The sequence below is a fragment of the Limnohabitans sp. 2KL-3 genome (assembly GCF_001269405.1).
Classification (GTDB): Bacteria; Pseudomonadota; Gammaproteobacteria; order Burkholderiales; family Burkholderiaceae_C; genus Limnohabitans_A.
The window spans coordinates 168,536-225,034 of the sequence record NZ_CXON01000004.1 but is presented as its reverse complement, the minus strand read 5'-3'; the positions used below and the strand labels follow the sequence as shown (position 1 = coordinate 225,034).

Sequence of the window (56,499 nt, the reverse complement as noted above, 5' to 3'; positions counted from 1 at the left end):
TGAATATTTTCTTTTCGGCATCGCTCAGCTTGTTCCAGACATGCGGGGCGATCTGGGTGGTCAGGCCGTCGACGATGTGCCCGGTGAGCATGATGGCCTTTTGCACTTCAAAGAACTTCTTGGCTTCGATGGTGGTCAATGGGTTTTCTTGCGCTTCTACAGTGCCGTTTTGCAGGGCCAGGTACACCTCGGCAAAAGCAATCGGTGTGGGGTTGGCGCCGCACGCTTCAGGCGTGGCACGGTAAGCCGGCACATCGGGCACGCGGATCTTGATGCCCTTCATGCCAGCGCAGTTGGTGAAGGCTTTTTGGGCGGTGGTGTGGCGTGCACCGTAGTAGGTGTAGGCCGTCACCTGGATGCCAGTGCGGGTGCGGAATTCGCTCACCATTTCCTGGAACACGGGGCTCTTGGAGTAGGCAATCAGGTGGTCGCCATCGCGGAAGATGAAGGGGTAGTAGGCAATGCCAAAACGGGGGTAGGTGCGAGCTGCAAATGAGGGGCCGCTGATGATCATGTCTACCGTGCCCAGGGTCAGGCCCTGGTTGATGTCGGTTTCCTTGCCCAAGGTGGAGGCCGGGAAGACCTGGATGTCAAACTTGCCGTTGCTGCGTTTTTTGATTTCTTCGGCGGCCCACACCGATTCGGTGTGGAAGGGCTCGGACGTCTCGTAGACGTGGGCCCACTTGAGTTTTTGCTGGGCCTGCACCGCAGTGCTGCCCAACACGGTCATGGCACCCACGGCAAAAGCGCCGACGGTGGCCAGGGTTTTCAGGGTCAATCGTTTGCTCATCAAAGTCTCCTCGTTGGTATTGAAAAAAATGCTGACGCGGGAAAATGCATGCCTTCTAGCGGACCCTCTTTGGGGTGCGCTATCGGGCAGGTGCGCGGCGCCAGCTCGCGCTGTATCTTTTGTAGGCTTGTCTCAGGTGCTTTTGCATGGCTTTGCGGGCGGCGCTGGCGTCGTGAGCCTCAATGGCCAGCAGCACCTGTTGGTGCTCGCCAATGGCCGCTTGCCAGGATTCGGGGTGTTCAAAGTAGTCGCCCAGCCGCTCAAACAGCGGGCCGTTGCGGGCTTGCCAGTAGCGCTGCACGGTGTCAAGCAGCACGCTGTTGCCGCAGGCCTGGGCAATGGCTTCGTGAAAGGCTTCGTCGCCTTCGCGTGGCACTTGGTCGCGAGCGGCTTCCAGCTTCATTTGCTGCAAGCCGGCTTTGATGGCTTTGAGGTCGGCTTTTTGCGCGTGGGTGGCTGCCAGCGCGGCCACTTCGGCTTCCACCAACAAACGGGCGCTCATCACCTCCAGAGGACCCCAGTCGGCAGGGGTGTTGGCATCGGTTTCAGTGGCGGCAGACTTGCTGTGCGGTTCAATGCGCTGCACATAAATGCCGGAGCCCGTGCGCACCTCGATCATGCCCTCGACCTCCAGCGCAATGAGGGCTTCGCGCACCGAAGGGCGGCTCACGCCCAGTTGCAACGCCAAGTCGCGTTCGGCCGGCAAACGCGAGCCCAAGGCGAACTCGCCAGACGCCATCAATTGCCGAACTTGTTCGGCAATCTGGCGGTACAGGCGTTGCGGGGCCACGGTGTGCAAGGGCATGGGGGTGGTCAGGGATAACGTGAATTGGACAAGTGGTCAGACCAGTTGCAGAATCATCACATGTCCAAAAGCCATTGCAACTCCGCACAAACCCGCATGGCGGCTGTCACACAAAAGACGTGCGGCGCAGTGGGCGTGTCGCATGCTGCGAAGCCTTGAAGCCCTTGTTGTTGCTGGTGTCGCGGTTGGTGGTTTTTTCTACTTCACCTGATCCTGCTGCACCTGTTTTTCACCATCCCTGCTGCCCCCTATGACCCCCGTCACCATTGACCGCGTGAGCCTTCGGCAAGTGAACTTGCCACCCAAGGTTTTGCGCACCGACGCCATCCAGTCCTTTGTGACACAAGAGACCCTCTTGCTCACGCTGCACTGCAGCGACGGCATTGCAGCCACGGGCTATGCCTACACCATTGGCACCGGTGGCTCGTCGGTGATGGCCTTGCTCAAGGACCACTTGGTGCCACGCCTGATCGGCCGCAACCCGGTCCTGGTCGAAGCGATCTGGAAGGATTTGTTTTTCCACACCCACGCCACCGCCGTGGGGGCCATGACCAGCCTGGCGCTGGCCTGCGTGGACACGGCTTTGTGGGACTGGCGTGCCCAAAGCCAGGGCCTGCCGCTGTGGCAGTTGCTGGGCGGTGCGCAAGCGCGTGTCCCGCTCTACACCACCGAAGGCGGCTGGCTGCATTTGTCGCCCGAGGCGCTGGTGGATCAGACCTTGGAGGCCCAAGCCCAAGGCTTCAAGGGGGCGAAGATCAAGATCGGCAGACCCCATGTGAGCGAAGACGTGGCCCGCCTGAGTGCTGTGCGCGACGCGGTGGGGCCGGGCTTTGAGCTGATGACCGATGCCAACCAGGGCTTCAACCGCGCCGAGGCCGTGCGACGGGCGCGGGCTTTTGACGGCTTGGGCTTGGCGTGGATGGAGGAGCCTTTGCCCGCCGAAGACGTGTCGGGCCACCGCCAGTTGCGCGAGCACACCCCCATTCCTGTGGCGGTGGGCGAGTCCATGTACCACCCGATGCAGTTCCGCGAGTACCTGGAGCAGGGCGCGTGCTCGATCGTGCAGCCCGATGTGGCCCGCATTGGCGGCATCACGCCCTGGGTCAAAACCGCGCACTTGGCCGAAACCTTTGATGTGGCGGTGTGCCCGCACTTTTTGATGGAACTGCATGTGAGCCTGTGCGCGGCCGTGCCCAACGCCACTTGGGTGGAATACATCCCGCAACTCGACGACATCACCACCTCGCGCATGCAAGTGCAGGACGGCTTTGCCCTGCCACCGGACACCCCAGGCTTGGGCATTGCCTGGGACTGGGCCGCCATTTCACACCGACAAATCACCCATTTGGAGATCCAAACCCCATGAGACTCAAAGGAAAAATCGCACTGGTCACCGCCGCTGGCCAAGGCATTGGCCAAGCGGCCGCATTGGCCATGGCCGCTGAGGGTGCCACGGTCTATGCCACCGATGTGAACCCCGAATTGCTCAAGAGCTACGAGGGCGTGGCCAATGTGCACACCGCCGTGCTCAACGTACTCGACAAAGCGGCCATCGCTGCCCAAGTGGCCAGCCTTGACCGCATTGACATCGTCTTCAACTGCGCAGGCTTTGTGCACAACGGCAGCATTGAATTGGCCACTGACGAGGACTGGGACTTCGCCTTCAATTTGAACGTGCGCTCGCAGTTCTGGATGATCCAGGCGGTCATTCCCAAAATGGTGGCGCAGTTTGCACAAACCGGCCACGGCGGCAGCATCATCAACATGGCCAGTGTGTGCTCCAGCGTGCGCGGCTTGCCCAACCGATTCATTTACGGCACCAGCAAGGCGGCCGTCATTGGCCTGACCAAAAGCGTGGCCGCCGACTATGTGCGCCAAGGGGTGCGCTGCAATTGCATCTGCCCCGGCACCGTGGACACGCCTTCGCTGCAAGACCGCATCAACAGCTATGCCGACCCGGTGCAGGCGCGCCAAGACTTCATCAACCGCCAGCCCATGGGCCGTTTGGCGCAGGCGCACGAGATCGCGCCCATCGTCACCTTCCTTGCTTCCGACGAATCCATCTTCGCCACGGGCAATGCCTACATGGTTGACGGTGGCATGACCATCTGACCCCCCCATTGAATGACTGAAAGCCACACATGAACTTGCTCGACATGAAAGGCCGCCACGCGGTCATCACCGGCGGCGCCACCGGCCTGGGTTTTGCCATTGCGCAGCGCATGCTGGCCTCGGGCGCACGCGTCACCATCTGGGACCGCGATGCCGCAGGCATGGCCCAAGCCGCCGAACAGCTGCGCCAAGGCCAGTTGGGTGCGGTGGTCAACACGGTGCAGGTGGATGTGGCCGACCACGGCTCGGTGGTACAAGCCACCGCACAAACCACGGCGCTGGCAGGCGTCGATGTGCTGGTCAACAGCGCGGGGATCACTGGCCCCAACGTCAAGGTCTGGGACTACCCGGTGGACGCCTGGAAACAGGTGTTTGATGTGAACGTGCACGGTTTGTTTCATTGCTGCCGCGAACTCAGCGCCCACATGAAGACCCGCAACTACGGGCGGATCATCAACATCGCCTCGGTCGCAGGCAAGGATGGCAACCCCAACGCCAGCGCTTACAGTGCGAGCAAGGCAGCGGTGATTGGTTTGACCAAATCGCTGGGCAAAGAGCTGGCCGACACGGGCGTGCGCGTGAACTGTGTCACCCCGGCGGCTGTGAAGACGGCGATCTTTGATCAAATGACGCCCGAGCACATCCAGTTCATGCTCTCTAAAATCCCGATGGCCCGTTTTGGCGAGCCCGAAGAAGTCGCCGCCATGGTGACTTGGTTGAGCACCGAAGAATGTTCCTTTTCCACCGGCGCGGTCTTTGATCTGTCGGGTGGTCGTTCCACTTATTGATTCTGTTCAAGCACTGAAAGGTATTTATGAAACTCGTTCGTTATGGCCAACCCGGCAAAGAAAAACCCGGTCTGATCGACGCCGATGGCCGTTTGCGCGACCTGAGCAGTGTGGTCAAAGACATCACGCCCGATCTGCTGAACGACAAGGCTTTGGCCAAGCTGGCCAAAGTCAAAACCGACAAGCTGCCTTTGGTGCGCGGCAAAAAGCGTTTTGGCACGCCCATCTCGTTCACCAGCAAATTCATCGCCATTGGCTTGAACTACGCCGACCACGCGGCCGAATCGGGCATGCCCATTCCCAAAGAACCCATCGTGTTCACCAAAGCGATCTCTTGCATCCAGGGTGCGAACGATGACGTCATGCTGCCCAAAGGCTCCAAGAAGTCCGACTGGGAAGTCGAGTTGGGCATCGTGATCGGCACCCGTGCCCGTTACGTCACGCAAAAAGAAGCGCTCAACCATGTGGCCGGTTATTGCGTCGTCAACGACGTGAGCGAGCGCGAATACCAGCTGGAGCTGGGCGGCAGCTGGGACAAGGGCAAGGGTTGCGACACTTTCGGCCCCGTCGGTCCTTGGTTGGTGACCCGTGACGAAGTGCCCAACCCACAAGCCTTGGGCATGTGGCTCGATGTGAACGGCGTGCGTTATCAAACCGGCAACACCAAGACCATGATTTTTGGCGTGGCCAAGCTGGTGAGTTACGTGAGCCAGTTCATGACGCTGGAGCCGGGCGACATCATCACCACCGGCACACCTCCGGGCGTGGGCATGGGCGTCAAGGTCGATGGCAAGCCTGCACCGGTTTACTTGAAGCGGGGCGATGTGATGCGTTTGGGCATCGAAGGCCTGGGTGAGCAAACGCAAAACGTGGTGGCTTTTAAGCTCTGAGGCACCACCATCGCGCATGGCTTGGGTGGACAACCCAGCCATGCATGTGCCCCGTCGCCGTGCACCGGGACACCTGACGCCCCTTATTGAGCCGATCTGTCGGTGGGATCGCCACACGAAAGCTCTACACTTGGGGGTTATGTCCGAGTCCACATTCCCCCTCCAAACGGTTGCCATTTCGCTGGACGACCGCAGTTATGACATCCAGATAGGCCAAGGCCTGCTCGGCCGACCCGAAACCTGGGCAGGTCTGCCTAAGGCGACAACGGCCATGATCGTGACCAACGACACGATTGCCCCGCTGTACGAAGCCGCATTGCGAAGCGCCATTGCCCCGCATTACAAAAAAGTCCACACCGTGGTGCTGCCCGATGGCGAGGCGCACAAAGACTGGTCCACCCTGAATTTGATTTTTGATGCCTTGCTGGGCCAAGCTTGTGACCGCAAGACGGTGCTGTTTGCCTTGGGCGGCGGCGTGGTGGGCGACATGACCGGCTTTGCGGCCGCCAGCTACATGCGTGGCGTGCCCTTTGTGCAGGTGCCGACCACGCTCTTGTCGCAGGTCGATTCGTCGGTGGGCGGCAAGACCGCCATCAACCACCCGCTGGGCAAAAACATGATCGGCGCGTTCTACCAACCCGTGCGCGTGGTCTGCGACCTGAACACCCTGAGCACCTTGCCCCCGCGTGAGCTGAGCGCGGGCTTGGCCGAGGTCATCAAATACGGCCCGATTGCCGACATGGCCTTTTTGGACTGGATTGAGGCCAACATCGACGCCTTGATGGCGCAAGACCCGGCTGCGCTGGCCCATGCCGTCAAGCGCAGCTGCGAAATCAAGGCCTGGGTGGTGGGGCAGGACGAGCGCGAAGCCGGCCTGCGGGCCATTCTCAATTTTGGCCACACCTTTGGGCACGCCATTGAAGCCGGTCTGGGTTTTGGCGTGTGGTTACACGGCGAAGCCGTGGGCTGCGGCATGGTCATGGCGGCCGAGTTGTCGCAGCGTTTGGGACACGTTGATGCCGCCTTTGTGGCGCGGCTGCGGGCCTTGATCGCGCGAGCCGGTCTGCCCGTGCGCGGCCCCATCATCGATCCAAGCGACAACGCGGGCCATTACATCGAACACATGCGTCTGGATAAAAAAGCGGTGGGCGGCGACATTCAGTTTGTGGTGATCGACGGCCCAGGCAAAGCCACCGTGTGTGGTGCCCCTGACGCCCTGGTGCGCGAGGTGATCGAGGCCTGTTGCGCCTGATGCCCATGCAAGCCGCGTTAGGGGATGTCTTGGTGGGTGCAAACCCGGGACAGGCCAGCTTGTCGGCTTTGGCCTGCGACCCGGCGCACACCCGGGGCCGACGGTTTGCCGAGCCTGCCGCGCCCACGCGCAATGATTTTCAGCGCGACCGTGACCGCATCGTGCACTCCACCGCGTTTCGGCGGCTGGTTTACAAAACGCAAGTCTTTCTGAACCACGAAGGCGATTTGTTCCGCACGCGGCTCACGCACTCGCTCGAAGTCGCGCAATTGGGCCGCTCAATTGCGCGGGCGCTGGGGCTCAATGAGGACCTGGTCGAGGCGGTGGCGCTGGCGCACGACTTGGGCCACACGCCTTTTGGGCACGCAGGACAAGACGCCCTCAACGAATGCATGGCCGAGCACGGCGGTTTTGAGCACAACCTGCAAAGCCTGCGCGTGGTGGATAAGTTAGAAGAGCGCTACCCCGCGTTCGATGGCCTGAACCTGTGCTTTGAAACCCGTGAGGGCGTGCTCAAGCATTGCTCCCGCACGAATGCCGAGCATCTGGAGTTGACCGAGCCGGGTGGGGTCGGGCGGCGCTTCATCGACCGCACCCAGCCCAGTCTGGAGGCGCAACTCTGCAACCTGGCCGACGCCATTGCCTACAACGCGCACGACATCGACGACGGCGTGCGTTCGGGGTTGATCAGCATCGAGCAACTGCTGCAGGTGGAACTGTTTGCGCACTACCACCAGCAGACGCTGGCCGAGCACCCGGGTTTGGCGGAAAAGCCGCGCCGCGTTCTGTACGAAACCATCCGCCGCATGCTGAGCGACCAGGTGTACGACGTGATCGACACCACCCGCCGAGCCGTATCCGACGCGGGTGTTGCTTCGTTGGAAGAAGCCCGCTTGGCTGGCCCGCTGGTGGCGTTCAGCCCTGGCATGAAGGCCCGCAGCAGTGAGCTCAAAAGGTTTTTGTTCGCGCAGCTCTACCGCCATCCGCAGGTCATGCACACCACCGGACAGGCGCAGCAGGCGGTGCGCGAGTTGTTTGCGGCCTACGTCGCCAAGCCCGCCGAAATGTCCGCCGATTTCGCTGCCAACGCTGACCTGCACCGTTCGGTGGCCGACTACATTGCGGGCATGACCGACCGCTTCGCCCTGCGTGAACACGAACGCCTGACGGGACGCAAGTTGTTGTGAGCTCGGCGGGGTCATTTTTTGCAGTTCGGCATCTTGTAGGTCGGCACCTTCAGGTCCGACAACGGCCCGCCATGTCGGGGCTGAAGCCACCGACCTACAGGGCGCGTGTTGGGCATCTTGTAGGTCGGCACCTTCAGGTCCGACAACGGCCCGCCATGTCGGGGCTGAAGCCGCCGACCTACAGGGCGCGTGTTGGGTATCTTGTAGGTCGGCACCTTCAGGTCCGACAACGGCCCGCCATGTCGGGGCTGAAGCCGCCGACCTACAGGGCGCGTGTTGGGTATCTTGTAGGTCGGCACCTTCAGGTCCGACAAGCGTCTGTCAAAACGGCCGACGTCGGCCACGCCCTCACCGCATCACCCATTCGATGCCATGACCGCAACGCTTGAACACCGCGCCGCCTGGCTCGTCGTCCTCGCTGGCGGCGTGGCGGCCTTGCAGGTGGGCAAGCTGCCGCCGGCCTTGCCAGCGCTGCAGGCTGAGTTGGGCATGACGCTGGTTCAGTCGGGCTTTCTTTTGTCCATCGTGCAGTTGGCGGGCCTGAGTCTGGCGGTGTTCATGGGCTTGCTGGCCGATGGCATGGGGCTCAAGCGCAGCATGGTGAGGGGCCTGTGCCTGCTGGCGCTGGCCAGTGGCTTGGGTGGTTTCGCCACGTCGGTGACCGCTTTGCTGGTGCTGCGGGCCATCGAAGGCCTGGGTTTTTTGCTGGTGGCCTTGCCCGCCCCCGCCTTGATCCGCCGACTGGTGCCGCCCGCGCAGCTGCCTGGCATGCTGGGCGTGTGGGGTGCTTACATGCCCACGGGCACGGCAGTGGCTTTGTTGCTGGGGCCGCTGTTCATTCCGGCTTGGGGCTGGGGGGCGTGGTGGTGGTTGTTTGCTGGCGTGTCACTGCTGATGGCCGCGTGGCTGTGGCGCAGCGTGCCCGCCGACCCGGTGGCCCACGTTGCCGCTGGACCCGGTGCATGGCCGCGCCTGCGCCGCACCTTGAGCGCCCGTGGCCCCTGGCTTGTGGCACTCACTTTTGGCATGTATTCGGGTCAGTGGTTGGCGGTGGTGGGGTTCTTGCCGTCCATTTACGCTGCTGCTGGCGTGGGTGGTGCGTTGTTGGGCGTGCTCACGGCCTTGGCGGCAGCAGTCAACATCGTGGGCAACATGGCCTCGGGCCGCTTGCTGCAGTGCGGTTGGGCACCCCGCAGCACGCTGTGGCTGGGCTTTGGCGCCATGGCGCTGGGCAGCGCGGTGGCTTTCGCACCCTTCACCGAAAGCCTGCCTTGGTTGCGTTTTGCCGGGGTGCTGCTGTTCTCGGGCATGGGCGGCCTGGTGCCGGGCACGCTGTTCAGCCTGGCCGTGCGCTTGGCCCCGGGCGAACAGCAAGTGGCCACCACTGTGGGCTGGGTGCAGCAACTCTCGGCCCTGGGCCAGTTCGTCGGGCCACCCGTGGTGGCGGCTGTGGCAGCGCGCGCAGGCGGCTGGCAGCTCACGCCGCTGGTCACGGTGGGGTGTTGTGGGGTGGGGGCGGTGCTGGCTTGGGCGGCGGGGCGAGAATTGGCGCGGCAAGCCTTCATGCAAAACAAACCTACAAGTTGAGAGCGGCTGCCTTTGTTAAGCTGATCAATTCATTCTTCAAAAATGCATGGCTCTGATATTTTGAAGCCGACTGGCTTGATCGAGTAACGCCGCAGGCCAGCCAACGTGATGCGTTGACAATGTGAGCCAGACTTTTGTGCGAAGCACGAGATGTTGAAATAAGGAGCAGGTTCAATGGTTTGGAGCGACATTTCAAGGGGCACATTGTCGTGCGCATCTTCAGTGCTTGGGCTGAGTTGCGGCTGTCTTTTTGTGCCATCTGTAGGCGTTGCTCCAGTCATTGACTGGGCGGAAATAAGAAATCAAGAAGCAGTGAGCGGGTTGACATCATGACCAAATTTGGCCAAGAGAACAGCACCACCGAATTCAAACGCCAGCTCAGCGATGCGCTGGAAAAAGAAGTGGTGGCTTTTCTCAATTCAGCCAAGGGCGGCGATCTGTACATCGGTGTGGATGACGACGGTGAAGTGCTGGGCGTCAGCGATGTGGACGCCCAGATGCTGGCGATTTCTGACCGCATCCGCAACAACATCTTGCCCTCTTGCCTCGGGCTGTACGACGTGTATGCGCAGGAACACGAGGGCAAAACCGTGATTCATGTGGTGGTGACGCGCGGCACCGAAAAACCCTACTACCTCAAACGCTACGGTCAATCACCTGCAGGTTGTTTCACTCGGGTTGGCAGCGGCGTGCAGCCTATGACCACGGGCATGATTGATCAGCTCTATGCCGGTCGGGTTCGCCACTCTCTGCGCAACATCCCTGCGCCGACCACGCTTAAACTCACGTTCCAACAGTTGAAGATTTACTACCAGGAAAAAGGCTTCGAGATCAACGACACCTTTTTGCACAACCTCGATCTTTACGTACCCGACAGCGAACGCCTGAACTACGCCTCCTATTTGTTGGCCGACACCAACAGCATTTCCATCAAGGTCGCCAAATATGCAGGCACTGACAAATGCGACCTGATTGAAAACCAGGAATACGGCTACTGCTCACTGCTCAAGGCGACGCACCGTGTGCTCGACAAGCTCGAAATCGAAAACCGCACCCTGACGCGCATCACCGGCGCGGCAGAGCGCGAGCAGCGCCGCTTGTTCAACGCCCGAGCCCTGCGCGAAGCGTTGATCAACGCCATCATCCACAACGACTACACCGCTGAGGTGCCGCCGCTGGTGGAGATTTATGCTGACCGCATCAGCATCACCTCTTATGGCGGGCTGCTCAGCGGTTTGAGTCTGGAGGAATGCCTGAGCGGCCGATCCATGCCGCGCAACCGCGAACTGATGCGGATTTTTCGGGACATGGAACTGGTCGAGCACCTGGGCTCGGGCATGCGGCGCATTCTGAACGCCTACGACAGCAGCATTGTTCACATCAGCGAGCACTTTTTTGAACTGCGTTTTCCGATGTCGTCTGAAGCCTTGGCGCTTATCCCCGAAGTGGCAGAGTCGGGGGCAGAGTCAGGGGCAGAGTCAGGGGCAGAGTCGTTATCGAAAAAAATCCTGCATCTTCTTCGCGACGCCGCTTTATCCAAGTCCGAACTCTCAAGCCAATTGGGCCTCAAGTCCGTCACTGGCGCACTGAACCGCGCAGTCAACGCGCTGCTGGAGGCCCATTGGATTGAAAGAACCCTGCCCGATAAACCCCAAAGCCGCCTGCAAAAATACCGGTTGACGCATGCGGGGAGGCTAGGGACGGATGCATCTGGGAAACAAGATGTGGTTGATGGGGGAGATTTTTAATGGCTGACTACATGACTACCATTGGACGCGTCGCTGAGATTTTTGACGGTCCACACGCAACACCATTTAAAACAAGCCACGGACCATTTTTCTTGAGCATTTCGAGTCTTGAAAACGGACGGCTTGACTTATCGAAATCTTCCCATCTGAGCGAAGACGATTTCAAAAAATGGACAAAACGGATCACGCCAAGAAAGGGTGATGTTTTGTTCTCTTACGAAACACGATTGGGTGAAGCAGCTTTGATGCCTGATGAAATAAAGGCATCTTTGGGCCGTCGCATGGGTTTGTTGCGTCCACGTTTAGATAAAGTAATTCCGAAGTACCTTCTTTACGCCTACTTGTCGCCAGCATTTCAGCAGACCATTATTGCCAATACGATCACTGGAGCCACCGTTGATCGAATTTCAGTGAGTGAAATTCCGAGCTTTCCAGTGCGTATACCTGGCTTGGGCGAGCAAAAAAAAGTCGCGGACTTACTGGGTCACATAGATTCAAAAATTGACTGCAACAACCCTATCAACGCCGAGCTGGAGTCGATGGCCAAGGCGCTGTATGACTACTGGTTTGTGCAGTTCGACTTTCCCGACGCCGATGGCAAACCCCATAAATCGTCCGGCGGCAAGATGGTCTACAACGCCACGCTGGGTCGTGAAATTCCGCAGGGGTGGGCTGTTGGTCCACTATCAGACTGGCTGCTGCCTCTGCTGATGAACGGCCAGGTGACGGTGCAATAAGGGAGAAACCATGACCGACCAACCCGCCTCTCTTGTCTCTGCCAATTACGCTGCTCTGCTCGGTGACATCAAGCAACGCGTGCGCCATGGGCAAACGCGGGCGGTGCTGGCTGTCAATGCCGAGCTCATTCGCCTGTATTGGGACATTGGCGCGCTGATCCACGCTCGCCAGCAGCAAGAAGGCTGGGGAGCCGGGGTGATTCCGCGTTTGGCGCGTGATTTGCACAACGAATTGCCGGAGGAAAAGGGCTTTTCCGAGCGCAACATCAAGCGGATGTTGGCGTTTTACCGCGAATATCCGTACTTGGAATTTGTGCCACAAGTTGTGGCACAAATGGAGCCAGAACCCAAAGTGCCACAGGCTGTGGCACTTTTCCCGGTGGACTTGGTTCAGTCCATCCCTTGGGGGCACCACACCGAGTTGATGGCCAAGGTCAAGGACCTGGCTGCCCGCCATTGGTATATGCAGGCCTGCCTGGCCAATGGCTGGAGCCGCAACATTCTGGTCATGCAAATCGAAGTGGCCGCGCATCAGCGCCAAGGACGAGCTACCACCAACTTTGCCAAGCGCCTTCCCTTGCCCGATTCAGATCTGGTGCAGCAAACCCTGAAAGACCCCTATCTGTTTGACTTTCTGACGCTGGCATCGGGCTTCCATGAGCGCGAACTCGAAACCGGCCTCATCGCGCATCTGGAAAAGTTTCTGTTGGAGCTGGGGCAGGGCTTTGCCTTCGTTGGGAGGCAATACCACCTCGATGTTGGCGATCAGGACTTTTATGTCGACTTGCTTTTTTATCACTTGAAGCTGCGTTGCTACGTGGTGATTGACCTCAAGCGCGGTGATTTCAAGCCTGAATATGCGGGAAAGATGAATTTCTATTGCAGCGTGGTGGACGATCGGCTGCGCCATGAAAGCGACAGACCCACCATCGGGCTGATTCTTTGCCAGCAACCCAACCGAGTGCTGGCGGAATATGCGCTGCGCGGCATGGACAAGCCCATAGGTGTTTCCAGTTTCGAGCTCACCCGAGCGCTGCCCGAGAGTCTGGAATCCAGCCTGCCGACCATCGAAGAAATCGAACGCGAATTGGAGGGGAAAGCATGAGCGGGCAATTTTCCAGCCGCGGCAAACCCGGGCGCAAAAAGACCGAAGTTTCTCTCGTCCGTTCCTCTGCAGCGGAGTACCTGACCTTCATCGCCGCCAGTGGGCAAGGCGGTGTGGAGGCCATTTACGCCGATGAGAGCATCTGGCTGACCCAGAAGATGATGGGGCAGCTGTACGACGTAGAAACTCAAACAATCAACTATCACCTCAAAAGGGTGTTTTCAGACAATGAGTTGCAAGAGTCCTCAGTTATTCGAAATTTTCGAATAACTGCTGCGGACGGCAAAAACTACAACACCCAGCACTACCATCTGAGCGCCATCATCGCGGTGGGCTACAAGGTCAATTCCGAACGGGCCGTGCAGTTTCGCAAGTGGGCCACAGGCATCATTGAGCAGTTCACCATCAAAGCCTATGTGATGGATGACGAGCGCATCAAGGCAGGCGGATCCATCCTGACGGCGCAGTATTTTGAAGAGCAGCTTCAGCGCGTGCGTGAGATTCGGCTCTCCGAGCGCAAGTTCTACCAAAAGATCACCGACATCTATGCCACGGCCATTGACTACGATGTGACGGCGCAGGCCACCCAGCGGTTTTTTGCCACCGTGCAAAACAAGCTGCATTGGGCCATCCACGGGCAGACTGCGGCCGAGGTTGTTTTTCACCGTGCTGATGCCAACCAACCCCATATGGGGCTGAGCACCTGGAAGGATGGGCCGACAGGCAAGATCCAGAAATTCGACGTGTCGGTCGCCAAAAATTACCTGACAGAGACGGAAATGGCGCAGCTGTTGCGTTTGGTCAACGCCTATCTGGATGTGGCCGAAGACATGGCGCAGCGCAAGATGCCCATGACCATGCAAGATTGGGAAACGCGTCTGAACCGTTTCATCGATGCCACGGACCGCAGTGTTCTGCAAGACGCAGGCAAGGTGTCGGCCGAAATCGCCAAGGCGCATGCCGAAAGTGAGTTTGAGAAATACCGCATCGTGCAGGACCGTTTGTTTGAAAGTGACTTTGACCGCTTGTTCAAACGTATCGAACGGGGCGGCCTGCCCGAGGATGAGTCTTCCTGATAAGACCCTGTGCCAGCAGGCACAATCTCGCCCATGACCGACATCAACACCCCCGAAATCACCGACACCGTGCGCTGGCTCGAACGCGCCGTGATTGGCCTGAACCTGTGCCCCTTTGCCAAAGCCCCGCACGTTAAAGGCCAGATCCATTACGTGCTGAGCGAGGCCAAAGGCCTGGAGGGCTTGCGTGATGAGCTGATTGAGCAGCTGCAGGCGCTGGCTGCCATGCCGGCCGAAGAGCGCGAGACCGTGCTTTTGATCGTGCCGCAGATGCTGCAAGACTTTTTGGAGTTCAACGACTTTCTGGACGAAGCCGATGCCGTGCTGCAAGAGCTCGACATGGAAGGCGTGTTCCAGGTCGCGAGTTTCCACCCGCAGTTCCAGTTCGCCGACACCGAGCCGGACGACATTGGCAACTTCACCAACCGCTCGCCTTACCCCACGCTGCACCTGCTGCGCGAGGAGAGCATCGACCGGGCGGTGGAGGCTTTCCCCGAGGCCGAGATGATTTACGAAACCAACATCGAGACCCTGGATAAGCTTGGGATCGAGGGCTGGAAAAAGCTGGATGTGGGTCCAAGCCCTTGAATCTGTAGGAGCGACGCCCTCGTCGCGATTGACCCAGCCTGATCGCCGCGAGGGCGCGGCTCCCACACAAAAACCATGAAGAAAAAAACACCTACCGTCGACATCCAAGCCTTGCCGCCTGAGGTGCGTCCCGGCCAATCGGTTGAGTTGCTCAAGCAGCTGCACATCCTGACCCGCGAGGGCAAGCTCAACCAGGATTCGCGCCGCAAGCTCAAGCAGGTTTACCACCTGTTTCAGTTCATCGAAAAACTGCTCAAAGAGTTGCCCGCCAGCGACAGCGGCCCCACGCTGGCCGACCACGGCGCGGGCAAGTCCTATCTGGGCTTCATCATCTACGACCTGTTTTTCAAGGCGCTGGGTCAGGGCACGATCTACGGCATCGAAACCCGCAGCGAACTGGTGGAATCGTCCAAAGCGCTGGCCCAAAAGCTGGGCTTTGAGCGCATGCGCTTTTTGAACGTGAGCGTGGCCGAATCGACGCAAAGTGATCAGCTGCCCGCGCAGATCGACGTGGTCACTGCATTGCACGCCTGCGACACCGCCACCGACGACGCCATCGCCTTTGGCCTGCAAAAGAAAGCCCGCTACATGGTGCTGGTACCCTGCTGCCAAGCCGAGCTGGCCCGGGCGCTCAACCAAAACAAGGCGCTCAATTTGCAGCGCACGCCTTTGGCCGAGCTGTGGCGTCACCCCTTGCACACCCGCGAAGTGGGCAGCCAGCTGACCAATGTGTTGCGCTGCCTGTATCTGGAGTCACAGGGCTACCAGGTCACGGTGACCGAACTGGTGGGCTGGGAACACAGCATGAAAAACGAGCTGATCCTGGCCAAGTACACCGGCCAGAAAAAGCGCACGTCGGGCGAGCGCCTGCTGGCGCTGCTGCAAGAGTTTGGGGTGGAGGGGTTGATGGGCGGGCGTTATCCGCTGGTTGCCGGTCTCAAGCTGTCCCCGCCTTGAGCACATTGATGAAAACGCGTGCGGCATGTGACAGCGAGCGTCCTGCGGGCGTCACGATCGAGATGTCGCGTGTCACTTTGGGGGAGTTCAAGGGCAGGGCGACCAGCTCGGGATCGCGGGCAAATTTGACATAGGCTGCGGGCATGACGGCAACGCCCATGTTGCAGCTGGCCATCCACAAGGCGGTGGACAAAAAAGCCACCTCATTGGCCACTTGCAGCTTCACCCCTTCTTTGGCCGCCGTCATCTCGATCATGTGCCGCACGCCATAACCGTGGCGCATGGTGCTGATGGGGTGGCCCTCCAGGTCGCGCCAATGGAGCGCCTTGCGCTGGGCCAGCGGATGGGTCTTGGGCACGATGGCGCTGAGTTGGTCGCGCATCAAGGTTTCTTTTTCAATCTCGGTGCCTGCGTGGTTCTCTGGTGTGCCGATACCGAAATCCACTTGCTGGGACAGGATGCGCGGCAAAAACTGGTCGGGTGCGCAGTCCTCGATCACCACTTTCACCCCGGGGTGTTGCAGGCGAAAGGTCTGAATGACTTGGGGCAGAAGAATCTCTGCCAGAGTGGGCGTGACGGCCATGCTGATCCGTCCTCTGTGCAGGTCCACCAATTCCAGCTGGTTGTTGCGCAGGGCGTCCACATCGCGCAGGATGCGATCGGCCAACACGATGGCGTCTTGCGCCGCAGGTGTGATGTGCAGGGACCGGGTGGTTCGGTCAAACAGGCGCACGCCCAAGCCTTCTTCCAATTGTTTGATCGAGACGCTGACCGCTGATTGCGTGATGTTCAGGCTGTCCGCTGCAGCGCTGAGCTTGCGCAGGCGGTAGGCGGCAGAGAAAGCCCTCAGTTGCCCCAAGGTGGGTTGGAATCGATTTTTGCCATTCATAAGTAAAAATCATAGCTGGTTCGCAATATTTCAATTTACAAATGAAACAACATTGATTCCAATCATTTTTGGACTGGCCCTGTGTGGACGTTCACATCACTTCAAAAGGAGACAACATGTTTCAAAAGTTTCGTGCAATCACCCGCTTGTTGGCCTTGACGCTGTCGGGGGCCATCCTGCCTCTGGCGGTCATGGCCCAAAACGCCTATCCGCAAAAACCGATCCGGGTGGTGGTGACCTTTCCGCCGGGGGGCAGCGCGGATGCCATGATCCGCATCCTGTCGCCGCGTCTGAACGAGAAGCTGGGCCAGCAGTTGGTGGTGGAAAACCGTCCTGGCGCAGGCGGCAACATCGGATTGGCTGCCGTGGCCAAGGCAGCGCCCGATGGTTACATGTTGGGTGTGGGGGCGGCAGGTGGCTTGACGGCCAACGTCAGCCTTTACCCACAAATGCCATTTGACCCCGCCAAGGAGTTGGCACCCATCACCATGTTGGCGGCCATTCCGTTTGTGATCGTGGGTCACCCCTCCGTGCAAGCCAACACGGTGGCGCAACTGATCGCCTCGGCCAAAAGTCAACTGGGCAAATATGCCATCGGGCACGGCGGCAATGGCACGGCCATGCATCTCTCGACAGCTTTGTTCTCTCAGATGGCGGACATCAAATTGACGGAGGTGCCCTACCGTGGCTCCGGCCCTGCTGCCATGGATGCCTTGTCGGGTCAGGTCCCGCTGGCGTTGACCGATTTGCCCGCAGCATTGCAGCACATCAAGGCAGGCAAGCTCAAGGCATTCGCTGTCACCAGCCCCAACAGGTTGGCATCTTTGCCGGATGTGCCGACTTTGGCCGAGTCGGGTTTGACCGGCTATGACTCTACGGGCTGGTTCGGCCTGGTGGCTCCTGCTGGAACACCAGAGCCTATCCTGAGCCGATTGCATGCGGAATTCACAGCGGCATTGAACGACGAGGGCATTCGCACCCAGATGCGCAACATTGGCATGGAGCCCGTGCCTTCATCCACCGAAGCATTTGACACCTACATGAAAAGTGAAACGCGCAAGTGGGGCGACGTGATTCGCAAAGCCAACATCAAACTTCAGTGAGAAACCGCCCAAATGAACCAGGATTTTGCAAGCGATGTGTTGGTGGTGGGCGCAGGGCCTGTGGGCCTGACTTTGGCGATGGATCTGGCCAGGTCGGGTGTCCGGGTGACCGTGGTCGAGGTGCGGCGCTTTGGTGAACCACCCAATGTGAAGTGCAACCATGTGTCGGCCCGGTCCATGGAGCAATTCAGGCGTTTGGGCGTGTCGTCTGTTTTGCGCCAAGCGGGATTGCCGGAAGACTTTCCCAACGATGTGGTGTTTCGCACGCGCATGACGGGTGTCGAGTTGACCCGCATCCCGATCCCTTGCCGGCGCGACCGGTACACCGAGCTCGAAGGCCCGGACACCGGATGGCCCACGCCGGAGCCACCTCACCGCATCAACCAGATTTACCTGGAGCCTTTGCTTTTGGCGCATGCCGTCAAGCAAGAAGGCTTGAGCTTGCTCAGCAGGACCCGCTTGATCGATTTTGAACAGGACGATCACGGGGTCTTGGTGAGTCTGGAGGATTTGGACACCCAAGAAGTTCGGCAATTGCGCGTTCTTTACCTGGTCGGTTGTGATGGCGGCAGCTCTGGCGTGCGCAAAAAAATGGGGGCTCAACTGCAAGGCACCGAGGTGATTCAGCGTGTGCAGTCAACGCACATTCGTGCCCCCCAATTGGCCGCCTTACTCCCCGGCAAACTGGCTTGGTGTTATTACTCGGTCAACCCGGATCGTTGCGGAACGGTTTTTGCCATCGATGGTCAAGAAACCTGGTTGGTCCACAACCATCTGAATGCGCAAGAACTGGAGTTCGATTCGGTTGATCGTGACAAGTCGATTCGGCATATTTTGGGCGTGGGGCCTGATTTTGAGTACCAGATCATCACCAAGGAAGATTGGGTCGGACGCCGTTTGGTGGCCAACCGTTTTCGCAACGGCAAGGTGTTTTTGGCCGGAGACGCTGCGCACCTTTGGGTGCCTTATGCGGGTTACGGCATGAATGCCGGCATCGCGGACGCCACCAACCTGGCTTGGTTGCTGTCGGCCCGTGTCCAAGGGTGGGCGGACGAATCGATCCTGGATGCGTACGAAGCGGAGCGTCAACCGATCACCGAGCAGGTGTCGCACTTCGTCATGAACCACGCACAAAAAATGATCAAGGCGAGAAGTGCCGTGCCTGCAGAGATTGAAGCGGACAACGAAGCAGGACAGGCCGCGCGGCTTCACATGGGTCAAGAGGCTTACGCGCTCAATGTGCAGCAGTTTTGTTGTGCGGGTCTGAATTTTGGCTATTTTTACGAAAAGTCACCCATCATTGCCTTTGACGAAGAGTCTGCGCCGGCTTACACCATGGGCGACTTCACCGCGTCCACGGTGCCGGGGTGCCGTGCACCCCACTTCTGGTTGAATGATGGACGCTCTTTGTACGATGAACTCGGACCTGCCTACACTTTGATGGTGCTGGACGCCAGTGCGCAGGTGATGCCTTTGCTGGAGGCCGCGCAGCAAGCGCAAGTGCCCTTGAAAGTGCTGGATGTGAGTGAGCAGTCAGAGCGGCCATCCGCCTACACACACAAATTGCTGATTTGCAGGACCGACCAGCATGTGGTGTGGCGAGGCGATGACTGCACCGTTGGCTCGGTTGAATTGATGCAAAAGCTCAGAGGTCTCGGCGAAAAGACCGACGCTTGATGGGCGACACCTGGCACCCAGATGCCTGGTTTTCATCCGAATCGGAGCCGCTCCGTTTCGGATGAAAGACGGTCATTGGCGTGACCGTTGGGTTTCAGGTGATCGCCTTATTGCGGCTCAATCTTCGCGTCGCGAATGGCCTTGGCCCATTTGGCGGTTTCGGCTTTGGAGCGTTGTGCCAATGCCTCGGGTGAGGCTGGGGCGGTTTCGAAGCCCAAGGCGGAGAAGCGCTCCAGGATGGTCTTGTCGGTGGCCGCAGCGTTCACAGCAGCGTTGAGTTTGTTGACGATGTCGGCGGGTGTACCAGCCGGGGCAAAGACCGCGAAGTAGGCGATCAGTTCATAGTCCTTCAGGCCCAGGGCTTCGTTCACGGTGGGCAACTCGGGGATGGCTTTGGAGCGTTGGGTTGAGGTGACGGCCAAGCCCCGGATCTTGCCCGCCTTGACCTGCGGCAGCATGACCGCAAAGTCGGCGGTGAACATGTTCACCTGGCCGCCAATCAGGTCGGTCATGGCGGCCGGGCCGCTCTTGTAAGGCACATTGGTCATTTGGATGCCGGCCATGCTGGAGAGCACTTCGCTCGACACCAGTTGCGAAGTGCTGGCGCTGGCAAAGGTGATTTGTGTGGGCTTGGATTTGGCCAGGTCCACAAACTCTTTGAGGTTTTTGGCGGGCACGTCGTTGTTCACGGCCACGATCAGCGGCACCGAGCCCATGTAGGCCACGGGCGCAAAGGCGGTGTCCTGGTCGTAGGGCAGCTTTTTCATCAGGCTCTTGAGCGCCGCGTTGGTGCTGTTGGTGCCGATCAGAATGGTGTAGCCGTCGGGGGCCGATTTGGCCACTGCGTCGGCACCGAGCATGCCGTTGACACCGGCTTTGTTGTCCACCACCACGGGTTGGCCCAGCACTTCTGACATTTTTTGTGCAAAAGCGCGGCCAATTTGGTCGGTGGCGCTGCCCGCGGCAAAGGGCACAACGGCTTTGATGGGTTTGGTGGGGTAGGACTGAGCCAGTGTCTGTGTGGCGTTCAGGCTAAGCCCGAACAAAAGACTCAGCAGACCTGCGATGCGTGTGGTGTTCATGGTGCTGTTCCAAAGAGAAAGGCTGTGATTTGATCACAGCCTTTCATTCCAACGCCATTGGGATTTGTCCCACAACCCCCGGTCAGAGGGGCTGGGACAGCAAGCGCTCAGTTCAAAGACGCCAGGTGATGAATGAATAGTACCGGGTGCCGTTTTGCAAAGAACGGATACCAATGTCGGTGGTGGTGGTACTTGAGTTTCCTGGGAAGTTGGGGCCCCAGCAAGCAGAGGTGTCCAAGGGGGTGAACGCAATCGTTTTGTCGTTTTTGCCCATGTATTTTTCAACTTGCCAAATGCGTGCTCTTTTGTTGGTGCAAGCATCCAAAGGGGGGGCATAACCGGCAATGAAGGAAACTTCAGGGACCAAAGACGCGCTGTCAAAAGACCACTTGGCTGTGACGGCACTGGAGGGTTTCAAGATGGCGTCCTTGACCTCTGCGGAGTTGGTCAACACTGGCCATGCAACGCCTTTGGCATCGGTTGGCGAGGGCAATGCCCCTGGCAGGCGAAGTTTGTGGATCTCTTCTTGACCGGAGACGTACACCACTTTCACCGTGTACAAAGATTGGCTTTGGATCGAAGAGAAGTCCAACAAACGGGTGTTGTTGTAAAACTGGTTGCTGGCACTTTGGCTGCTCCACCAGGTGTCCAGTGCGGATGTGCTGATGTTGGCGCTCAAAGGGATGCCGCCCAGTCTGAACTCGTTCACGCTGTCGGGTGCGTAAGTCAGTTGTGCAGGCATTTGGCCGGTGCGGTTCAAAATGCCCAGGTAGGGTGAGCTGTACAAGCTTGGATCAACGGGTGCCAGAACCAAGCCTGCTGCGGGCAAACCTGGACCTGTGACGTTGGCTGCCAAAATATTGGTCGACACCCAGTTGCCATTGACCTGTTTGTAATTGTTGATCAGGATGTGGATGCCCGAGAAGAGGGCGCTGGGAGATGTGCCCTGGCTGCTCGCGTTCATGTTTTCGTAGCGACTCAAGCGAGGCTCGATGCGGATTTCCAAATCCCGTTGATTGCCATAAAGCCACCAAGTGCTGCCTGTGGCCGAAGCCACTTTGTTGTCTTGCAAGCGCCCAGATTCACCCAGGTCACGGAAGATGGCCAGTCGGCTGTGCGTGGTTTGTGTCAAGGGCTGATACCAGCGCAATTCAACAGTGGCCGATGTGCCTGAACTGATGGACATGATTTTGGGGTACTCAAAAACAGCGCCCACCGAATTGCTTTCACCGATGTCTGAAAACAGGTGGGTCTGAAAGTTCACGCTGTCATGTTTGTAGGCCAAGGGGGCGAGGCCGGCACAGGCGGCGCTGGCCGCGCGTGCGCTCACCGTGACTTTCATGCATTCGTTCATTCGATTGCGCCAGCTGCCCAATTGGGACAAAGGGAAAACATCATTGCCGCTGGATACGCTGGTCAGTTTGTTGCTGGCGCTCAGTGGACGCAAAGGGCTGGGAGATTCCGAGTCTGAAAGCATGACTTGCTTGGGGTACAGCACCGTCAGACCGTCACTGTTTCGGGTGAAGTTCAGGGAGTCCAGTACCGCATCCAGGCCTTTGCCGGAGGCGTCAAAGGGGGTGTTCAAGATGTCCAGACTGGTGGCATTGCCGCCTGTGGTTTGATAGGCCGAGACAATCCACTCTTTCACCGTATTTTTGGCAGTTTTAAGCGCCGTGGTGTCCACACTGGTGGCGCTGATGTCGGACGGTTTGATGTTTTTGGATTTGGCGTATTCGCTGACCACTGCATCGGTCAAGGGTGTGATGTTGGTGGTGGCCGAGCTCCCTTGCGTGCTGCCATCCCAGATCGAGTACATCTTGCGTCCATCGCTCAATGTGACCGACATGATGGCGGGACTCTTGACTTTGGACATGTCAATGCTGAATTTGCCTGCGGTGTCCGTGACCGTGGTGACGCTGGAGGGTTTGGCATCGAGGAACGTCACGGTGGAGTTGGTCAACGGCGCACCCGTGGCCACAGTGCCGCCAAGAAGAATGCTGGCCACGGGTGTGGTCACAGGCAAGGTCACAGGCAAGGTCACAGGGGGTGTCACAGGTGTGGTCACGGGTGGTGTCACAGGTGTGGTCACGGGTGGTGTCACAGGTGTGGTCACGGGAGTTGTCACAGGTGTTGTGACGGGTGTCGTGACAGGAGTCGTCGCCGGTGTTGTTGAGGGGGTTGTCCCGGGTGTGGTGGCGGGTGTTGATCCGGATGAGGGAGGTGTGACGGGCGTTGTGAATGGGGTGGTCAATGGTGTTGAAACGGGGGCAGGTGACGGCGTTGTCACTGCAGCCGTGTCAGGTGTTGTGGTGGTGTTCGGCGCTGGGGTTGTGGCCGGCGCTGAGTTTGTTGTCTCCAAAGAGGGCTCTGGTGTGGCTCCTCCACCGCCGCCTCCGCAGCCCGCGAGGATGACCGTGGCGGCCGTGATGATGGCTTGAGACAGTGTGTAAGCAGTGCGATGGCTTCGTTTCTTCATGAAAACCCCTTGTGAAATGGTTTGTTGCTTTTTCGAAAAATTGTACTAATTCGTTGTCAAAAAATATTCTATAACGAATTATTAAATTTATCAAATTTTTACAAATGAATCACAAATTTGCACTGTCGGTTGGTTTGTGTTTGGGGTGATGGGTTGAAAACAAGCAAGCTCAAACGGGACGGTTGAGCGCTCCGCCCGCAGACGCTCTGACGGGACAAAAAAGCCTGGAAATGGTCAGGCACCATCCCGCTGATGATCAGCGTTTGTGCTCAATACAACACCGCCACAGGCACCCGCCCGACGGTGGGCAAGCCCGCTTGGGTCCATGCCTTGAAGCCCCCTCGGTACCAAATGACTTGGGTGTAGCCCAGTTGGCGCGCACGCATGGCTGCATTCACCGACAACCAGCTTTCCGAGTGGCTGCAGTAAAAAACCACCGGTTTGTTCAGGTCGGGAGCTACTGCTCGCAGCATCTGGCCAAAGCGCTCGGCATAGGGCTGCTCCAACTTGTCGTCTTCGAATGCCAGACCGCTGTTGATGAAGCTGAGTGCTCCGGGAACTACAGGTCCAAAGCTCGCCGCATCAATCACCACAGGGCGTTCGGCTTGCCGCAGGGCTTGGGTCAATGTGCCGGTATCCCAGCGTTGAATGCCATCCAGCGCTTTGGGGGTCATGCCCGTGAGCGCCTGACCCCAACGCAATTTGGACGGGGTGCTAGCACCCGGTTCATCGCGCTCTGCCTGGAGGTGTTCGGGCGATGGTGTTGGCAACTGGCCCAATATGGCAGCGGCTTGGGTGCTTGCCTCATCGTAGAGGGGCAGCACCTCATGCTCGTTGACGGACACCAAACGGCAAAGTTTGGGGTTGTTTTTGGCGTGGTTGCATTGGTACAGAGCCCCCAGCATGGCCCGACCAGGGTCATCCACACCCCAGCGCACGCCATAACCCGTTTTGCCCCAGCCAATTGCCATGGCTTTGTTTTCTTTGGCACTCAGGTAGTTGTTGAATGTGCGTTGGGCAATCGTTTTGCACAGCAATTGGCCTTTGCAAAGCCCTTCAATCAGTGCTCCGGCGCGGTCATGCATGTCCACCATGGGCTCGCCCAGGGATGTGCCAAAAAAGCCCAGCTGTACTTTCATGCTGGCGGGCAATTGCAGGGGCACGGTCTCGGTTTGGGTCACCACGCCCAGACTCAAGGCGTCTTTGCCGGTATGTTGTTGGCATTGATCGAAAGGCGTTTGACCGGTAGGGCAGAACCAGGGCGTTCTGTCTTTTTCTTGTGTGCGTTGGAGTTCGCGGACCCTTAAAAATCCAGAGGCCTCCTGGATGTCGTACAGGGCTTGGTTGATGACCTGAGCATCAAATTTGTCACCCATTTGCAGTTTGTACCAGGCGTACATCTGGGGCATCAAACTGGGATTGACGCGTTTGGAGTCCCGGTCGTGCGCGCCGTGAATGCCGACCACGGTTCCCCTTGGCAAGCTTCCCGTGCCAAAGACGCGTGCTTGCCCGGCCATGAAAATCAACGAGCATGCTGACATGCAATAACCCGAAGCCACGGTGGTGATCTTGGCGTCTCGCACCATGCGTGCCACTTGCATCCCCGTCCAGAGGTCTCCCCCAGGCCCGTTGACCAAAATCAGCCGCTCAATGCCGCCTTGGGCCAAGGCCTCCTTAAATTGTAAAAAGTCCTGATCAACGGTGGGGCCCGTGGCAAAAAGGTCATGGCCCACCCGTTCCAGTGTCATGGCCTGTGAGTTGGCGGACAGCCAAAGCGACAGGCACACAGTCAATGCTTTGAAAACACGGCTCATCAGGACCTCGCGCAACAGTGGAAAAACTGGCGAGTATTTTTGCATTAAAAATGAGTTATTTGATATTCACTTTAATTGGGGTCAGATCCCAATTAAACTGCGGGTCTCAAACAGGGAGTTCCCATGGCCCGCCAACCCCGCCTGACCGTTGCAGGCTATCCCCACCACGTTATTCAGCGCGGCAATGACCGTCAGGCCATCGTGCGCGACGATGCGGACCGCGAGCGTTTGCTGGCGCTGTGGCAAGAGCATGCGCAAACTTTCAAGGTGGCCATTCATGCCTATGTGATCATGGACAACCACTTCCATTTGCTGCTCACGCCCGAAACCGACGAGGGCCTGCCGCAGATGATGCAGGCGGTGGGGCGGGCCTATGTGCGCTACTTCAATTTGCGACACCAGCGCACCGGCACGCTGTGGGAAGGGCGCTACCGCAGCAACCTGATTGAAAGCGAACGCTATCTTTTGGCCTGCATGGTCTACATCGACTTGAACCCGGTGCGGGCGGGCATGGTGGGGCAAGCCGCCGACTTCAAATGGTCCAGCCACAGGCACTGTATTGGGCAGTTGAGCGACAAGTTGGTGACGCCTCACGCCCTGTTTTGGGGCTTGGGCAACACCCCTTTTGCCCGTGAGGCAGCTTATGCCGAGCTGGTGCAGACGGGCCTGGCGCAGCGGGAAAAGGACCAACTCACGCAAAGCGCCTTGTCGGGCTGGGCGCTGGGATCGGCCCATTTTGTGAGTGGTTTGCAGCAAAACACCCAGCGTCGCTTGGTGCCGGGCAAGGCGGGTCGACCTGCCAAAAAGACCCTAGATTGAATCTGTCCCCAATTAAATCAATGCCAAACCAAAAACCAAATTAATTGGGATCTGACCCCAATTAAAAAGTTTGGCATGGATGCTGCAGTGCACTACACTCTTCGGTCTGCGTGAAAACCCTTAGGAGCGCCCATGACTTCGGCCAGTGCAAAAGAACATTTCCAATCAACCGGTCTGTATGACCCCGCCAATGAGCACGATGCTTGTGGTGTCGGCTTTGTGGCCCACATCAAAGGGCACAAGACCCACGCCATCGTGACCCAGGCCCTCAAGATCCTGGAAAACCTCGACCACCGGGGTGCTGTGGGCGCGGACGCGCTCATGGGCGACGGTGCCGGTATCTTGATCCAGTTGCCCGATGCGCTGTACCGCGACGAGATGGCCAAGCAGGGCGTGAACCTGCCGCCCTTTGGTGAGTATGGCGTGGGCATGGTCTTCTTGCCCAAAGAGCACGCATCGCGCATGGCTTGCGAGCAAGAACTCGAACGCGCCGTCAAGGCCGAAGGCCAAGTGGTGCTGGGCTGGCGCGATGTGCCCGTGAACCGCGACATGCCCATGTCGCCCACCGTGCGCCAAAAAGAGCCGGTCATGCGCCAGATCTTCATCGGCCGCGGTGCCGACGTGATCGTGCAAGACGCCTTGGAGCGCAAGCTGTACGTGATCCGCAAGACCGCCAGCGCCGCCATCCAGAACCTGCGCCTGACCCACAGCAACGAGTACTACATCCCCAGCATGTCCAGCCGCACTGCGGTTTACAAGGGCTTGCTGCTGGCCGACCAAGTGGGCACCTATTACCTGGACCTGCAAGACGAGCGCTGCGTTTCGGCCTTGGGCCTGGTGCACCAGCGTTTCTCCACCAATACCTTCCCCGAGTGGCCCTTGGCTCACCCCTACCGTTATGTGGCGCACAACGGTGAGATCAACACCGTCAAGGGCAACTACAACTGGATGAAGGCCCGTGAAGGCGTGATGTCTTCGCCCGTGCTGGCTGCCGACCTGCAAAAGCTCTACCCCATCAGCTTCGCCGGTCAGTCCGACACCGCCACGTTTGACAACTGCCTGGAACTGCTGACCATGGCGGGTTACCCCATCAGCCAGGCCGTGATGATGATGATCCCCGAGCCATGGGAACAGCACACCACCATGGACGAGCGCCGCAAGGCCTTCTATGAATACCACGCTGCGATGCTGGAGCCATGGGACGGCCCTGCGTCGATCGTGTTCACTGACGGCCGCCAGATCGGCGCCACGCTGGACCGCAACGGCCTGCGCCCCTCGCGCTACATCATCACCGACGACGACATGGTCATCATGGGCTCCGAGACCGGCGTGCTGCCGATTCCTGAGAGCAAGATCGTGCGCAAGTGGCGTCTGCAGCCCGGCAAGATGTTCCTGATTGACTTGGAACAAGGCCGCATGATCAACGACGAAGAGTTGAAAGCCGGTTTGGCCAGTGCAAAGCCTTATAAGCAGTGGATCGAAAACCTGCGCGTCAAGCTGGACGATGTGGCTGCTGCTCCCTTGGCCCCCGCCTCGGATGTGGCCTTGCTCGACCTGCAACAAGCCTTTGGCACCACCCAAGAAGACATCAAGTTCTTGTTGGCTCCCATGGCCTCGGCCGGTGAAGAAGCCATTGGCTCCATGGGCAACGACAGCCCGCTGGCCGTGCTGTCCGACAAAAACAAGCCGCTGTACAACTACTTCAAGCAGTTGTTCGCGCAAGTGACCAACCCACCGATCGACCCGATCCGCGAAGCGATCGTGATGTCACTGGTGTCCTTCATCGGCCCCAAGCCGAACCTGCTGGACATCAACCAAGTCAACCCGCCCATGCGCCTCGAAGTGAGCCAGCCGATCCTGGACTTCGCCGACATGGCCAAGCTGCGCAACATCGAGCAAGCCACCAAGGGCAAGTTCAAGAGCGCGACGCTCGACATCACCTACCCCGCCTTGTGGGGTCGTGAAGGCGTGGAAGCCAAATTGGCCTCGCTGTGCGCTGAAGCGGTGGACGCCATCAAGGGCGGCCACAACATCCTGATCATCAGCGATCGCGGTGTCAACGCCACCCAAGTGGCTGTGCCTGCGCTGCTGGCGTTGTCGGCCATCCACCAGCACCTGGTGACCGAAGGCCTGCGCACCACGGCTGGCCTGGTGGTCGAGACCGGCACCGCCCGCGAAGTGCACCACTTTGCTGTGCTCGCCGGTTACGGCGCCGAAGCCGTGCACCCCTACTTGGCGATGGAAACCCTGGCTGCTCTGCACAAAGAGCTGCCCGGCGACTTGTCGGCTGAGAAAGCCATCTACAACTACGTCAAGGCAATCGGCAAGGGCCTGTCCAAGATCATGTCCAAGATGGGCGTGTCGACCTACATGTCGTACTGCGGCGCGCAGTTGTTCGAAGCCATCGGCATCAACACCGAGACCATCAACAAGTACTTCACCGGCACCTCCAGCCGCGTGGGCGGCATTGGCGTGTTCGAGATCGCTGAAGAAGCCTTCCGCATGCACACCGCCGCCTTTGGCGACGACCCGATTCTGGCCACCATGCTGGATGCCGGCGGCGAATACGCATGGCGCGCTCGTGGTGAAGAGCACATGTGGACGCCCGATGCGATTGCCAAGTTGCAGCACTCCACCCGTGCCAACAACTTCAGCACTTACAAGGAATACGCGCAGATCATCAACGACCAAAGCAAGCGCCACATGACGCTGCGCGGTTTGTTCGAGTTCAAGATTGACCCGTCCAAAGCCATCCCGCTGGAGCAGGTCGAGCCTGCTGCCGAGATCGTCAAGCGTTTTGCCACCGGCGCGATGTCGCTGGGCTCAATCTCTACCGAAGCGCACGCCACATTGGCCGTGGCCATGAACCGCATTGGCGGCAAGAGCAACACGGGCGAGGGCGGAGAAGACGCCAACCGTTACCGCAACGAACTCAAGGGCATCCCGATCAAGTTGGGTGATTCCTTGAAGAGCGTGATCGGCGAAGAGAACGTCGAAGTCGACATGCCTTTGGCTGCCGGTGACAGCCTGCGTTCGCGCATCAAGCAAGTGGCTTCGGGCCGCTTCGGTGTCACCGCCGAATACCTGTCGAGCGCCGACCAGATCCAGATCAAGATGGCCCAGGGTGCCAAGCCCGGTGAAGGCGGTCAGTTGCCCGGTGGCAAAGTGTCCGACTACATCGGCAAGCTGCGCCACTCGGTGCCCGGTGTGGGCCTGATTTCGCCACCACCGCACCACGACATCTACTCCATCGAGGACTTGGCCCAGCTGATCCACGATCTGAAGAACGTGGCCCCGCACAGCGACATCAGCGTGAAACTGGTGTCCGAAATCGGCGTCGGTACCATCGCCGCCGGTGTGGCCAAGTGCAAGGCAGATCACGTCGTGATCGCGGGCCACGACGGCGGCACGGGCGCATCGCCCTGGTCGTCGGTCAAGCATGCCGGTTCTCCATGGGAAATCGGTCTGGCCGAAACCCAGCAAACCCTGGTGCTCAACGGCTTGCGTGGTCGCATCCGTGTGCAGGCCGACGGTCAGATGAAGACCGGCCGTGACGTGGCGATTGGCGCATTGCTCGGCGCAGACGAGTTCGGCTTCGCCACCGCACCGCTGGTGGTCGAGGGCTGCATCATGATGCGCAAGTGCCACCTGAACACCTGCCCCGTGGGCGTGGCCACACAAGACCCCACACTGCGCAAGAAGTTCACCGGCAAGCCCGAGCATGTCGTGAACTATTTCTTCTTCATCGCCGAAGAAGTGCGCCAGATCATGGCCCAGCTGGGCATCGCCAAATTCGACGATCTGGTGGGCCGCGCCGACCTGCTCGACATGAAGAGCGGTGTGGAACACTGGAAAGCCAAAGGTTTGGACTTTGGTCGCCTGCTGGCTGTGCCTCAGGTCGCCTCTACCGTGGCCGTGCGCCATGTGGACACACAAGACCACGGCCTCGAAAAAGCCCTGGACAACGTGCTGATCGCCAAGAGCCGCGCCGCCATCGACAAGGGCGAAAAAGTGCAGTTCATGGAAGTCGCCCGCAACGTGAACCGCTCGGTCGGTGCCATGTTGTCCGGTGCGGTGACCAAAGTGCACCCCGAAGGCTTGCCGGACGACACCTTGCGCATCCAATTGGAAGGCACCGGTGGTCAGTCGTTCGGCGCGTTCCTGGCCAAGGGCATCACGCTGTACCTGATTGGTGAAGCCAACGACTACACCGGCAAAGGTTTGTCGGGTGGCCGCATCGTGGTGCGCCCGAGTCTGGAGTTCCGTGGCGTGGCCGCGCAAAACATCATCGTGGGCAACACCGTCATGTACGGCGCGACCACGGGTGAGGCCTTCTTTGCTGGCGTGGCTGGCGAGCGCTTTGCGGTGCGCCTGTCGGGCGCCACCGCTGTGGTGGAAGGCACTGGCGACCACGGTTGCGAATACATGACCGGCGGCACGGTTGCTGTGCTGGGCAAGACCGGCCGCAACTTCGGCGCGGGCATGAGCGGCGGTATCGCCTATGTGTACGACGAAGACGGCGAGTTCGCCTCGCGCTGCAACACCGCCATGGTCAGCATGGAAAAAGTGCTGACGGTGGCAGAGCAAGAAGCGCAAGTCGACCGCAAGGTCTGGCACCGCGATCAGGCCGACGAAGCACAACTCAAGAAACTGCTGGAAGAGCACCACAAGTGGACCGGCAGCCAACGCGCCCGCGAATTGCTGGACAACTGGGCCACAGCTCGCGCCAAGTTCGTGAAAGTGTTCCCGAACGAATACAAGCGCGCCTTGGGCGAGATCAACGCACGCAAAGCGGCGAACGCGGCCAAGGCCGCCAAGCCTGTTGTCGTCTGAGCCCCACGTCAAAAAGTTAAGGAAACATCATGGGAAAAATCACAGGTTTCATGGAATTTGAGCGTATCGAAGAGGGCTACAAACCCGTCACCGAGCGCTTGAAGAACTACGGCGAGTTCGTGATCGGCTTGACGCCCGAGCAGTCCAAAACGCAAGCCGCACGCTGCATGGATTGCGGCACACCGTTTTGCAACAACGGTTGCCCGGTCAACAACATCATTCCGGACTTCAACGACCTGGTGTACCAGGGCGACTGGAAGAACGCGATCGAGGTGCTGCACAGCACCAACAACTTCCCCGAGTTCACCGGCCGCATTTGCCCCGCGCCTTGCGAAGCTGCCTGCGTGGTCAACTTCAACGACGACGCCGTGGGCATCAAGTCCATCGAGCACGCCATCATCGACCGCGCTTGGGCGGAAGGTTGGGTCACGCCCCGCCCCGCCAAGGTCAAGACCGGCAAAACCGTGGCCATCATTGGCGCAGGCCCCGCTGGCTTGGCCGCAGCGCAGCAGCTGGCCCGCGCTGGCCACGATGTGACCTTGTTCGAGAAGAACGACCGCGTGGGTGGTTTGCTGCGCTACGGTATCCCCGACTTCAAGATGGAAAAGACGCACATTGACCGGCGCGTCCAGCAGCTTGAAGCCGAAGGCGTGAAGATCCGCACCAGCGTGCTGGTGGGGCAGTGGCCCAAGGACTCCAAGGTCACCAACTGGGCCAAGGAAACCATCTCGGCTGAACAGCTCAAGAAAGACTTTGACGCTGTGTTGCTCACAGGCGGCTCCGAGCAGTCGCGTGACCTGCCCGTGCCAGGTCGCGACCTGGACGGCATCCACTTCGCCATGGAATTCCTGCCTCAGCAAAACAAGGTCAACGCGGGCGACAAGCTCAAAGGCCAGCTGCGCGCTGACGGCAAAAACGTCATCGTGATCGGTGGCGGCGACACCGGCAGCGACTGCGTGGGCACCAGCACACGTCATGGTGCTGTGAGCGTCACCCAGTTCGAGGTGATGCCCGAGCCGCCCGAAAAAGAAAACAAAGCGATGGTCTGGCCTTACTGGCCCATGAAGCTGCGCACCAGCTCCAGCCATGACGAGAGCGCCGAAAAAGGCCTGCTCAAGCGCGAATTCGCCATCTCCACCAAAGCGTTCACTGGCGAAAAAGGCAAAGTCACCGGATTGACCACGGTGCACGTCGAATTCAAAGACGGCAAGATGGTTGAAGTGCCCGGCACCGAGAAGGAATACAAGGCCGACATGGTCTTGCTGGCCATGGGCTTCACCAACCCGGTCGCCACTGTGCTCGACGCCTTTGGCATCGACAAGGACGCCCGTGGCAACGCCAAGGCCAGCACCGACTTCACCGGCGGCTATGCTACCAATGTGAACAAGGTGTTTGCCGCTGGCGACATGCGCCGGGGTCAGTCGCTGGTGGTGTGGGCCATCCGTGAAGGCCGTCAGGCCGCTCGCGCAGTCGACGAATTCCTGATGGGGAAAAGCGACTTGCCTCGCTAAGGCTACCGGGTTCTAGGTAAAATCCCTAGAGAACCAAGGTTGACATCCCGTTGACCTTGGGCCGCTAACATCACAAGAGCCGGACCCTGACCGGCTTTTGTTTTTCATGAACACCACCACATCACAGCCCCTTGTTGAACTGCGCGACCTGACGTTCGGGTATGGCGACCGTGTCATTTTGAAGAACCTGAGCTTCAATGTGCCACGAGGACAAGTCACGGCCTTGATGGGGGTTTCGGGAGGTGGAAAGACCACGGTGTTGCGATTGATCGGTGGCCAGATCCGTGCCACTGCAGGTCAACTGCTGTTTGACGGCAAGGACATCACCCCCATGCGTCAAGCCGAGTTGTATGCCGCACGGCGTCGAATGGGCATGTTGTTTCAGTTCGGTGCGCTGTTCACCGACATGAGCGTGTTTGACAACGTGGCATTTCCTTTGCGCGAACACACGCATTTGTCTGAAGACCTGATCCGTGACATTGTGCTGATGAAACTCGATGCGGTCGGTTTGCGCGGTGCACGAGACTTGAAACCCTCCGAAATTTCAGGCGGCATGAGCCGCCGAGTGGCCTTGGCCCGCGCCATCGCGCTGGACCCGGACTTGATCATGTACGACGAGCCCTTTGCGGGCCTCGATCCCATTTCACTGGGCACGGCTGCGCGGCTGATTCGCCGTCTCAACGACAGCCTGGGCATCACCAGCGTGGTCGTGTCGCACGATGTGACCGAGACCTTTGAAATCGCCGACCATGTGGTCATTTTGGCCAACGGTGGGGTGGCTGCACAAGGGACACCCACTGAGTTGCGTGCCAGCAACGACCCCCTGATTTACCAGTTTGTGCACGCTTTGAGTGATGGCCCCGTGCCCTTTCATTACCCTGCACCATCGGCTGCTCGCGACTATGACCGGAGGTCTTCATGATCACGTCTTTGTTGGCCGCCTTGGGCGCGAGCACCCGCCAGATGTTGGCCGATTGGGGTTTTGCCGCTCGTTTGTTTTTCAAATTGCTGAGCCTCTCCGGAGTTGTCCTCAAGCGTTTTGGTTTGGTGCGCGACCAGGTTCATTTTTTGGGCAACTATTCGCTGGCCATCATCACAGTGTCCGGCTTGTTTGTGGGCTTTGTGTTGGGTTTGCAGGGTTACTACACCTTGCAACGCTATGGTTCAGCCGAGGCCTTGGGTTTGTTGGTGGCCTTGAGCTTGGTGCGCGAGTTGGGTCCGGTGGTGGCGGCTTTACTTTATGCGGGCCGGGCTGGGGCCTCACTCACGGCCGAGATTGGTTTGATGCGTGCGGGTGAGCAACTCACCGCTTTGGAGATGATGGCGGTGGACCCGGTCCAGCGCATCTTGGCCCCCCGCTTTTGGGGCGGTGTCATTGCGTTGCCCTTGCTTGCCGCAGTGTTCAGCGCCGTGGGCATTTTGGGGGGCTACGTGGTGGGCGTGCTGCTCATCGGTGTCGATGCAGGGTCGTTCTGGAGCCAGATGCAAGGCGGCGTCGATGTGTTCAAGGACGTGGGCAATGGCATCATCAAAAGCGTGGTGTTTGGTGTGGCGGTGACCTTCATCGCTTTGCTGCAAGGCTATGTGGCCAAGCCGACCCCAGAGGGTGTGGCCAGTGCCACCACGCGCAGTGTGGTGGTTTCTTCTTTGTCGGTGTTGGGGTTGGATTTCATCCTCACCGCGATGATGTTCAGCATTTGAGGAGGACGGCATGCAACGTTCAAAAAATGATGTGTGGGTCGGGTTGTTTGTGATGCTCGGCGCAGTGGCTGTGCTTTTTTTGGCCCTCAAAGCGGCCAATTTGCTGACCTGGAGTTTCAGCAAGGATTACGAAGTCAGTGCCAAGTTTGACAACATTGGTGGACTCAAACCGGGTGCGGCAGTCAAAAGCGCTGGGGTGGTGGTTGGCCGTGTCAAGAAAATTGAATTCGACGGTGAATCTTTTCAGGCCAAGGTGACCTTGGCCCTGCAGACGGGGCTGGCTTTTCCCCAAGACAGTTCCTTGAAAATTTTGACCAGTGGCTTGCTTGGTGAACAATATTTGGACGTGACGCCGGGCGCTGACGAAAAGAACCTGGTTGCAGGCGACAAGATCGGATCAACCCAGTCAGCCGTGATTCTGGAAAACTTGATCAGTCAGTTTTTGTTCAACCAGGCTGAAAAACCCAAGGCCGAAAGTCAAAAGCCATGATGATGTCAATGAAACGATGGGCCATGCCCTTGCTTGTGTTGGTGCTGTTCGGACTTCAAGGCTGTGCAACGGTCCAAAACGCGGATGCCCGAGATCCATGGGAGCCGATGAACCGCAGCGTTTACAAGTTCAACGATGTGGTGGACAACGTGGCCATCAAACCACTGGCTCAGGCGTATGTCACAGTGATTCCCTCGTTCGTTCGTACAGGGGTGCACAATGTCTTGGGCAACTTGAGCGATGTCTGGTCCATGGCCAACAGCGCCATGCAGTTGAAGGGTCAAGCCACCGCCGAAACGTTCATGCGCATCAATGTCAACACCTTCTTGGGTCTGGGTGGTTTGCTGGATGTGGCCAGCGAAATGGGCCTTGAAAAAAGAAAAGAAGATTTTGGCCAAACCTTGGGTTACTGGGGTGTCAAGCCGGGTCCTTACCTGATGCTGCCTTTGTTGGGTCCTTCCACTTTGCGTGACGGCCTGGCAACCCCACTGGACATGCAAGCCAACCCTTCCCAGGCGTTCACCGCTGAGACCACCCGCAACGCATTGACTGCGGCCCGTGTGTTGGATGTGCGTGCTGGCTTGCTGCAGACGGTGGATGTCATCAAGGCGGCATCATTGGACCCCTACACCTTTGTGCGTGATGCTTATTTGCAAAAGCGCAACAATGACATCCATGATGGCAATCCACCTTCTGATTTCGATTACGGTGAATCTGACCCACCGTCCAAATAAACCCCGTTACAGTTGCTCACACGGCCCTGGCTGACTGGCCCTATAGTTATTCAATGCAAAAATATTTCACTTCTTTGTCCATGAACCGTCGCCAAGGCTTAACCGTACTGGGTGCTGCCTGTTTGAGCTTGGGTGTTGGTGCTGCCTGGGCCTCTGAAGAGGCCCCCGAAGCCTTTGTCAAGCGCATCACCAACGACACCTTGGAAACGATCAAGGCAGACAAGGCGCTGCGCAACGGTGATATTGCCAAAATCATGCAATTGGTGGATGACAAACTCATGCCACATGTGAATTTTCGGCGGATGACGTCTTTGGCCACAGGCCCCGCTTGGCGAAAAGCCACGCCAGAGCAACAGGGCCGTTTGCAGACCGAGTTCAAGACCTTGTTGGTCCGCACCTACGCTGGTGCACTCAGTCAGGTCAGCGACCAGGTTGTGGTCGTCAAACCTCTGCGAGCAGGTCAAGAGGATAAAAATTTGGTGGTCAACACCGAGGTGCGAGGCAAAGGTGACCCGATTCAGCTCGATTACCGCCTTGAAAAAACACCTGGACAAGGTGCAGGTTGGATGATTTTTGACTTGAACGTGCTGGGGGTCTGGTTGATTGAAAACTACAGAACCCAGTTCACCAAAGAGATCAACGCGGGCGGCATCGATGCCTTGATCGCCAGTTTGGTGGCCCGGAACAAAACCAACGCCAAAGCCTCCTGAGCGCAAAACCATGAGCGTCTTGACCATGCCTGAAACCTTGCTTCACGAGCATGCACCAGCTTGTTTGGCATTGTGGGTGGCACAATGCAAGCCCATGGGGCCATCTGTGGTCAGTGTCGATGCCTCTGCACTCACGGCTTTTGATTCGTCCGCTTTGGCTGCGCTTTTGGGTTTGCGTCGTGAGGTACTGGCCCAAGGTGGAACATTGCAAATTTCGGGCATGACCTCTCGTTTAAGGGAGTTGGCCCGTCTTTATGGCGTGATCGACTTGCTGGAGCCCGTTTGAACGACTGATGAGGGGTTTTTCACCCCCGTTCACCCTGTAGCGCCATGGGGCAGCCGCTCAGCACTTAAAATAAACCCCTCACATGCCAGCGCTCTCTTTCCAAACCGTCTCCAAGATTTACCCGGCCAAACAGGCGGGCGCAGCCGCGTTCAAAGCCCTCGACCAAGTCAGCTTTGACGTGGAGGAGGGCGAATTCTTCGGCCTGCTGGGCCCCAACGGCGCAGGCAAAACCACCCTGATCAGCACTTTGGCGGGCCTCAGCCGCCCCACCACCGGGCGCGTGTTGGTGCATGGTCATGACGTGCAAACCGATTACGCCGCTGCCCGCCGCCTCTTGGGCGTGGTGCCGCAAGAGTTGGTGTTTGACCCGTTTTTCACGGTGCGCGAGGCGCTGCGCATCCAGTCGGGCTATTTCGGTGTCAAGAAAAACGAGGCCTGGATCGACGAGTTGCTGGACAGCTTGGGCCTGGCTGACAAGGCAGGCTCAAACATGCGTCAACTCTCGGGCGGCATGAAGCGCAGGGTGCTGGTGGCTCAAGCGCTGGTGCACAAACCCCGCGTGATCGTGCTCGACGAGCCCACCGCCGGGGTCGATGTGGAGCTGCGCCAGACCTTATGGGCCTTCATCGCCAAACTCAACAAGCAAGGCCACACCGTTTTGCTGACCACCCACTACCTGGAAGAGGCCGAAGCCTTGTGCGGCCGCATCGCCATGCTCAAGCGCGGGCAGTTGCTGGCCTTGGAGCGCACATCCGACTTGCTGCGCTCGGCCACCAGCCAGGTGCTGCGTTTCAAGCTCGACGGTGACTTGCCGCCTGCCGTGGCGGCCATTGCGCGTGTCACAGGCCGCATCGTGCAGTTGCCGGTGCACAACGCGGTCGAGATTGAGAACCACCTCGCCACCCTGCGCACGGCGGGCCTGGTGGTGGAAGACGTGGAAATCCGCCAAGCCGACCTGGAAGACGTGTTCCTTGAAGTCATGAACCGCAAACAAACCGCCTCGGGAGCCTTGGCATGACCGGCTGGCAAACCCTGCTCTACAAAGAGGTGCTGCGTTTTTGGAAAGTCGCTTTCCAAACGGTGGGCGCACCCGTGCTCACCTCGGTGCTGTACATGCTCATCTTCGGCCATGTCCTCGAAGACCATGTCAAGGTGTACGACAACGTGCCCTACACCTCGTTTTTGCTGCCGGGCCTGATGATGATGGGCGTGCTGCAAAACGCTTTTGCCAACAGCTCGTCGAGCCTGGTGCAAAGCAAGATCATGGGCAGCTTGGTGTTTTTGTTGCTCACGCCCCTGTCGCACCGCAGCTGGTTTGTGGCCTATGTGGGCTCTTCGGTGGTGCGCGGACTTGCCGTGGGCTTGGGGGTGTTTGTCATCACAGGCTGGATGATCAACATCACCTTCGTCAACCCTCTGTGGATTTTGACTTTTGCCGTGATGGGCGCGGCCATGATGGGCTCGCTGGGCGTGATTGCCGGGCTGTGGGCTGAAAAGTTTGACCAGATGGCTGCGTTTCAGAATTTCATCATCATGCCCATGACGTTTTTGTCGGGCGTGTTTTATTCCATCCATTCCCTGCCGCCGTTTTGGCAAAAGCTCAGTCACCTGAACCCGTTTTTCTACATGATCGACGGATTTCGTTACGGCTTTTTTGGCCAAAGCGATGTGTCGCCTTGGGTCAGTTTGGCGGTGGTGGGCACCGCCTTGGCCGTCATCAGTGCCTTGACCCTTCACCTTTTGCGCATCGGCTACAAAATCCGAAGCTGAAAACCCCATGAACGCAGAGCAACTCCAAGCCATCATCGCCGCAGGCCTTACGTGCACCCACCTCACGGTGGAGGGCGATGGCCGCCACTGGAGCGCCGTGGTCGTGTCCGAAGCCTTTGCCGGCATGCGCCCCATTGCGCGTCACCAACGGGTGTACGCCACGCTGGGCCAAAAAATGCACACCGACGAAGTTCACGCCTTGTCCATGAAAACCTTCACACCCGCCGAATGGGCTGCACAAGCGCAATGAACCGAAGGCCTTTGGGCCGCAACGCACCGACCTGACCCATGGACAAACTGAAAATTCGCGGCGGCCACCGCCTGCAAGGCACGCTTGATGTGTCGGGTGCCAAAAATGCCGCTCTGCCCGAGCTGTGCGCCGCTTTGTTGAGCGCCGAGCCTGTGACGTTGGCCAATGTGCCGCGCCTGCAAGACGTCTCGACCATGCTCAAGCTGATCCGCAACATGGGCGTGACGGCCGAGCACCACGAAGACGGCCGCGTCACGCTGGATGCTGGCGCGTTGAACAACCCTGAAGCGCCCTATGAGCTGGTCAAAACCATGCGTGCCTCGGTGCTGGCCTTGGGCCCCTTGCTGGCCCGTTTTGGTCATGCCAAAGTGTCTTTGCCCGGTGGTTGCGCCATTGGCTCGCGGCCCGTCGACCAGCACATCAAAGGCCTGCAGGCCATGGGCGCGGTCATCACGGTGGACCACGGCTACATGCTGGCCAGCTTGCCCGAGGGTCGCACGCGCCTGAAGGGTGCGCACATCACCACCGACATGGTCACCGTGACGGGTACGGAAAACTTCATGATGGCTGCGGCCTTGGCCGAAGGCGAGACGGTGTTGGAAAACGCCGCCCAAGAGCCCGAAATTCCCGACCTGGCCGAGATGCTCATCAAGATGGGCGCGAAGATCGAAGGCCACGGCACACGCCGCATCCGCATTCAGGGTGTGGACCGGTTGCATGGTTGTGAGCACCAGGTGGTGGCCGACCGCATCGAGGCGGGCACCTTCTTGTGCGCCGTAGCCGCCACGGGCGGTGATGTGGTGCTGCGCCACGGCCGCGCCGACCACCTCGAAGTGGTCATCGAAAAGCTGCGTGATGCCGGTGCCACCATCGAAGCGGGCGAGGGCTTTATCCGCGTCAAGGCCGATGGCGGCATGAAAGCGCAAAGCTTTCGCACCACCGAATACCCCGGTTTTCCCACCGACATGCAGGCGCAGTTCATGGCGCTCAACTGCATCGCGCAGGGCACGAGCAAGGTGACCGAGACCATTTTTGAAAACCGCTTCATGCACGTCAACGAGCTGGTGCGCTTGGGTGCGCACATCCAGATCGACGGCAAAGTGTCGGTGATCGAGGGCGTGGAAAAGCTGTCGGGCGCGACGGTCATGGCGACGGACTTGCGGGCCTCGGCCAGCTTGGTGATTGCCGGGCTCGTGGCCGAAGGCGAAACCATCGTCGACCGCATCTACCACCTGGACCGTGGCTACGACCGCATGGAATTGAAACTGCGCGGCCTGGGGGCCGACATCGAAAGAGTGAAATGATCACGCTGGCCCTGTCCAAAGGACGCATCTTTGACGAAACCCTGCCGCTGCTCAAAGCCGCGGGCATCGAGGTGCTCGAAGACCCCGAAAAATCCCGCAAGCTGATCTTGCCCACCAACCAGCCCAACGTGCGTGTGGTTCTGGTGCGCGCCAGCGACGTGCCCACCTATGTGGAATACGGCGGTGCAGATTTGGGTGTAACGGGTTTGGACACGCTGATCGAACACGGCGGCCAAGGCCTGTACCAGCCGCTGGACCTGAATATTGCCAAATGCCGCATGAGTGTGGCCGTGCGCGCTGACTACGATTACGCCAGTGCGGTGCGCACCGGCTCGCGCCTGAAAGTGGCCACCAAATACACCACGATTGCCCGCGACTTCTTTGCCACCAAGGGCGTGCACGTCGACATGATCAAGCTCTACGGCAGCATGGAGCTGGCCCCGCTCACAGGCTTGGCCGATGCGATTGTGGATCTGGTGTCCACAGGCAACACGCTCAAGGCCAACCACCTGATTGAAGTCGAACGCATCATGGACATCAGCTCGCGCTTGGTCGTCAACCAAGCCGCACTCAAGCTCAAACAAGCGCCGATCCGCGCCATCATCGACGCCTTTGCGGGCGCAGTGAAGAAGGACTGAACATGGGATTGCACGCCAAACCATTGCAACTGAAAACGGCAGACGCCGGTTTTGAAGCGGCCTTTGCGGCCCGCCTGCATTGGTCTGCCGACACCGACGCAGCCATCGAGCAGCGCGTGGCCGATATCCTGGCCGACGTGCAAAAGCGCGGCGATGCGGCGGTGCTGGAGTACACCCAGCGTTTTGACGGCCTGCAAGCCCCCGATGTGAAAGCTTTGGAGATCACCCAGGCCGAACTGAAAGCGGCACTCGACAGCCTGCCCGCCGCACAACGCGAAGCCCTGCAAGCCGCCGCCGCCCGCGTGCGCAAGTACCACGAAGCCCAGAAAAAGGCCTCGGGCGAGAGCTGGCGCTACCGCGACGAAGACGGCACGCTGCTCGGCCAAAAAGTCACACCGCTCGACCGCGTGGGCATTTACGTGCCCGGTGGCAAAGCCGCTTACCCCTCTTCGGTGTTGATGAACGCCATCCCCGCCCATGTGGCCGGGGTGCAGGACATCATCATGGTCGTGCCCACCCCCGTGCGCGGCAGCGTGGCCACGGGCGGCTCTGGAGAGGCGGCCGCTTCCAGCCGGGGCGAACGCAATGAACTCGTCTTGGCCGCCGCCTATGTGGCGGGCGTCACGCGTGCCTTCACCGTAGGTGGCGCGCAAGCGGTGGGGGCTTTGGCCTATGGCACCGCCACCATCCCCAAGGTGGACAAGATCACCGGCCCCGGCAACGCCTATGTGGCCAGCGCCAAAAAGCGCGTGTTCGGAACCGTGGGCATTGACATGATCGCGGGCCCCTCTGAAATTCTGGTCTTGGCCGATGGCAGCACGCCCGCCGAATGGGTGGCGATGGATTTGTTCAGCCAGGCCGAGCACGACGAGCTGGCACAAAGCATTTTGCTTTGTCCTGATGCGTCCTACATCGCCGAGGTGCAAGCCGCCATTGACCGCCTGCTGCCCACCATGCCCCGCCGCGAGATCATCGCCAAGTCGCTCAACGACCGGGGTGCTTTGATCTTGACCCGCAGCATGGAAGAAGCCTGCGCCATCAGCAACCGCATCGCGCCCGAGCACCTGGAGCTGTCGAGCAGCGATCCCCACCGCTGGGAGCCTTTGCTGCGCCACGCAGGCGCGATCTTTTTGGGCGCTTTCACCAGTGAGTCCTTGGGCGACTACTGTGCGGGTCCCAACCACGTCTTGCCCACCAGCGGCACGGCGCGTTTTTCCTCGCCACTGGGTGTGTACGACTTCCAAAAACGCAGCAGCCTGATCGAGGTGAGCGAGGCCGGTGCGCAGCCCCTTGGCCGCATCGCCGCTGAGCTGGCCTATGGCGAAGGCCTGCAAGCCCATGCCCGCGCCGCCGAATTGCGTTTGAACCCTGTGCCCCCGATGCGAGAGCCCCAATGACTGTCAGCCCGAAATTGATGCAACGCATCCGCCAAGATGTGCAGTCCATGCACGCCTATGCCATCCAGGATTCGGTCGGCATGGTCAAGCTGGACGCGATGGAAAACCCGTACCGCTTGCCTGCTGATTTGCAAAAGGCGTTGGGCGAGCGTCTCGGCGCGCTGGCGCTCAACCGCTACCCCGGCGAGCGTGTGAACGAACTGCGCCATGCGCTGGCAAGTTACGCAGGCATGCCCGAAGGCTTTGACATCATGCTGGGCAACGGTTCGGACGAGTTGATCTCGCTCTTGGCCATGGCCTGCGATATGCCCGGTGCCAGCATCCTCTCGCCCTTGCCCGGCTTTGTGATGTACGCCATGAGCGCCCAGCTGCAAGGCCTGGCCTTCCACGGCGTGCCGCTCACCGCCGACTTTGAACTCGACGAAGCCGCCATGCTGGCCGCGATTGATCAGCACAAGCCGTCCATCGTCTACCTGGCTTACCCCAACAACCCCACCGGCAACCTGTGGAACGACGACACGATCGAAAAGATCGTCCTCGCCCAAGGCGCACAAGGCGGCTTGGTGGTCATGGACGAGGCCTACCAGCCCTTTGCCAGCCGCAGCTACGCAGACCGCATCACTCGCCACTCGCACGTCTTGCTCATGCGCACGCTCAGCAAGTTTGGCCTGGCCGGTGTGCGTTTGGGCTACATGATCGGCCCCAAGGCTTTGGTGGCCGAGATCGACAAAGTGCGCCCGCCCTACAACATCAGCGTGCTCAACACCGAATGCGCTCTGTTTGCCTTGGAGCACACCGAGGTGTTTGCAGCCCAAGCCAAAGACCTGCGCGAGCAGCGCACCCGTTTGCTGAAAGAACTGGCCACCTTGCCCGGTGTAACCCCGTTCCCGAGCGAGGCCAACATGATCCTGGCCCGTGTGCCCGATGCGGCCAAAACCTTTGACGGTCTGAAGGCCCACGGTGTGCTGATCAAGAACATTTCTAAAATGCACCCATTGCTGGCCAACTGCCTGCGCCTGACGGTGGGCACCGCCGCAGAAAACGACCAACTCCTTGCCGCTCTGAAAGCCTCCTTATGAACCGCACCGCTGCAGTCACCCGCAAGACGGCCGAGACGAACATCCGCGTCGCCATCAACCTGGATGGCACAGGCCAAGCCAAACTGGCCAGCGGTATCGGTTTTCTGGACCACATGCTGGACCAGATCGCCCGTCATGGTTTGATTGATCTGGACATCGCGTGTGAAGGTGACTTGCACATCGACGGCCACCACACGGTGGAAGACATCGGCATCACCTTGGGCCAGGCCTTTGCGCAAGCCATTGGCGACAAAAAAGGCATCCGCCGTTATGGCCATGCCTATGTGCCGCTCGATGAAGCGCTCAGCCGCGTGGTGGTGGATTTTTCGGGCCGCCCCGGCCTGCATATGGACGTGAAGTTCACTTCTGGTTCGCTGGGCTCGCTCGACACGCAACTGGTTTATGAGTTCTTCCAGGGCTTTGTGAACCACGCGCTGTGCACGCTGCACATCGACAACCTCAAGGGTGTGAACGCGCACCACCAGTGCGAGACGATTTTCAAGGCATTCGCACGCGCCGTGCGTGCCGCGCTCGAACTCGATCCCCGCTCGGCGGGCGTGATCCCTTCCACCAAAGGCAGTCTCTGAACATGAGCGTCAACCGCGTCGCCGTTGTGGACTACGGTATGGGCAACCTGCGCAGCGTGGCGCAGGCGGTGATGCATGCCGCCTCCAGCGTGGACCATGCCGAAGTCACCGTCACATCCGACCCGCAAGTGGTGCGCAACGCACACCGAGTGGTCTTGCCAGGGCAGGGCGCCATGCCCGACTGCATGCGCGAGCTGCGCGAGTCGGGTTTGCTCGACGCCGTGCTCGAAGCCGCGGCCAGCAAACCCCTGTTTGGCGTGTGTGTGGGCATGCAAATGCTGCTGGACCACAGCGACGAGGGCAACACGCCCGGCTTGGGTCTGATCCCTGGCCGTGTGGTCAAGTTCGATTTGGCTGGACGCATCCAACCCGATGGCACCCGCTACAAAGTGCCACAAATGGGCTGGAACCAGGTCTGGCAAGACACACCAGCGCATGCGCTGTGGCAAGGCGTAGAGGACGGCAGCTGGTATTATTTTGTCCACAGCTTCTATGCCCAGGTGGCCAACCCGGCGCACAGCGCGGCCCAGACCGATTACGGCGGCCGCTTTGCTTGCGCCATTGCCCGTGACAATATTTTTGCCACCCAGTTTCACCCCGAAAAAAGCGCGGCCCAAGGTTTGGCCTTGTTCCGCAATTTCCTCCACTGGCAGCCTTGAGAAGTTTTCACTGCCGTTTTTCAGCCCCTCAGTCTTTTTTTAATTCGCCATGATTCTGATCCCCGCCATTGACCTCAAAGACGGCCACTGCGTTCGCCTCAAGCAAGGCGATATGGACCAAGCCACGACCTTTGGCGAAGACCCCGCCGCCATGGCCCGCACCTGGCTCGAAAAAGGCGCGCGCCGCTTGCACCTGGTGGATCTGAACGGCGCGTTCGCCGGCAAGCCGCAAAACTTCAGCGCCATCAAGTCCATCCTCAAGGCCGTGGGGGACGACATCCCGGTGCAGCTCGGTGGTGGCATCCGCGATCTGGACACGATTGAAAAATACATCGACAGCGGCCTGCGTTACGTGATCATCGGCACTGCCGCCGTCAAGAACCCCGGCTTTTTGAAAGACGCCTGCACCGCCTTTGGCGGCCACATCATCGTGGGCCTGGACGCCAAGGACGGCAAAGTCGCCACCGACGGCTGGAGCAAGCTCACCGGCCACGAAGTGGTGGACCTGGCCAAGAAGTTCGAAGACTGGGGCGTTGAGTCCATCATCTACACCGACATCGGCCGTGACGGCATGCTCAGCGGCATCAACATCGACGCCACCGTCAAGCTGGCCCAAGCCCTGACCATCCCCGTGATCGCCTCGGGCGGCCTGTCCAACATGGCCGACATCGAGCAGCTGTGCGCCGTGGAGGACGAAGGCGTGGAAGGCGTGATCTGTGGCCGCGCCGTGTACTCGGGCGACCTCGACTTCGCGCTGGCGCAGCAACGCGCCGACGAACTCAACGGTTGATCCTTTCCCTCGCGATTGCCCATGAGCGCTCAGGCCACTTGTCGCGACACCGCGTTCGCGGGCCTGCCCGCTTGCGAATTGACGCTGCCGCAAGGCGACCGCTTGCGGGTGGCGTTGCACGGTGCGCATGTGCTGTCTTGGGTGTCGGGCGGGCAAGAGCGCCTGTACCTCAGCCCCCGAAGCATGTTGGACGGCCAAGCCGCCATTCGCGGCGGTGTGCCCGTGTGCTTTCCGCAGTTCAACCAACGCGGCCCCATGGCCGAGTGCCTGCCCAAACACGGTTTTGCCCGCAACGTGGCCTGGTTGGCCGATGCGCCCGAACTGGGAGCCGAGCATGCCCGCCTCACGCTGCGCCTGAAGGACAACGCCCAAACTCGCACCTGGTGGCCCCAAGCCTTTGCCTTGGCGCTGCACATCGACCTGAGCCCGGGTTCAGTGCAACTGACGCTGGACGTGCACAACACAGACACCCAAGCGCTGGCGTTCTCAGGCGCACTGCACACCTATTTGGCCGTGCCCAACGTGACGAAGGCCAAGCTGCAGGGCCTGGGCGGTCAGCCCGAGTGGGATTCACTCACCGACACACATGCGAAAGCGGCCGACACGATCCGCTTTGCCGCCGAATTTGACCGCGTCTACGAAGCCGGGCCACAGCCCATGACGCTGAACGATACCCTGCACATCAGCCAAAGCCCCAGCTGGGCCAACACCGTGGTCTGGAACCCCGCGCAAGACCTGTGCACGCGCCTGGCCGACATGCCCGAAGACGGCTGGCGGCACATGCTGTGCGTCGAAGCCGCGCAGGTGTACACGCCCATCACCTTGCCTGCGGGCGAGCGCTGGGCGGGCTGGCAGCGCTTGGCTTTGCGTGCATGATGCAAGCAACTTTGGATTGGGCAAAAAAATGAGTCAGATGATGTCAATTGAACAAGCACGCAGCAGCAGCCTGAGAGGATCGGTGGCTGCCATGGCCAGGGCGGCCAATCAAGCTCGGCGAACGGCTGCGCAAACCCAAACCGCTGTGGTCGTCGAGCGCAATGGCGTTCTGGAGCATCTGTACATCTCGGCCACACAAGCCGACATCAAACCCATCACCGTCTCTATCGAACCGCAAGAGGGTCACTGAAACATGCTCGCCAAACGCATCATCCCTTGCCTCGACGTGACCGGCGGTCGTGTGGTCAAGGGCGTAAACTTTGTTGAACTGCGCGACGCCGGAGACCCGGTCGAAATCGCGGCCCGCTACAACGAGCAGGGCGCTGACGAACTCACCTTCCTCGACATCACCGCCACCAGCGACGGCCGCGACGTGATCCTGCACATCATCGAAGCCGTGGCCAGCCAGGTCTTCATTCCGCTCACGGTGGGCGGCGGTGTGCGCACGGTGGAAGACGTGCGCCGATTGCTCAACGCCGGGGCCGACAAAACCAGCTTCAACTCGGCCGCCATTGCCAACCCGCAAGTCATCCGCGAAGCGTCTGCCAAATACGGCGCGCAATGTATCGTGGTCGCCATCGACGCCAAGCGCCGCAGCGCCGAAGACGAGCAACGCATTGGCACCCACGGTCTGCCCATGGGCCCCGGCTGGGACGTTTACAGCCACGGTGGCCGCAAAAACGTGGGCCTTGACGCCGTGGCTTGGGCCACCCAAATGGCCGAATACGGTGCGGGCGAAATACTGCTCACCAGCATGGACCGCGACGGCACCAAAAGCGGTTTTGACCTGCAACTGACCCGCGCCGTGAGCGACGCGGTGACCGTGCCCGTGATCGCATCAGGCGGAGTGGGCAACCTCGACCACCTGGCCGACGGCGTGAGCATCGGCGGCGCGGATGCGGTGCTGGCGGCCAGTATCTTTCACTATGGTGAATACACCGTGCAGCAGGCGAAAGAGCGGATGCGGGAGCGTGGGATTCCTGTGCGCTTGTGAAGTCTTTTCAGACTTGAAGCAATGAATCCAAACGGGTGAGGGAGCACAGATACTGAAGTTGAGGCTCTAGTCCAAGCTCTTACGGCAGCGCGCGGCTTGCGCAATGCGCTCGAGTAAGGATAGGTCACACGAAGCCGCGACCTGATCCGTTTGTTTGTTGGACGAGCCCGGTTCTGGGCGTTGGTTTGTTCCCTACAGAAAATATCTTTTTTCTTGCCAATGCACTTGACCATTCACGTGGCTCAAGCGGTATGACGGCGGTACGCCTTGTGCCATTGCGGCACTTTTTTGCGGTGCATGGCTGCTTTGGTTGTGCACAGTCGATGATCGCCGCAACGGAGCCAGCTGCGGACCATCTGGCGACACACTTCAATGCATGAATCTCCACGATCTCTGCAATGTCCGATGGCCGTGGCCCATCACCGTTTCAACGCCGCATAAAAATCGTCATGTGGCTCGAATGCCCTGACAAAAACGCTTCCAAATCGGCCACACCCATCTCGTGCGGGTGACGCATGTCACTGGACTACATTGCAATTCAATGGATAAAAAAACAAATACATTGAAATTAATAATTTTCTTTTTTGAGGCTATAGTTTAGAAACCGTACCCGCTCGCGCACCAGATCAAGCAAGCGAGTGAACTGCAAAGAAGGGGCACCGGGTTTCATGGCAAATTTGTACCTGCATCAAATTACGGTGTGCGAGCCTGTGAGCCACGGCACAAGAGGCTTGCAGGCATTCCATCAAAAAGATGTATCGACTGTACCCGGATGTATCCACCGGGTTTTGCGGTCTGTATCACGTTAGAGCACACCGAACATGTTAATGAATCTTCGCACCGTCGCAACAAAGCGAATCGAATTTCTTGCCGACTTAGGCGGAATCGCTTTTTCTCTGTCTGGGGCAACCGCTGCAGCTGTTTTCGGAAAAGCCCTGCTCGCTGTAGTCCTCGGTGCCCTCGCTTTAGGTTTCTTCCTTCGGATTTCCGGCCGAAGGGTGGCAAGCGATCCTTCGGCACTACGTACACCACGTTGGATCTTGGCGGTTTCAGGGCTGCTATCGTTGGTGGAGGTCGGCGTGTTGGTTGAGGCAACCAACCTGCCTGTTCGCTTCACCCAAAATGGGTTTGAACTTTTTCACTGGGCCCTGGTACTTCTAGCGTTCATTGTGGCTTTCTTCATTCAGGTTCGGGTACTCATAAGCGTCGTAATGCAGAGGCGTGGCAGTCATGTGCTCTAACCGGGCGTTCGAGCCGAATCGCAACGGCTGGTCACTCCAAGCCACCATTTCATTCTGGGCCTTACGCAGCCAGCCGCTGCTGTCGGCTCATCTAAAACGTTAGGCAGACATGATGACTTCTTCTTCCGAAGCGCTGCGCGATTCAATCGCGGCGATGTCTACGATCCGCGCGTTAACGCAGAGAAGCGGCGAAAGCGCGCTTGAGGAGGTCGCCGCTGTGCTTCAGCGCCTTGCGCGATCGCCGCACTGGAGGGCGACATCTTGGCGCGCGGCGGCTCCGAGCGAGGAACTCCTCTACGAGTTGGCCGTTCTCGTGGGCGCCCCGTCGCTGTATCTGGTGTCGGATGGGCAGGGCCTCACAAGTCCGCCCCACGAACACGGAACATGGACGGTTATCGCCGGGGTCCGTGGGAATGAGGCCAATGATCTGTATCGGAGGGTTCCGGGCAGACGTGTCGCGCCGATCGACCGCGTAGTCGTCGGCCCCGGTGAGTCAATGGTTCTTGCGGCAGACGCCATTCACTCAACAGAGGTCGTCGGAGAAGGACCGACGTTTCATCTTCACCTCTACGGCAGGCCGTTAAGCGAATTGGATGGTTTCGCCTCTCGGGTCTTTGCAAAGCATGATTAGGAAAGAAACAGTGCCCAATTCAAAGTTAGAGCGGACGGCTTTCATGGGCCGACGAACCGCAGCCCGCGAATGGTCCGCTTCGCGCCGGCCCATGAAAGCTGTCGTTCAACGTCAGCGCTGACCGCGCAAACCACGTTCTCACAGCTCCTTACATCCAATGCAAATTGAACACCGAATCGCAGTAGCCGCCTCGCCGGAGGTGATTTTTGAAATCTATGCAGATGTCGAGAACTGGCCGACTTGGGATCCAGACACAAAGCGAGCCAATATTGATGGTCCGTTCCAAGTTGGAAGCCGTGGCCGTCTCACTCCTACGAAGGGCAACACGGTTCCTATGGTCCTCACGCAAGTCGTGCCCGCCAGGTGCTTCACCGTTGAGTCGAGGATTCCTCTGTTTCGTATGGTTTTCGAGCATGAGCTTGTCCCGGTGCCGGGTGCCACGGAGGTAGTTCACCGGGTTACTTTTTCTGGGCTGCTATCCATTGTGCTGGGCCCGATGCTTGCGAAACAAATCAATTCAGGTCTGCCCGTCACGCTCCGAAACCTGAGGGCACTTGCAGAGGCTCGAAGTGCGGCCCAGCCCATTATTCCTCCGGAGGCGGCGTGATGACGCCGCGCAGCGCCGGTGAATTGAGCCGTTAGGCCCCACAAACACACCCAGGGTCTTGCCGAGGCCGCCAACTTAACTCGAACTACAAGCGCGTCATGAGCCACACCGCTGTCTATTCCACCGTTGACCATGTGATGATCCGCTTGTTGGACATCGATCCCTTGCTCTCGCTCTTTACCGATGTGTTCGGCCTTCCCGTTTCATGGCCAAAGCAAAGCAGCAGCTTTGCGACGTTCGCATGGGTGCATGTGGGAAACACTGAACTTGAGTTGTGGGCCGCCGCAAGCAATTCAGATCTTCCCAAAGAAAGTCAGCCGCCGCTCATTCATGGGTTTGCTATGGAACCTGTTGACTTGGAGGCCAGCGTAGAGCACCTTACCCAAGCGGGACTTCAATGCAAATCCCCCCGGCCTTACCAGACCAAGACCGCAGACGGTTCTCTCACTACAAACTTCACAAACTCGGTATTGCTGGATCTCTCTTCCGATTCCTGTTGCATCTTTTTTTGCGCATGGAATCCTGAAGGAACAATCTATCCATGGAAGGAGCGGTTGACTACAGCCGAACGGAGATCCAGGGATCAACTTGAGATGACAAAGCGTGGAGGCGGAACGATTGGGCTTGTCGGGTTGTCGGAAATCGAGATGTCAACTCCGAATCTGTCTGAGGCAGAGAAAAAATGGAGGCTTCTGACAGAGTCATCGGGAACAGGGATCGAGCTGACCGAGGACATGGTCCTAAGATTGACTCAGGGCAGCCGCCAGGTTATTCAATCACTGACTTTCGGAGTCAGATCGTTGGAATCCGCCAGAGATTTTCTATCGGCGAATGGTTTGCTTGGCGTGTCGTCAGAACATGAACTATCACTTGAGTCAACGGCGATCAGCGGGCTCCGAATGAAGTTCAGACAAGCAAGGGAGGCCGCGCAATGACGCCCATCCCTTCGGTTATGCGGACTGGACACATGTACACATCCACCTTTACGTTTGCAAAAAGGCAATACGACACAGAGTTCTATGCCCTTGACGATGTCATTGCACAGATAGCGAAGTCCATCCCAGGTTACTTGGGGTGAAGAGTCTTGGGAAAACCAACAAACCGGACTCATCTCAAATGTGTACTACTGGGAGTCGATGGCTGCATTGCAATCATTGATGAAGCACCCTGAGCACATGAAGGCAAAGCAACAGCAATCGCGTTGGCTCAATGGCTTTCAAGTGGTCATCGCTCAAGTCACCGGCACGTATGGCGACAATGGAATCCAACATCCATTGGCTGGTCGTGTTGTCACCACACAAAGTGAAGCGCATCAGGAGCGGCAAGCATGAAATCAACTGCAGTATTCAAGTGTTCGGAACACGGTGTGTGGCCTGGCTGGCTGGTCAAGTTAACGCCAAAAAGGGCCATGCACTTTTTGGTTCCACCCACTCGCTTTGTGTCTTGCGAAGCAGCCTACCGCGAGCGTCAGGCCCCATGAACCTGAACCAAGTTACCCCGCCGGCTGTCAATGTTGCGGAGTCGGTTGACTTCTACAAGCGCATGGGGTTTGAACTCATTGTTGACGCACCGCACTACGCCCGCTTCAAGTGTCCAAATGGCAGCGCCTCGTTTTCGGTGCATCAGGTCGGGGGCGTATCCGAATCGTCGGATGTGGTGGTCTACTTCGAGGACGAATCACTCGATCAAACGGTCAAGCACCTCCAGGCGCATGGAATCGAATTCTTTCAGGAGCCCCTTGATGAACCGTGGTTGTGGCGTGAGGCAAGAGTCAAAGACCCAGCGGGCAACGTCATCTGCCTGTATTGGGCGGGCAGCAATCGCCTAAATCCTCCGTGGCGAGTTGAGGCCTAGCCCCTTGTTAACCGGACGTCCTTCAGCGTGGCTGCGTCGGGCATCATTTCATTTTTGACCGGCTTCGTTTATCTGTCGCAGTCCGGTTTGCTCCAAGTTAAACCACTAAAAGCTTATGGTCGATTTTCCAACGCTGCAGACATCCCCCTGATGGCCAGTCCAAATTCCCCCACCCGTGGCCACCCCAAATTCCCCCAGGCAGCGCTGCCAGATTATGACGTTTCAGGCTGGACGGCCAAGCGAGCAGCCGCCTCCTTGAGCCTGTAGCTCTTGCCCTCAAACTCCAACATCACGCAGCGGTGCATCAGCCTGTCCAAAATCGTGCTGGCCATCGTGGCATCCCCCAGATACTTGCCCCAGTCCTGCACTACCCGGTTCGATGTCACCACCAGGGCGCGGCGCAGCTTGTAGCGCTGGTGCACGATGGCCTGCAATGCCTCTGCTGCCTCCGCCGTGATTCGCCTGGCCAGAAACAAATCGTCCACGATCAGCAAATCCGGCTTGACCCACTCCCGCAGCAAATTCGCCCTGTCCTGGCTGCCCGCCAGCGCATACCGCGCAAACTCGGTGTCCGCCTCCAAATACCGCACGTCATAGCCTTGCAGCGTAGCCTGGTACGCCAGCGACTTGGCCACATGGCTCTTGCCTGTGCCCGGTTTGCCCACAATCAGTGCATTGGCCCCTTGAGTGATGAACTTCAAGGTGTGCAACTCAAAGCACGCGGCTCGGGGTATCTTGGGGTTAAAGCGCCAGTCCAAATCCGCCAATGAGACCTTCTCATCGAGCCCTGAGCGCTTGTAGCGGCGCTCCATCAGGACGGAGCTGCGCCGCTCCAACTCGTCTTGCAGCAAGGCGGCAAATGTCTCCAGAAACGGCTCCTGGCTGGCCTGGGCCTGCATCGCCCGGGTGGAAAGGGTTTGCTGCATGCCCGACAGGCGCAACTGACGCAAAGCGTTGTCGATCTCGGTCATGTTCATGCCTGGCCTCCTGCTTTCTCATCCATGGCCTTGGCCACCACCGCGCTGGCAACCAAGGCTGCGTGGGTGAACAAATCTGCATACTCGTCGGCCTGGCGGATCAGCTCGTGCTGCTGAACCAAAGTGCCCTCAAGGGCCGTGGTGTCGGCGTGCACTGAGCTGGCCATGTTGGATTCCTCGTCCATGGCCACCATGGCATCGGCAAACAAACGCTCGGCCAAGGCCTTGACTTGTTTGTAGCTGTAGACCCCTTGCGCCAAGGCTTGGGCACAGGCGCCGTCAATGCAGACAGCCGGGTAGCGTTTGGTCAATCCCACGATGCCCCAGAGCTTCCTTTGGCCCACCCGACCTTCGGCTGCAAACATCAGCTCACACAGGCGGCTGGCGTGCTCGCCAATTTCTTTGGCCTGGCCAAGGATCAACCGCGTCTCGCGTGATGGGTTGAACACTCGCTCATCCGCAGGCAGCACCACCGAGCCTGGCCGCTCGGCTTTGGCATGTGTGCGCAGCAAAGCGCCTTGCAAATCCCGGATCTCGATGCGCCGCTCAAAGATGCGCACCAGCACTTTGGAGCCGATGGCCGCAGGGCGTGCGGCGTAGCTGCTGTGATCGACCCGCACGCAGCTGTCGTCGCACACGGTGCGCACGCCTTGCGTGAAGTACTGCATGCCCAGCAGGGGTAAGGGCTTGAGGTGCGCACGTTCGGCCTCGAACATGGCCTGCACCTGTTGGCGCTCGCTGCCGTGAATGCGCTTGGCGGCCCAACTCGTTTCCCAATGCTCCAAGTGCTCGTTCTGGGCCTCGATCGATTCAAAGCGTCTGCCCTTCAAGGCGGTGGCTTGGGTGTGGCCGATGGCGTGCTCCACCGTGCCCTTGCGGTTGGGGTCGCGCACGCGGGCGGGGTCGGCCACCACGCCATAGTGCTCGAGCATGGCGGCATACACCGGGTTGAGTTCAGGCTCGTACAAATCGGCCTTGAGGACACCCTCCTTGAGGTTGTCCAGCACCACGTACTGAGGGCAGCCGCCAAAGTAGCGAAATGCCTGCTCGTGCAGCTGGGCCCACACTTGTTGGCTGGACTTCCAGACCACACGGCGGAAACTGCGCCGGGAGTGGCGCAGTGTGGCGACAAACAGGCGCGGCTTCTTGTAGCGATCGGTGCCGGGCACCAAGGTCGGTGCGCCTTCGCCGTAATCGACTTGCATCTCCTCACCGGGCAGGAAGGACAGGCGGTCAAACTGCTCGGGTGCCTTCTTGCGCAAGGCGCGCACAAAGCGTTTGACGGAGTTGTAGGCCCCTGAATAGCCGTGGGCATCGACCAGGTCTTGGAAGATGGCGGTGGCGTTGCGGCGAAGGCGAAGTTGGGCCTCAATGAAGACGCGGTGGACTTCGCACAGGCTGGAGGAAGTGGAAACGAGAGCCGGTGGCCAGGGTGGGGGAATTTGAGGGGTCAAGGTCTCAGAGCCGGTGGCAACCCCGGGGGAGTTTGAAGGATCAAGTAGCCAGCGGGTGTGGTAGCTGCGAATGGTTTTGCGGTCGATGCCGGTGATGCGGGCAATCTCGCGCTGGGGGGTGTTGCGCTGCAGCAGCGTGATCACCGTGGCGCGTTGGTTGGGTTTCAAGACATTCACTCCTTGGCCTTCCTTCGAGGAAGGCCAGAACATGCGTCATGCCCACAGGTGCCGACGGTGTCGGCGTTGAGACCCTGTCCCCGATCAATTCAGGTGGGGGAGTTTGAGGTGGCCATAAGTGGGGGAATTTGGGTGGCCATCAGGGCCTATGCCCGGACGTTCGGTTCTCACAAGACGCCCGAGCCACTGCTGAAGCTCGATCATTCAACGTTGTAGGCGTGGCGCGTTGAGTCTTGTACTTTTATCGAAATTGAATCACTCAGATCTGTTTTTTCGGGCCGTCCAAACAACTCCTTTACGCCGAAAAATGACACCCCTACTTTGGCTTTGGGCTGAATGACTCGCTTGCAGCGATAGCAGACATCGAATAGCTGTCGTTGTTTACAACTATCTATCAAATACATTACCTCGGAGAATTCTCTCTATCGGAAGTACAACGCTGATGCGATGCACTCAATTCCGATGAGCAGATGAGCATTTGCATTTGCAGCAGTTATTAGAAAAATTCAATAAATCAAAATAGCTCGTACACGAAGCATAAATTTGCGCAAATCGTTCGCGGGACTGCCCGTTTTTACACGAATATCATGAACGAGTAACGGAATTTTAGAATCCGAGAATTTAGCAATCGTCACTGTGCTGAATCCAAGTCGAACTCCAGCCAATCCCTGCCAGACCATACAAAGCCGTCCGCCTCTGGTATGTTCGATGCACCCTTCGGTCGGATGGAAAAGTGTCGCCTTTTCCCTGTTGTCTTGAGCGACCAAGTCGTCTGACAAATCCCACATTGGCAGTAGAAGTCTTGCTGCTGCCCTGGTTCGAATCGCGCTGTATGGCCACAGAGCTGAGCAAGCGCCGCAACCTGTTCGATGGCAACCCCGACGGCGTCCTCAACTTGTGGATTCGCCGAGCCTCGGAGCACCGCATTCAGTTCGGCGACTTTCTGAACATCGATTGGCGCGAGAAGCCTAACGTGCGTTGGAGAAATGGATTCAAACTGTTCCGGCCAGGCTTCGGTCAGTTTTTTGGTTGGTGTAGGCAATGGCCCCAGTTTTCGCCCATGACCGCTGAGCAATTGGCGGAACATCCATTCATCGATCAATTTCCCCACTTTCTCTACGACGTAAAGATCCAGCGGTGAAACGGGAAGACACTGTGGCGATGCGACACTGGTCGGAGCACCTGGCCAGCACACGATACGGCCAGACTCCAGACTCTCGCTGCTATTTATGGAAGCGCCGAACCAGGCAATCGGTACGATTCTCAGAGTAGATCCGTCAGACTGAGTTACGACCCAATCATGCGTATCATGCTTGAGTACGAAATTCCGACCAGCCCAACCGAACACAAAATTTCCATCTATGCTGCGCAAACCATAGCGTTCCAGCGCACGCCTTACCACTAGACCGACGTAGCTGACGTAAGCTAGTTGAAATTGCAGTTGTCGCGCCAAGCGCTCTTCAGGGGGCAATAGCCGCTCCTCTTGATCATCTTTCAGCTTCTCCCATAGAGGAGGCAGATGACGATAGTGAGGGTCGTGATTCAGAATGTTTGTTCGATGAATTTGGGCAGGGACTACCGAAGCTGCGTGAACCAGGGAATATAAGCCACGCTGTTTCAATCCTCTAATTGCACGCAGCTGAGACTCCAACTCGGCAAGAGCAAGCTTTCCTGCCTCCAATTGCATCCCGGTCTTGTCATCAAGATATGACTCCCCCCAAAGGCGGCAAATATCCTGGCGAAGTCGAAAATGCGTCTGCTCTGAGCCTTGAAACTCCAAAGCTCGTTCCAGCCGTGAGTTGACACCCCGGATGCGAGCCAGTCTCCTGGCAAGGTGCCGATCAAGACGATCCAGCAATCGCTTGTAAAGCCTGTTCTCATAGATGGCATAGTCGTCCTCGCTGAAACGAGCCAGAACCTTGCGAGGTTGGACGCCGCTGAGCGTGCGCTGCTGCCAGCAATCTGAGTGTGACGCCAGGTGAGTTAAAGCCGAGGTTGCGAGGCGTCGAGCTCGCGCCACGGGCGCCACCAAATCGTCATATCGAAGGTCTCTGCGGGGCCGGTCAGATATCGAGTGCAAATGACCATCACTGAGTACCGTCGCCAAGTTTCGTTCGAGTTCCTCAAGTGCACATTGCGCAGCCATCTCAGCCGGTAGCATCGGCGAGACATTTGCACCATGTGCGTGAGCGAGCTTGCCAGCAATCGAAATAATCGCCTCGGCGCACAGATCGGAATCAGCCTGATCCTCGTCGGTCTGATCGTTGGAGAGCACTTGGCGTTCAGCGTCCTGAATTCGAATGACGCCAGAGCCGTCATCCGACAACAGATCGCCGGGCTGCAAGTGGCTGTGTCCGTTAACCACGAGTGGCTCAAGCAAGCAATACCTGCCCGGCAGGAACGCGTCGGGCAGGTTACTGAGCGTCCCTCCGGTAAGGCGGTCCAGAAATCTCATGCGCCACGTTCCTTACGGCGACGGTCTTCAGCCAACAAGGCAATGGAACGGCGAGGCTCCGATTTCCACCCCTTCCAAACAGTAGTAAGTGCATTTTCGATGGCAGTTAAATCATCGATCGTCGCATCGTATCTACCAGTAACCTTACCTCGCCGAAATACTCTGCTAGCAAGCAAATGATCCAGAGCATCTTCTTTCCGGCCGCCCGCAGCCATGTAAACGGGGAGAAATCGCATAGCCTGACGCTCGAGTCGATTACCCCATCCCAAGTCAAAGCGATCCTGCAAAATGCCCGTGAGCGGCCCCGTGGTCAACTCTGCCAACAACTCTGAAACCTCGTCGGCGTTCTGAGTCACAGCGCCATCAAAGCGCTCCATCAATGAACCATAACTAAAGCTGGCCTTCGGCTTCGGCACAATCTTAAATCCTGCCTCATGGCGTGGAAGCGTCATGACGTGAGCACGGTCGTAGGTTTTGTCAGCGAACTCGTTCGTGGTCTCATCGTGGTTGGCAGTGCCTACGAACCAGACGTTATGGGGGACTCGAATCCTTCGACCCTCGACAAGCAGCGCCGGTGCATTTGGCAACTGACTTTCCGACAAACTGATCAATCGATCTCTTGGATCATTTTTTTCAAGAGCCGAAAGGAATTCAGCAAAATACTGCTCCGGGCGCGAGAGATTCATCTCATCAAGCAAGATGATGTTGCACCGGTCCTTGTAGGCGGCAGTTTGCGCACGATAGAGACCTTGCAGGCAGTCGCGCTCATAGAAGCGCTTCTCGAAGGCGTTGTAGTGCCCCATTAGGTCATCACGATCTCGCCATCCAGCTTGGACGGCAATGTCAGTGCAATGCCCCCCCACAGCCTTTGCGAATGCCTTCGCCAGGCTCGTTTTTCCTGTGCCGCTGATCCCCTGAAAGATGTGAAGCTGGCTCATAGCCAATCCGGCAA

The 56,499-nt window shown here is 58.9% G+C and carries 52 protein-coding genes and 1 pseudogene (2 of these 53 only partly in view); 43 read left to right on the top strand and 10 right to left on the bottom strand.

Going from position 1 to position 56,499, the window contains the following annotated elements:
* Together AMM41_RS08115 and AMM41_RS08110 are read right to left on the bottom strand one after the other, a co-directional pair.
* A protein-coding gene (locus AMM41_RS08115) for a sialic acid TRAP transporter substrate-binding protein SiaP (protein ID WP_089955980.1) crosses the window boundary here: on the bottom strand, window positions 1–790 show its 5' portion. It extends 206 nt beyond the left edge of the window; the window shows 790 of its 996 coding nt (coding positions 1–790); its start codon is at window positions 788–790; its stop codon lies off the left edge, out of view.
* A gap of 79 nt (window positions 791–869) precedes the next feature.
* The gene (locus AMM41_RS08110) at window positions 870–1,595 is read right to left on the bottom strand and encodes a FadR/GntR family transcriptional regulator (protein ID WP_089955974.1); all 726 of its coding nucleotides are present in this window, start codon (window positions 1,593–1,595) and stop codon (window positions 870–872) included.
* A 250-nt stretch (window positions 1,596–1,845) separates the two neighbouring features.
* Between AMM41_RS08110 and AMM41_RS08105 the strand changes: the two genes are divergently transcribed.
* The 13 genes from AMM41_RS08105 (at window position 1,846) to AMM41_RS08045 (ending at window position 15,622) form a co-directional block, all read left to right on the top strand.
* Entirely contained in the window at window positions 1,846–2,961 is a 1,116-nt protein-coding gene (locus AMM41_RS08105) for a mandelate racemase/muconate lactonizing enzyme family protein (RefSeq protein WP_089955971.1), read from the top strand.
* Entirely contained in the window at window positions 2,958–3,707 is a 750-nt protein-coding gene (locus AMM41_RS08100; protein ID WP_089955967.1) for an SDR family oxidoreductase, read from the top strand. The genes AMM41_RS08105 and AMM41_RS08100 overlap by 4 nt, the downstream gene beginning before the upstream one ends.
* Before the next feature lie 29 nt (window positions 3,708–3,736).
* Window positions 3,737–4,495: an SDR family NAD(P)-dependent oxidoreductase gene (locus tag AMM41_RS08095; protein WP_089955964.1), complete on the top strand. Its 759-nt coding sequence runs from the start codon at window positions 3,737–3,739 to the stop codon at window positions 4,493–4,495.
* Between the two features lie 26 nt (window positions 4,496–4,521).
* On the top strand, window positions 4,522–5,385 hold the full coding sequence (locus AMM41_RS08090; protein ID WP_089955960.1) for a fumarylacetoacetate hydrolase family protein: 864 nt from the start codon (window positions 4,522–4,524) through the stop codon (window positions 5,383–5,385).
* A 139-nt stretch (window positions 5,386–5,524) separates the two neighbouring features.
* Entirely contained in the window at window positions 5,525–6,637 is a 1,113-nt protein-coding gene (aroB, locus tag AMM41_RS08085) for a 3-dehydroquinate synthase (RefSeq protein WP_089955956.1), read from the top strand.
* A gap of 5 nt (window positions 6,638–6,642) precedes the next feature.
* Window positions 6,643–7,824, top strand: a complete 1,182-nt coding sequence (locus tag AMM41_RS08080) for a deoxyguanosinetriphosphate triphosphohydrolase (protein WP_089956357.1) — start codon at window positions 6,643–6,645, stop codon at window positions 7,822–7,824.
* 372 nt (window positions 7,825–8,196) lie between these two features.
* Complete coding sequence (locus AMM41_RS08075) at window positions 8,197–9,411, top strand: MFS transporter (protein WP_089955952.1); 1,215 nt, start codon at window positions 8,197–8,199, stop codon at window positions 9,409–9,411.
* Window positions 9,412–9,740: 329 nt separating this feature from the next.
* Entirely contained in the window at window positions 9,741–11,159 is a 1,419-nt protein-coding gene (locus AMM41_RS08070; protein ID WP_089955948.1) for an RNA-binding domain-containing protein, read from the top strand.
* Window positions 11,159–11,896: a restriction endonuclease subunit S gene (locus tag AMM41_RS08065; protein ID WP_089955945.1), complete on the top strand. Its 738-nt coding sequence runs from the start codon at window positions 11,159–11,161 to the stop codon at window positions 11,894–11,896. The genes AMM41_RS08070 and AMM41_RS08065 overlap by 1 nt, the downstream gene beginning before the upstream one ends.
* A 10-nt stretch (window positions 11,897–11,906) precedes the next feature.
* Complete coding sequence (locus tag AMM41_RS08060; protein ID WP_089955940.1) at window positions 11,907–13,001, top strand: PDDEXK nuclease domain-containing protein; 1,095 nt, start codon at window positions 11,907–11,909, stop codon at window positions 12,999–13,001.
* Window positions 12,998–14,077 (top strand): virulence RhuM family protein, encoded by a 1,080-nt coding sequence (locus tag AMM41_RS08055; protein WP_089955935.1) that lies wholly within the window; start codon window positions 12,998–13,000, stop codon window positions 14,075–14,077. Before AMM41_RS08060 ends, AMM41_RS08055 begins: the two co-directional genes overlap by 4 nt.
* 33 nt (window positions 14,078–14,110) lie before the next feature.
* A complete protein-coding gene (locus tag AMM41_RS08050) occupies window positions 14,111–14,665 on the top strand; it encodes a DUF1415 domain-containing protein (RefSeq protein ID WP_089955931.1) in 555 nt (184 codons plus the stop codon).
* A gap of 75 nt (window positions 14,666–14,740) precedes the next feature.
* Complete coding sequence (locus tag AMM41_RS08045; RefSeq protein ID WP_089955927.1) at window positions 14,741–15,622, top strand: class I SAM-dependent methyltransferase; 882 nt, start codon at window positions 14,741–14,743, stop codon at window positions 15,620–15,622.
* Here the strand turns inward: AMM41_RS08045 and AMM41_RS08040 are convergent.
* Window positions 15,603–16,511 (bottom strand): LysR family transcriptional regulator, encoded by a 909-nt coding sequence (locus AMM41_RS08040; RefSeq protein ID WP_089955924.1) that lies wholly within the window; start codon window positions 16,509–16,511, stop codon window positions 15,603–15,605. The genes AMM41_RS08045 and AMM41_RS08040 overlap by 20 nt on opposite strands.
* Before the next feature lie 116 nt (window positions 16,512–16,627).
* Here AMM41_RS08040 and AMM41_RS08035 point away from each other — a divergent pair, with 116 nt between their 5' ends.
* Both AMM41_RS08035 and AMM41_RS08030 read left to right on the top strand, forming a co-directional pair.
* Entirely contained in the window at window positions 16,628–17,614 is a 987-nt protein-coding gene (locus AMM41_RS08035; protein WP_089955920.1) for a Bug family tripartite tricarboxylate transporter substrate binding protein, read from the top strand.
* A gap of 12 nt (window positions 17,615–17,626) precedes the next feature.
* Window positions 17,627–19,291: an FAD-dependent oxidoreductase gene (locus AMM41_RS08030; RefSeq protein WP_089955915.1), complete on the top strand. Its 1,665-nt coding sequence runs from the start codon at window positions 17,627–17,629 to the stop codon at window positions 19,289–19,291.
* 107 nt (window positions 19,292–19,398) lie between these two features.
* Here AMM41_RS08030 and AMM41_RS08025 read toward each other — a convergent pair whose 3' ends face one another.
* Window positions 19,399–20,373: a Bug family tripartite tricarboxylate transporter substrate binding protein gene (locus AMM41_RS08025; RefSeq protein ID WP_089955911.1), complete on the bottom strand. Its 975-nt coding sequence runs from the start codon at window positions 20,371–20,373 to the stop codon at window positions 19,399–19,401.
* A gap of 112 nt (window positions 20,374–20,485) precedes the next feature.
* Window positions 20,486–22,246: a hypothetical protein gene (locus AMM41_RS21820; protein ID WP_194944666.1), complete on the bottom strand. Its 1,761-nt coding sequence runs from the start codon at window positions 22,244–22,246 to the stop codon at window positions 20,486–20,488.
* Between AMM41_RS21820 and AMM41_RS21815 the strand changes: the two genes are divergently transcribed.
* Complete coding sequence (locus tag AMM41_RS21815; protein WP_228769161.1) at window positions 22,245–22,811, top strand: hypothetical protein; 567 nt, start codon at window positions 22,245–22,247, stop codon at window positions 22,809–22,811. The two genes, AMM41_RS21820 and AMM41_RS21815, sit on opposite strands and share 2 nt — an antisense overlap.
* A gap of 307 nt (window positions 22,812–23,118) precedes the next feature.
* Here the strand turns inward: AMM41_RS21815 and AMM41_RS21810 are convergent, their stop codons facing one another.
* On the bottom strand, window positions 23,119–24,663 hold the full coding sequence (locus AMM41_RS21810) for a rhodanese-like domain-containing protein (RefSeq protein WP_194944664.1): 1,545 nt from the start codon (window positions 24,661–24,663) through the stop codon (window positions 23,119–23,121).
* A gap of 123 nt (window positions 24,664–24,786) precedes the next feature.
* Between AMM41_RS21810 and AMM41_RS08010 the strand changes: the two genes are divergently transcribed.
* From AMM41_RS08010 to AMM41_RS07875, 27 genes and pseudogenes are all read left to right on the top strand, one after another.
* Window positions 24,787–25,482, top strand: coding sequence for a transposase (locus AMM41_RS08010; RefSeq protein ID WP_089955906.1), 696 nt, complete (start codon window positions 24,787–24,789; stop codon window positions 25,480–25,482).
* A gap of 132 nt (window positions 25,483–25,614) precedes the next feature.
* Complete coding sequence (locus AMM41_RS08005) at window positions 25,615–30,315, top strand: glutamate synthase-related protein (RefSeq protein WP_089955901.1); 4,701 nt, start codon at window positions 25,615–25,617, stop codon at window positions 30,313–30,315.
* A gap of 29 nt (window positions 30,316–30,344) precedes the next feature.
* The gene (locus AMM41_RS08000) at window positions 30,345–31,826 is read left to right on the top strand and encodes a glutamate synthase subunit beta (RefSeq protein WP_089955898.1); all 1,482 of its coding nucleotides are present in this window, start codon (window positions 30,345–30,347) and stop codon (window positions 31,824–31,826) included.
* 106 nt (window positions 31,827–31,932) lie between these two features.
* Window positions 31,933–32,748, top strand: coding sequence for an ABC transporter ATP-binding protein (locus AMM41_RS07995; protein ID WP_089955894.1), 816 nt, complete (start codon window positions 31,933–31,935; stop codon window positions 32,746–32,748).
* Window positions 32,745–33,527 carry a lipid asymmetry maintenance ABC transporter permease subunit MlaE gene (gene mlaE / locus AMM41_RS07990; protein ID WP_089955891.1) on the top strand — a complete coding sequence of 261 codons (783 nt, stop codon included), beginning with the start codon at window positions 32,745–32,747 and terminating at the stop codon, window positions 33,525–33,527. Before AMM41_RS07995 ends, mlaE begins: the two co-directional genes overlap by 4 nt.
* Window positions 33,528–33,537: 10 nt before the next feature.
* Window positions 33,538–34,017, top strand: a complete 480-nt coding sequence (mlaD, locus tag AMM41_RS07985; protein WP_089955887.1) for an outer membrane lipid asymmetry maintenance protein MlaD — start codon at window positions 33,538–33,540, stop codon at window positions 34,015–34,017.
* Window positions 34,018–34,040: 23 nt separating this feature from the next.
* Window positions 34,041–34,751, top strand: coding sequence for an MlaA family lipoprotein (locus AMM41_RS07980; protein ID WP_228769160.1), 711 nt, complete (start codon window positions 34,041–34,043; stop codon window positions 34,749–34,751).
* 80 nt (window positions 34,752–34,831) lie between these two features.
* Window positions 34,832–35,461, top strand: coding sequence for an MlaC/ttg2D family ABC transporter substrate-binding protein (locus AMM41_RS07975; protein WP_089956345.1), 630 nt, complete (start codon window positions 34,832–34,834; stop codon window positions 35,459–35,461).
* Between the two features lie 10 nt (window positions 35,462–35,471).
* Window positions 35,472–35,747, top strand: coding sequence for an STAS domain-containing protein (locus tag AMM41_RS07970; protein WP_089955884.1), 276 nt, complete (start codon window positions 35,472–35,474; stop codon window positions 35,745–35,747).
* 82 nt (window positions 35,748–35,829) lie between these two features.
* A complete protein-coding gene (locus AMM41_RS07965) occupies window positions 35,830–36,765 on the top strand; it encodes an ABC transporter ATP-binding protein (RefSeq protein ID WP_089955881.1) in 936 nt (311 codons plus the stop codon).
* On the top strand, window positions 36,762–37,517 hold the full coding sequence (locus AMM41_RS07960) for an ABC transporter permease (RefSeq protein ID WP_089955877.1): 756 nt from the start codon (window positions 36,762–36,764) through the stop codon (window positions 37,515–37,517). Before AMM41_RS07965 ends, AMM41_RS07960 begins: the two co-directional genes overlap by 4 nt.
* Window positions 37,518–37,524: 7 nt before the next feature.
* A complete protein-coding gene (locus AMM41_RS07955) occupies window positions 37,525–37,767 on the top strand; it encodes a BolA family protein (protein WP_089955873.1) in 243 nt (80 codons plus the stop codon).
* 38 nt (window positions 37,768–37,805) lie between these two features.
* Entirely contained in the window at window positions 37,806–39,071 is a 1,266-nt protein-coding gene (gene murA, locus AMM41_RS07950; RefSeq protein WP_089955870.1) for a UDP-N-acetylglucosamine 1-carboxyvinyltransferase, read from the top strand.
* Complete coding sequence (gene hisG, locus AMM41_RS07945) at window positions 39,068–39,709, top strand: ATP phosphoribosyltransferase (protein ID WP_089955867.1); 642 nt, start codon at window positions 39,068–39,070, stop codon at window positions 39,707–39,709. The genes murA and hisG overlap by 4 nt, the downstream gene beginning before the upstream one ends.
* A gap of 2 nt (window positions 39,710–39,711) precedes the next feature.
* Window positions 39,712–41,106 (top strand): histidinol dehydrogenase, encoded by a 1,395-nt coding sequence (gene hisD, locus AMM41_RS07940; protein WP_089955864.1) that lies wholly within the window; start codon window positions 39,712–39,714, stop codon window positions 41,104–41,106.
* Window positions 41,103–42,185, top strand: coding sequence for a histidinol-phosphate transaminase (gene hisC / locus AMM41_RS07935; RefSeq protein ID WP_089955859.1), 1,083 nt, complete (start codon window positions 41,103–41,105; stop codon window positions 42,183–42,185). Before hisD ends, hisC begins: the two co-directional genes overlap by 4 nt.
* The gene (hisB, locus tag AMM41_RS07930) at window positions 42,182–42,772 is read left to right on the top strand and encodes an imidazoleglycerol-phosphate dehydratase HisB (protein WP_089955855.1); all 591 of its coding nucleotides are present in this window, start codon (window positions 42,182–42,184) and stop codon (window positions 42,770–42,772) included. The genes hisC and hisB overlap by 4 nt, the downstream gene beginning before the upstream one ends.
* Before the next feature lie 2 nt (window positions 42,773–42,774).
* Window positions 42,775–43,431 (top strand): imidazole glycerol phosphate synthase subunit HisH, encoded by a 657-nt coding sequence (hisH, locus tag AMM41_RS07925; protein WP_089955851.1) that lies wholly within the window; start codon window positions 42,775–42,777, stop codon window positions 43,429–43,431.
* Between the two features lie 49 nt (window positions 43,432–43,480).
* A complete protein-coding gene (hisA, locus tag AMM41_RS07920) occupies window positions 43,481–44,221 on the top strand; it encodes a 1-(5-phosphoribosyl)-5-[(5-phosphoribosylamino)methylideneamino]imidazole-4-carboxamide isomerase (RefSeq protein ID WP_053172214.1) in 741 nt (246 codons plus the stop codon).
* A 21-nt stretch (window positions 44,222–44,242) separates the two neighbouring features.
* A complete protein-coding gene (locus AMM41_RS07915) occupies window positions 44,243–45,097 on the top strand; it encodes a D-hexose-6-phosphate mutarotase (RefSeq protein ID WP_089955846.1) in 855 nt (284 codons plus the stop codon).
* 40 nt (window positions 45,098–45,137) lie between these two features.
* Complete coding sequence (locus AMM41_RS07910; RefSeq protein WP_146186340.1) at window positions 45,138–45,347, top strand: hypothetical protein; 210 nt, start codon at window positions 45,138–45,140, stop codon at window positions 45,345–45,347.
* 3 nt (window positions 45,348–45,350) lie between these two features.
* Window positions 45,351–46,151, top strand: coding sequence for an imidazole glycerol phosphate synthase subunit HisF (gene hisF / locus AMM41_RS07905; protein ID WP_089955839.1), 801 nt, complete (start codon window positions 45,351–45,353; stop codon window positions 46,149–46,151).
* Window positions 46,152–46,978: 827 nt separating this feature from the next.
* Window positions 46,979–47,392, top strand: coding sequence for a hypothetical protein (locus AMM41_RS07900; protein WP_194944662.1), 414 nt, complete (start codon window positions 46,979–46,981; stop codon window positions 47,390–47,392).
* 788 nt (window positions 47,393–48,180) lie between these two features.
* Window positions 48,181–48,630 (top strand): SRPBCC family protein, encoded by a 450-nt coding sequence (locus tag AMM41_RS07890; RefSeq protein ID WP_089955825.1) that lies wholly within the window; start codon window positions 48,181–48,183, stop codon window positions 48,628–48,630.
* Between the two features lie 98 nt (window positions 48,631–48,728).
* Window positions 48,729–49,565, top strand: a complete 837-nt coding sequence (locus tag AMM41_RS07885) for a VOC family protein (protein ID WP_194944661.1) — start codon at window positions 48,729–48,731, stop codon at window positions 49,563–49,565.
* A gap of 32 nt (window positions 49,566–49,597) precedes the next feature.
* Window positions 49,598–49,961: pseudogene (locus AMM41_RS07880) on the top strand (antibiotic biosynthesis monooxygenase).
* A 145-nt stretch (window positions 49,962–50,106) separates the two neighbouring features.
* The gene (locus AMM41_RS07875; RefSeq protein ID WP_089955816.1) at window positions 50,107–50,484 is read left to right on the top strand and encodes a VOC family protein; all 378 of its coding nucleotides are present in this window, start codon (window positions 50,107–50,109) and stop codon (window positions 50,482–50,484) included.
* Between the two features lie 212 nt (window positions 50,485–50,696).
* On the opposite strand, the gene istB is transcribed toward AMM41_RS07875, so the two are convergent.
* From istB to AMM41_RS07855, 4 genes are all read right to left on the bottom strand, one after another.
* Window positions 50,697–51,461 carry an IS21-like element helper ATPase IstB gene (gene istB, locus AMM41_RS07870; protein ID WP_089955810.1) on the bottom strand — a complete coding sequence of 255 codons (765 nt, stop codon included), beginning with the start codon at window positions 51,459–51,461 and terminating at the stop codon, window positions 50,697–50,699.
* Window positions 51,458–53,125, bottom strand: coding sequence for an IS21 family transposase (istA, locus tag AMM41_RS07865; protein ID WP_228769159.1), 1,668 nt, complete (start codon window positions 53,123–53,125; stop codon window positions 51,458–51,460). The genes istB and istA overlap by 4 nt, the downstream gene beginning before the upstream one ends.
* Window positions 53,126–53,723: 598 nt before the next feature.
* On the bottom strand, window positions 53,724–55,547 hold the full coding sequence (locus AMM41_RS07860; protein WP_089955806.1) for a DUF2357 domain-containing protein: 1,824 nt from the start codon (window positions 55,545–55,547) through the stop codon (window positions 53,724–53,726).
* Window positions 55,544–56,499: the end of an AAA family ATPase gene (locus AMM41_RS07855; protein WP_089955803.1), read on the bottom strand. Its footprint extends 1,417 nt past the window's final position; only the last 956 of its 2,373 coding nucleotides appear in the window; its start codon lies off the right edge, out of view; the stop codon is at window positions 55,544–55,546. Before AMM41_RS07855 ends, AMM41_RS07860 begins: the two co-directional genes overlap by 4 nt.

Bases quoted from the DNA above. Each gene is read 5' to 3' on its own strand.
- AMM41_RS08055 (WP_089955935.1), top strand. From the start codon at position 12,998: ATGAGCGGGCAATTTTCCAGCCGCGGCAAACCCGGGCGCAAAAAGACC.
- AMM41_RS08035 (WP_089955920.1), top strand. From the start codon at position 16,628: ATGTTTCAAAAGTTTCGTGCAATCACCCGCTTGTTGGCCTTGACGCTG.
- mlaD (WP_089955887.1), top strand. From the start codon at position 33,538: ATGCAACGTTCAAAAAATGATGTGTGGGTCGGGTTGTTTGTGATGCTC.
- AMM41_RS07860 (WP_089955806.1), bottom strand. From the start codon at position 55,547: ATGAGATTTCTGGACCGCCTTACCGGAGGGACGCTCAGTAACCTGCCC.
- AMM41_RS08005 (WP_089955901.1), top strand. From the start codon at position 25,615: ATGACTTCGGCCAGTGCAAAAGAACATTTCCAATCAACCGGTCTGTAT.
- AMM41_RS07910 (WP_146186340.1), top strand. From the start codon at position 45,138: ATGTCAATTGAACAAGCACGCAGCAGCAGCCTGAGAGGATCGGTGGCT.
- AMM41_RS08080 (WP_089956357.1), top strand. From the start codon at position 6,643: ATGCAAGCCGCGTTAGGGGATGTCTTGGTGGGTGCAAACCCGGGACAG.
- AMM41_RS08090 (WP_089955960.1), top strand. From the start codon at position 4,522: ATGAAACTCGTTCGTTATGGCCAACCCGGCAAAGAAAAACCCGGTCTG.
- hisC (WP_089955859.1), top strand. From the start codon at position 41,103: ATGACTGTCAGCCCGAAATTGATGCAACGCATCCGCCAAGATGTGCAG.
- AMM41_RS07960 (WP_089955877.1), top strand. From the start codon at position 36,762: ATGACCGGCTGGCAAACCCTGCTCTACAAAGAGGTGCTGCGTTTTTGG.
- AMM41_RS07900 (WP_194944662.1), top strand. From the start codon at position 46,979: ATGAATCTTCGCACCGTCGCAACAAAGCGAATCGAATTTCTTGCCGAC.
- murA (WP_089955870.1), top strand. From the start codon at position 37,806: ATGGACAAACTGAAAATTCGCGGCGGCCACCGCCTGCAAGGCACGCTT.
- AMM41_RS21820 (WP_194944666.1), bottom strand. From the start codon at position 22,246: ATGTCCAAAGTCAAGAGTCCCGCCATCATGTCGGTCACATTGAGCGAT.
- aroB (WP_089955956.1), top strand. From the start codon at position 5,525: ATGTCCGAGTCCACATTCCCCCTCCAAACGGTTGCCATTTCGCTGGAC.
- AMM41_RS08075 (WP_089955952.1), top strand. From the start codon at position 8,197: ATGACCGCAACGCTTGAACACCGCGCCGCCTGGCTCGTCGTCCTCGCT.
- hisG (WP_089955867.1), top strand. From the start codon at position 39,068: ATGATCACGCTGGCCCTGTCCAAAGGACGCATCTTTGACGAAACCCTG.
- AMM41_RS08010 (WP_089955906.1), top strand. From the start codon at position 24,787: ATGGCCCGCCAACCCCGCCTGACCGTTGCAGGCTATCCCCACCACGTT.
- AMM41_RS08105 (WP_089955971.1), top strand. From the start codon at position 1,846: ATGACCCCCGTCACCATTGACCGCGTGAGCCTTCGGCAAGTGAACTTG.
- istB (WP_089955810.1), bottom strand. From the start codon at position 51,461: ATGAACATGACCGAGATCGACAACGCTTTGCGTCAGTTGCGCCTGTCG.
- AMM41_RS07885 (WP_194944661.1), top strand. From the start codon at position 48,729: ATGAGCCACACCGCTGTCTATTCCACCGTTGACCATGTGATGATCCGC.
- AMM41_RS07875 (WP_089955816.1), top strand. From the start codon at position 50,107: ATGAACCTGAACCAAGTTACCCCGCCGGCTGTCAATGTTGCGGAGTCG.
- AMM41_RS08110 (WP_089955974.1), bottom strand. From the start codon at position 1,595: ATGCCCTTGCACACCGTGGCCCCGCAACGCCTGTACCGCCAGATTGCC.
- AMM41_RS07955 (WP_089955873.1), top strand. From the start codon at position 37,525: ATGAACGCAGAGCAACTCCAAGCCATCATCGCCGCAGGCCTTACGTGC.
- AMM41_RS07970 (WP_089955884.1), top strand. From the start codon at position 35,472: ATGAGCGTCTTGACCATGCCTGAAACCTTGCTTCACGAGCATGCACCA.
- hisF (WP_089955839.1), top strand. From the start codon at position 45,351: ATGCTCGCCAAACGCATCATCCCTTGCCTCGACGTGACCGGCGGTCGT.
- AMM41_RS07915 (WP_089955846.1), top strand. From the start codon at position 44,243: ATGAGCGCTCAGGCCACTTGTCGCGACACCGCGTTCGCGGGCCTGCCC.
- AMM41_RS07975 (WP_089956345.1), top strand. From the start codon at position 34,832: ATGAACCGTCGCCAAGGCTTAACCGTACTGGGTGCTGCCTGTTTGAGC.
- mlaE (WP_089955891.1), top strand. From the start codon at position 32,745: ATGATCACGTCTTTGTTGGCCGCCTTGGGCGCGAGCACCCGCCAGATG.
- AMM41_RS07965 (WP_089955881.1), top strand. From the start codon at position 35,830: ATGCCAGCGCTCTCTTTCCAAACCGTCTCCAAGATTTACCCGGCCAAA.
- AMM41_RS07890 (WP_089955825.1), top strand. From the start codon at position 48,181: ATGCAAATTGAACACCGAATCGCAGTAGCCGCCTCGCCGGAGGTGATT.
- hisA (WP_053172214.1), top strand. From the start codon at position 43,481: ATGATTCTGATCCCCGCCATTGACCTCAAAGACGGCCACTGCGTTCGC.
- AMM41_RS08050 (WP_089955931.1), top strand. From the start codon at position 14,111: ATGACCGACATCAACACCCCCGAAATCACCGACACCGTGCGCTGGCTC.
- AMM41_RS08030 (WP_089955915.1), top strand. From the start codon at position 17,627: ATGAACCAGGATTTTGCAAGCGATGTGTTGGTGGTGGGCGCAGGGCCT.
- AMM41_RS07995 (WP_089955894.1), top strand. From the start codon at position 31,933: ATGAACACCACCACATCACAGCCCCTTGTTGAACTGCGCGACCTGACG.
- hisB (WP_089955855.1), top strand. From the start codon at position 42,182: ATGAACCGCACCGCTGCAGTCACCCGCAAGACGGCCGAGACGAACATC.
- AMM41_RS08025 (WP_089955911.1), bottom strand. From the start codon at position 20,373: ATGAACACCACACGCATCGCAGGTCTGCTGAGTCTTTTGTTCGGGCTT.
- AMM41_RS08040 (WP_089955924.1), bottom strand. From the start codon at position 16,511: ATGAATGGCAAAAATCGATTCCAACCCACCTTGGGGCAACTGAGGGCT.
- hisD (WP_089955864.1), top strand. From the start codon at position 39,712: ATGGGATTGCACGCCAAACCATTGCAACTGAAAACGGCAGACGCCGGT.
- AMM41_RS08060 (WP_089955940.1), top strand. From the start codon at position 11,907: ATGACCGACCAACCCGCCTCTCTTGTCTCTGCCAATTACGCTGCTCTG.
- AMM41_RS07980 (WP_228769160.1), top strand. From the start codon at position 34,041: ATGCCCTTGCTTGTGTTGGTGCTGTTCGGACTTCAAGGCTGTGCAACG.
- AMM41_RS21810 (WP_194944664.1), bottom strand. From the start codon at position 24,663: ATGAGCCGTGTTTTCAAAGCATTGACTGTGTGCCTGTCGCTTTGGCTG.
- AMM41_RS08000 (WP_089955898.1), top strand. From the start codon at position 30,345: ATGGGAAAAATCACAGGTTTCATGGAATTTGAGCGTATCGAAGAGGGC.
- AMM41_RS08095 (WP_089955964.1), top strand. From the start codon at position 3,737: ATGAACTTGCTCGACATGAAAGGCCGCCACGCGGTCATCACCGGCGGC.
- AMM41_RS08070 (WP_089955948.1), top strand. From the start codon at position 9,741: ATGACCAAATTTGGCCAAGAGAACAGCACCACCGAATTCAAACGCCAG.
- AMM41_RS08100 (WP_089955967.1), top strand. From the start codon at position 2,958: ATGAGACTCAAAGGAAAAATCGCACTGGTCACCGCCGCTGGCCAAGGC.
- hisH (WP_089955851.1), top strand. From the start codon at position 42,775: ATGAGCGTCAACCGCGTCGCCGTTGTGGACTACGGTATGGGCAACCTG.
- istA (WP_228769159.1), bottom strand. From the start codon at position 53,125: ATGTTCTGGCCTTCCTCGAAGGAAGGCCAAGGAGTGAATGTCTTGAAA.
- AMM41_RS08065 (WP_089955945.1), top strand. From the start codon at position 11,159: ATGGCTGACTACATGACTACCATTGGACGCGTCGCTGAGATTTTTGAC.
- AMM41_RS08045 (WP_089955927.1), top strand. From the start codon at position 14,741: ATGAAGAAAAAAACACCTACCGTCGACATCCAAGCCTTGCCGCCTGAG.
- AMM41_RS21815 (WP_228769161.1), top strand. From the start codon at position 22,245: ATGTCAATGCTGAATTTGCCTGCGGTGTCCGTGACCGTGGTGACGCTG.